This window comes from Vibrio renipiscarius (assembly GCF_000827885.1).
GTDB classification, from domain to species: Bacteria; Pseudomonadota; Gammaproteobacteria; order Enterobacterales; family Vibrionaceae; genus Vibrio; species Vibrio renipiscarius.
Map to the genome: position 1 here is coordinate 1 of NZ_JTKH01000008.1, position 57,671 is coordinate 57,671.

A 57,671-nucleotide genomic window follows, 5' to 3' on the forward strand; every position below is an offset into this window, starting at 1 on the left:
TCGAATCCGTCCCCCTCCACCATATCTTCTCTGCTTTATTAAAGTATGAGAACAACTTGAATGAATGTGTTGGGAAAACCTCATTTAAGCTTACTTTGCGAAGAGTAAGAAAACACCCTGGAGGGGTTCCCGAGTGGCCAAAGGGAGCAGACTGTAAATCTGCCGGCTCCGCCTTCGATGGTTCGAATCCGTCCCCCTCCACCATATCTTCTCTGCTTTATTAAAGTATGAGAACAACTTGAATGAATGTGTTGGGAAAACCTCATTTAAGCTTGCTTTGCGAAGAGTAAGAAAACACCCTGGAGGGGTTCCCGAGTGGCCAAAGGGAGCAGACTGTAAATCTGCCGGCTCCGCCTTCGATGGTTCGAATCCGTCCCCCTCCACCATCTATTTGAAAAAAGCCAACTCATTGAGTTGGCTTTTTTCATTTCTGCTGTAATTAAAACATCATCTCGTTCAACCACTCACTTCATTCTCATACCGTAACCTGTTCAAATAAAAACGAAATAGGAAATACTGGGTCGTTATTTTTACCCTATTCAAAGCACGCCTCTGAGCTAGAATAGTTTAACCTTAATTACTTGAGTTTCCCTTCGATGACCTACCAAATTGAAGTTTGTATCGATAATTTAGAATCGCTTCATCAAGCGATTGCCGGTGGTGCTGATCGCATCGAGCTTTGCTCATCTCTCGCACTTGGTGGCCTAACACCCAGCTTTGGTTTTATGCAGCGTGCGGCAGCCCTATCTACCATTCCTGTTTACGCCATGATTCGACCACGCCAAGGCGATTTCATTTACGATCAAGATGATATCGATGCGATGCTGCTGGATATCAAAGCGGCGGCTCAAGCAGGATTGCAAGGGGTTGTTTTTGGTGTCTTAACGGCACAAGGTCATATCAATATGCCTCAAGCAGAACGTTTGATGGCCACCGCGACAGAGCACGATTTAGGTGTCACTTTCCATCGCGCGATCGACCAATGTAGCAATATCGAACAAGCCCTTGAACAAATCGCACAGCTCGGTTGTGAACGCATTTTAACGTCTGGTTTAGCACCGAATGTTGAACAAGGCGTATCGGTACTCAAACAGATGGTTGCACAAGCGGATGGTCGTTTCGCTATTATGGCCGGAGCCGGTTTAACCGCTGACAATGTCGTTGCGATTACGGCTCAAACAGGGATCACGCAAGTGCATCTATCCGGAAAGTCCACCCGCCCTAGCTTGATGGAAATAGTCTCTGATGAGGTCAAAATGGGGAATAATGCCATTGATGACTTCATCATTCCCGTTACTGATGGTAACAAGATCGCCGCCGTTGCCCGCACGTTAAACGGATAATTCCATTTTATCGTCGACAAACAGGTGTTAGCATGAGGAGGCACATAAGGAGAGTGGCATGAATAAAGATTTGTTTTACAGTTTAGACTTAAACCTACTGAGAACCTTTCTTGTCCTCTCACAAGAACGCAATATGCGTAAAGCCTCCAAACGCCTGTTTGTTTCACAACCTGCGATCAGCCAAGCACTGCAAAAGCTGCGTCATCACTTTGCTGACGAGTTGTTTGTCAAAGTGCATGGGGGTTTAGAGCCAACCCCTTTTGCTCAAGATCTGGCCGATGCCATTACTCCTCATTTAGATGGCCTTGCCAGTAGCCTTAATCGTAACCAAGCGTTCAATCCATTCAATATCGATATGCCTCTGCGTATCGCCGTTGCCCCTATCGTTCTCACTTGCTTATCAGGCACACTCTTTCAACGGCTACAGAACGTTGCACCAAACTGCAGTATCGAATTAATCAGCTGGAGTAAAACCACCGTTGATGAGATTAAAAATGGTGACGTCTTGTTTGGAATTAACTATGACCATGATCTCCCACAGCATATTTACTCTCGGCAACTCGTTGAGCTGACCTCAAAAGTCATCGTTCGCCAAGATCATCCCGTTAACCTACCCAGTGTTGATGCCCATGATATGCAAGGGTATGACATCGCTTCGATCATCATTCCGGGCTGGAACGACGACTTTAGCCTGGCCGCTGAGGTGATGAGACGTGAGGGCGTTGAAGTCAATGTGAAATTCCGTTCTGAATTTGTCATGGCCGCCGTCGATGTGGTCACTCACAGCGATCTTTTTTTGCCCCACTCCAACCTATTTCCAATTCACAACTTCCCACACTTACGCAGCATGACCGCCCATGTCAAAGGCCAACCATTTCATTACCCTGTTTACGCCTATTACCACAGTAAATATCGTCATAACCCAATGATAAACTGGCTCTATGACCAAGTTCTTCATGTTCTCAATGAACAGATAGCTAATCACTAACGCTTATCACACTCATAAGTTTCAACCATTAGAGCCATGAATAGCTTATCAATATCATAGCCCCTATTCCCACGGCTTCGTTATGGATGGCAAATAAGGAAAGGCTGAATGGTAACTGATAAGGCCCCCTTTTTATGGGCCCACTGTCAGCCCGCTCCCGCGCCTTAAGGCGAAGCACGGTGACCGATTTTTACTGACTTTAGGTTATGACTATGAAAAAAGCGCTCTTCACCCTTACGCTTATGGCTAGCTTTGGATCCTCCGCTTCAGGGCTTCACCTTTCGCCGGAATTAAAATTCGGCCCTTATGTCGGTTCAGGAAATTTAGGCGCAGGCTTACAAGTCGGTATCACCGATGTGCTTGGGCTAGATGCGCTCTATGTCAGTTATAGCCATACCTCTGCCAAGGTTCTCACTGACAAAGATCGACTTAAAACCTATCGTATTGGCGCGCAATATCACTTAACGCAAGCGCCTATGATTGGCTTTCAAGTGGAAATAGGAGGGGTGAAATATGAAGGGAGCCGACACTATATATTCTCGCCAAAAGAGTATCGAGACGGGTCTGGAGTGAGTGCTGCGGGGGCTTGGGTACTGCAAGTCAACGACAGTCTGGGTTTTCGCGCCGGTATCGACATTAATTTTGTTGATAAAAAAGACACTTATTTAAACAGTGACTTCTCGACCACATTCAATACCGGCGTCACGCTGCGTTTTTAACGTAGCGCATCATCAATGCTTTGCTCACCCAAGTGGCGTACATCTTTGCCTTTGACAAAGTAGATGATGTATTCACAGATGTTTTGGCAGCGATCACCGACACGCTCAATCGCGCGAGCTGACCACATCACTTGCAGGATATGAGGAATATTTTTAGGGTCTTCCATCATATAAGTCATCAATTGGCGAACCACCGCTTCATACTCAGCATCCAAGCGGTCATCCAGCTTATATACTGCAGCGGCAGCATCCACATCCATACGGGCAAACGCATCGAGCACTTGATGCAACATATGCACCGCTTGGCGGCATAACGGTTCAAGCGAGACGTGGAATTGGCGCTCTGTTGTCGAAGGGGTTTTCAATGCCCCTTTGGCAATATCCGTCGCGACATCACCAATACGTTCAAGATCCGTAATGGTTTTAATGATCGCCATGATCAAGCGTAAATCTTTGGCTGTCGGCTGACGTTTTGCGATGATGCGCGTACAGGCCTCATCAATCGACACTTCCATTGCGTTGACTTTATGATCGTCACGCACCACCTTCTTCGCCAGTTCCATATCCTCTTTATGCAATGCCTGCATAGCAAAAGAAAGTTGCTGTTCAACCAACCCTCCCATGGTGAGTACATGTGTTCGAATTGATTCTAATTCGACATTAAATTGGCCTGAAATGTGGCGTCCAAAGTTCATTGCTTTCCTTAATATTAAAGCTTAAAAACGGATAACATCATCCGTATCGTCCAGTAATGTAGTCTTCTGTTTGCTTTTTCAATGGGGAAGTGAAAATAGAATCTGTATCTGAGTACTCGATCAACTTTCCCATATGAATAAAGGCGGTATGGTCACTTACGCGCGCCGCCTGCTGCATGTTATGCGTCACGATCACGACCGTATATTTGGTCTTAAGATCGTTGATTAACTCTTCAATCGTCAACGTCGAAATCGGGTCAAGCGCTGAGGTTGGTTCATCTAATAGTAACACTTCTGGTTCAATTGCGATTGAGCGAGCAATCACCAAACGCTGCTGCTGGCCACCTGATAAGCCAAATGCATTTTCATGTAAACGATCTTTCACTTCATCCCATAAAGCCGCCGCGCGTAATGAACGCTCTACCGCATCATCCAGTAAACGGCTCTTTTTGATCCCTTGCAGACGCAGGCCATAGACGACGTTTTCATAAATGGATTTAGGGAACGGATTTGGGCGTTGAAACACCATACCGACACGGCGTCGCAAAGTGGCCACATCCACATCGGATTCGTAAACATTTTTGCCATGCAGCGTCACTCGGCCAGTGACACGACAACCTTCGACCAAGTCATTCATACGGTTAATACAACGCAACAAGGTCGATTTCCCACAACCTGACGGGCCGATAAAGGCCGTCACTTGCCCTTTCGGAATGCGCATGGAAATATCCGTTAAGGCTTGGCTATTTTGATAGAACAGATTGAGATCTTCTATCGCGATCGCCGTTTGCTCATCGGTAAGATTGTTCACATCCATTGGGGTTGGGTAGCCCAATGCTTGATTGACAGAAAACATCGTTAATCTTGTCCTAAGGTTCGGTACTTTTCGCGCAAGTTATTGCGAATACTGATCGCGGTTAAGTTCAACCCGACAATCACGGTCACCAGTAAAAATGAGGTGGCGTACACCAGTGGTCTTGCACTTTCAATATTCGTTGTCTGGAAACCCACGTCGTAGATATGAAAGCCTAAATGCATAAATTTACGCTCTAAATGCAGATAAGGAAACTGGGTATCCACTGGCAAGTTAGAGGCAAACTTTACGGCTCCTACCAACATCAATGGCGCGACTTCACCGGCCGCTCTAGCCACCGCAAGGATCAATCCGGTAATAATCGCAGGGCTTGCCATTGGTAAAACAATGCGCCACATGGTTTCAAATTGTGTCGCGCCCAGCGCCAGTGAGCCATGGCGCACTGAGCTTGGAATACGAGTTAAGCCCTCTTCTGTCGCAACGATCACAACAGGCAAGGTCAATACGGCTAATGTCAAAGCTGACCATAGTAACCCTGGCGTACCAAAGGTTGGCGCTGGCAGTTGCTCTGCATAGAACACATTATCAATCGATGCGCCCACGGTATAAACGAAAAAGCCTAAACCAAATACGCCGTACACAATAGAAGGCACACCGGCGAGGTTAATGACCGCGACACGAATGATGCGAGTAAAAAAAGTGTTTTTAGCGTATTCATTGAGATAAATCGCGGCAATCACACCCAGAGGCATCACGATAACCGACATGATCAAAACCAATAAGACCGTACCAAACATCGCCGGAAAAACACCGCCTTCGGAGTTGGATTCTCGAGGGTCATCGGAAAGAAACTTCCAAGCTTGCTCCCCCCAATGAAGAACCTTAGCCTGCAGAGACATTTGGTTGGGGTACCACATATCTAAAATATGGCTCAATGGGATCAGCACCTGCTGACCGGTCATATCTTTAACCACCAAGCCTTGTTTGGCTAACTTCGCTCGTAAGTCATCCAGCTTGGCTTCCGATTCCGCCAACAGCTGACTAAAGCGGTTCGACTGCGCGACAAAACGATGAATAAACGCTTCATCCTGACCGTCGTTAAGATCGTATTTTCGCTTTTCCAGGCGTAATTCATCCGCTTGAGCACTGATCACGCGAATCTCTTGCGTGACGATATGGTCGATTTCTTCTCGCACCGTGCGGCTGTATCTTAGCGCCCGTTCAAGCTCGGATTGATAATCCGTTAATTGTGAGCCATCCGCTTGCTGATAAGCGACCGGAAAACCATAAAAGTCACCACCACGGATGCGCTCAATCACCGCCCAACCTTTGGGCTTAGAGCGCTTAAGTACATCAATCTCTAAAATAGAAATGAAATCCGCAGGATAGATATCTCGGTTCGCGACTTTAATGCTCAGTCGCTTCACCATGCCTTTCTCTTTCACTTGAGCAGGTAATGGAATGGCCATCTCTTTCAAATGGCTAATCGGAACGTATTCTTCCGCGTACAACTGGCCAATTAAAATTTGTCCCTCTTCCGTTGTCCATTGATACAGGGGGGTCGGCCAAAAATACGATAATCCTTTCCAACCAATAAGTAGCATCAACCCCAGAACAGAGAGCAAACTAATACTCACTGCCCCTCCGGTTAACCAGATCCATGGTGCGCCTGATTTTAGCCACTTAAACACGTATGTTGATTCCTGTAATAACGAGCGTTAATAATAAAGGTGACTCATCAAAACATGAGTCTAATCTCACTTGAGCACATGATGGAAAATACCACCAAATGCACTACAAGGCGCGATACTTCTCGCGTAATCGCTGGCGTACCCATTCGGCTAATGAGTTCACCGCAAAGGTAAAGACCAACAGAATAAGGGCCGCGAGGAAAAGAATGCGGAAGTGAGAACTGCCGACCTCAGACTCGGGCATTTCAACCGCAATACTTGCCGAGAGTGTTCGCATGCCTTCCAAAATATTCCAATCCAAGATCGGCGTATTACCGGTCGCCATCAATACAATCATGGTTTCGCCGACAGCACGGCCTAACCCCATCATAATGGCAGAAAACACACCCGGACTGGCGGTCAGCAAGACCACATAAATCAGGGTCTGCCATGGCGTCGCACCCAATGCGAGAGAACCATCCGAGAGGTGTTTTGGCACCGAAAAGATCGCATCTTCTGCAATCGTAAAAATGGTTGGGATAACGGCAAAGCCCATCGCAAAACCGACCACTAACGCATTACGCTGATCGAAATCAATCCCTTGCTGAGCAAGGAAAGCGCGCACATCCCCGTCAAATAACCACATTTCAATATTGCCACTTTGCTGCAACACTAAAACGGTGATGAGCACGATAAGAGGCATCAATATTGCCGGATGCCATCCTTTCGGCAAACGACGTGTCCAAGGCGAAGGCAATATATGCCAAATAACCCCGATTAAGACGATGGCAATCGGTAACACAAACAGTAATGCCGAGACAGCCGCTAAATGACTTTCGACAATTGGAGCAAACCAAAGGCCAGCCAAAAAGCCAATAATGACTGTCGGTAACGCTTCCATCAATTCAATAGACGGCTTGACCACCCGACGCATTTTCGGCGTCATGAAATACGCGGTATAGATCGCACCAAATACCGCCACGGGCACGGCAAATAACATCGCAAATGCCGCCGCTTTCAACGTTCCGAACGCGATAGGCACAAGGCTGAACTTCGCTTCAAATTCGTCATTCGCTGATGTGGTTTGCCACACATAGGTCGGCTCAGGGTAGCTTTCATACCAAACTTGTTGCCACAGCGACGATAACGAAATTTCAGGGTAAGGGTTATCAATGTGCGCCACACTCAGCTGGCTACCTGACAGCGCCACCATATATTGCTCATTGTTAGACATTCCTGCCATTTGCGGTGCTTTTTGATATGCACGCTCAAACATCACCAACTTTTCACTTGTGGTGTAATGGCTTTGTACTGTGCCATTTTGATAAAAGCTGTAGAAACCTTTACGGAAAGTATCTGGCAATAAAAACTGCAATTCAGAAGCCAGTTTGAATTCACGAATGTAGGTAAGATGACGCGCTTTATTCTCAAGCACATCAAACCATTGAGAGACCAAACCGTCGTGATGAGTCACGAGTAGCGAATAGGCGCCTGACAAAAGATCGATATTGGTTACGGCATGCTTTGCTTTGCCTTGGCTAAGATCAACCACCTCTCGAACCACGAAACGATCGGCCGATTGCTTGGCAATCACCAACTCTGAACCACTGCGTAAATACAGGGTTTTTCCGTCTGGAGTGATGAGCAATTGATCTAGATTTTCCATTGGGGTTGGAAAAACAAAACTGTCCGTACTTTGATCGGCATTTTGCCAACGAACTCGCACACGGTTATCACTGAAATACCCTGCAAGGACTGTGCTTTCAGCGACGGAAAATGTGAACGCTTTGAGCGTAACATCAGGGTAAGTTAAATTTATATTCCCATCGAAGCGATTAATGACCGGTTCAAAAAGTCGACCTTCGCTGGTCATCACATGACTCATTTCAGGCTGAAAAAGTGTGACCTCTCCATTTTCGGCAGCGAAGCCAAACCAACCTTGGGCACGAGGCATTTGTGCAAATAAGCTGTACTGCGACCCAAAATCAATCGATAGTCTCGGCTGCGCATTCGCTTGCAAGATAGACCAGAAATCGATTTTTCCCTGCTGAGAAACCACGAAAGCATGCTCACCATACTCATCAATACCCGCAGCAACAGGGGCTGGCGTCGTGATCATTTGACTGGCAACATTGGGGGTAAGTTTTGCGTCAGAAAAGAGGGGCAATACCATCATCGCCAAATAGACGAAGATAAGCACCAGAGCGGCAAGAACGCCAACACCACCAGCAGAAACAGCAAATCGCACGACGCGATCTTTCACTAGCCGATTTCTGTCTTTCTCTCTTAATGAAAATTCGGCCTTTGCCATTTCAACCTACCTAATAGTGCCCGAGGATATAATATTTCACCAAGGTGACAATTATATTACACGTGAAAATAAACGACTGAAAATAATGAATTATCTTGAAGTTTTTTAGGCATGGCGTCTGACAGCATTACCAACACTTTATTGCTACATTTTGTAATAAATATATCACAAAAATCCCTTATTTTGCCCCTGTCATAGAAAGATAAAGCCAAGGTTTTGGTATCGCATCGTTTGGCGACTCGGCTTTCATTTGGCAATATCCGGACCATCAAAAACGTTATTAATGGCCATTTTTAGAGACACAAAAAGGCGCATAAGCGCCTTTTTTATCCGAATTCATCACCACCAGCCAAACCAATGGCTCTATCGGCTACTCCACCAAACCCACTTTCGCTAATTCTTGCTCTGCGATTTGTGGCGAAATGGCCACATAGCCATCTTTTTCAACCAAGCTTTGCCCCTGTGTCGAGTACATAAAACGAATAAACTCTCGCTCTATCGGCGACAAAGGTTTGTTTGGATGCTTATTCACATAAACATACAAATAACGTGATAGTGGGTACTCACCTGACAAGATATTTTCTCGTGTCGCATCGACGTATTCTTCCCCTTGCTTGGCAATCGGTAAACGTTTAGCGCCCGAGACATTATAACCAACGCCAGAATAGCCAATGGTGTTGATGGCTGAAGCCACTGACTGCACCACCGAGGCGGAACCTGGCTGCTCATTCACCGTGTTACGAAAATCGCCGCCACACAGCGCGTTTTTCTTAAAGTAACCATAAGTGCCTGAAACCGAGTTACGCCCAAACATTTGAATCGCACGATTTGCCCATTGGAACTCAAGCCCAAGTTGTGCCCACGTTTCAATCGGCTCAAGGCCACCACAGCGCATCGTGACGGAAAAAACACTGTCGATCTGGGTGAAGTTAAGACCTTCTATCGGGTTGTCGCGATGGACAAAAATACCAATAGCATCAATGGCCACTCTAAGAGCGGTGGGTTTATACCCATGTTCACGTTCAAACGCTTCAATTTCACGGTTGCGCATCGGTCGGCTCATGGGGCCAAACTGCGCTGTCTGCTCGACCAATGCTGGCGGAGCCGTTGATGAACCTGATGCTTGCACTTGGCCATTCACGCCTGGGTAGAGTTGTTTGAACTCTTCCACCCATAAGGTCGTCATTCCCGCTAGAGTGTCCGATCCCACACTGGTTAACGCACCGCTAATGCCGGGCACTTTATGATATTGTCGTAATTGCTCGGCCGCCAGTAATGGCGTAGCAACACTAAGGAGTGCGGCAACAATAACACCGTTTTTTATGCTTTGACGCCACCCACCCTTTACGCTCATCGCACCACCAATCGAGTTGGAAGAATAAACGAGAACTTACTGCCAACGCCCACTTCACTCCAAATATCCAAGTGTGAATCATGATGTGAAAGCGCATGTTTTACGATAGCTAAGCCAAGGCCACTGCCACCGGTATCGCGTGAACGGGCTTTATCCACTCGATAGAAACGCTCGGTTAAGCGGTGGATATGTTGCGGTTCAATCCCCTCGCCGCTATCTGACACCTCCAAACAAGCGCCTTGCAGCGTCTTAAACCAACGTACATTGACATTGGCTCCAGCTGGAGTGTATTTCACCGCATTGTAGACCAGGTTCGAGATCGCACTGCGTAGCTGGTCTTCATCACCCAGTACCAGGAGCGACTCATCGACATCAAAGCTCAACTGATGATTGTGTTCACCACTTAAACTTAAGGCCTCTTTTTCTAAGACCTCCAACATAGCCGGCACATTAACGACTTCATCTTGTTCATGCATTGGCGCCGCTTCGATTTTTGATAATGTCAGCAGTTGATTGACCAAACTGTTCATTCGATTCAGTTGCTCGGTCATCACTCCATGCGCTTTTGGCCACATCGGTCCAACCAGCATGTCCGGATCTTCAGTCATCTCAAGGTAGCCTTGTAGAACCGTCATCGGTGTGCGTAATTCATGAGAAACGTTAGCAAAGAAGTTACGTCGCATGCCTTCAAGCTGCTTGAGTTGACTCACATCACGAACCACCATCAGATGCTCACCTTCGGTGTAAGGCACGATACGCAGTTCCAACATCCGTTCAACATTGAGCGGTGAACACATTTCAAGTGGTTCGGAGAAGTCTTGCTTATTGAGGTATTTAATAAAATCCGGCGTGCGGATCAAATTTGAAATCGGTTGACCGGAGTCATCAGGCCAGCGAAAGCCTAATAAATGTTGGGCCAGTTTGTTGCACCAAACAATGTTACCTTCACTGCGGAAAACCACCACCGCATCGGGCAGCGATTCTGCACCATTTCGGAATCGACGAATAAGGTTGGTCAACTCTTTGCGCTTTCTGCGCTGACGCTGTTGTAAACGGTAGATACCATTAAACAGGTGTTCCCAGTTGCCCGTTCCAGATGGCGGCGTCAGGCGTTTTTCATCCCATAGCCATGCGGACAGACGCATTTGATTGTGTAAGTGCCATAAAAGCTGCAAAGCCGTCGCTGCAAAAAGCAACCACGGCATGTAGCCAAATATTAAGCCAACGACGATCCAGGGGGTGTAAAAAAAAGCCAGCTCCCAGGCTAGCCTTTTCCATGTTAACTTTTCTACCACTTATTTAAGCCTTCGTTGAGAAGCGATACCCGGCACCACGCACGGTTTGAATAAGCTTATCATGACCATCCATTTCGAGCGCTTTACGCAAACGACGAATATGCACATCAACGGTCCGATCTTCGACATAGACGTTCGTGCCCCAAACATTATTCAATAACTGTTCGCGGCTATAAACGCGCTCTTGATGCGTCATAAAAAAGTGCAGCATCTTAAATTCGGTTGGCCCCATATCCAAAGCTTGGTCATTTGACGTCACACGGTGTGATACGGGATCCAACTTTAACCCCTGCACATCAATCAAATCTTCAAGCGCGGTCGGGGTCACTCGACGAATCACGGCTTTAAGGCGAGCAACCAACTCTTTCGGTGAAAACGGTTTGGTGATGTAATCATCGGCACCCACTTCTAGGCCACGAACTTTATCTTCTTCTTCACCACGTGCGGTCAGCATGACAACCGGAATGTTTCGCGTCAGCTCTTCACGCTTCATATGTTTGATGAAGTTAATCCCGCTGCCGCCAGGTAGCATCCAGTCCAATAGCACGAGATCTGGGAAGGGTTCTGCTAGTTTGGTTACCGCTGTCTCGTAATCTTCAGCTTCGACGGCTTGATAACCTTTTTGTTCAAGAACAAAGCACAGCATTTCGCGGATTGGGGCTTCATCCTCAACTACTAGAATCCTTCTAGACATAATTGAATAACCTTATGGTGTTGGGCGTATTAAAGTTGAGGCGTGACGCCTCTCGATTAATAAACATTATTGCGAGTAATTATGACACTTTTGTGACCTTTGAAAACAAATTTTCATAGAAGCTTCTTGGTCTGACGCTTGAAGTTTAACCAAATCGCGCTAGCTACCGAGATTTTCTTCATCCGATAAGACACAAGCCAAAAAATTCCCTATCATGAGTGACTAAACGTCAACGCCGTCAAAATAGAGAAACATTATGTGGTTTAAAAACTGTCTGGTTTATCGTGTAAACCGTGAAGTCGACTTCAAAGCAGACCAGCTTGAAACGCAATTGGCTGAATTTCGTTTTACCCCATGTGGTAGCCAAGATAAACAAAAGTTTGGCTGGGTTTCGGCGATGGGCCGTCATGGCGACATGATGACGCATCTCTCAGAAGACCGTATTCTAGTTTGTGCGAAAAAAGAAGAGAAAATGCTGCCCGCTTCAGTGATCAAAGACTCATTGAATGCAAAAGTAGATGCTCTTGAAGCGCAAGAAGGTCGTCCTTTGAAAAAGAAAGAAAAGGACAACTTGAAAGATGACATTATTATGGATTTGTTGCCACGCGCCTTTAGCCGTAGCAACTATACGTCGGTACTGATCTTGCCAAAACAAGGCTTCATCCTTGTTGATGCCAGCAGTTACAAAAAAGCAGAAGACGTATTAGCACTATTACGTAAAACCATGGGTAGCTTGCCTGTCGTTCCCGCGATTCCAGAGAAAGCGGTTGAAACGACACTGACCGAATGGGTAAAAACAGGCCAAACGCCAACAGGTATTAGCCTGCTTGATGAAGCCGAATTGAAATCAGTTCTTGAAGAAGGCGGCGTGATTCGCTGTAAAAAACAAGAGTTAACCGCAGATGAAATTCGTAGCCATATCGAAGCGGATAAGATGGTGACGAAACTGGCAATCAATTGGCAAGATCGCATTGAATTTATCCTTGCCGAAGATGGTAGCATCAAACGTCTTAAGTTTTCCGATGAGCTAAGAGATCAAAACGAAGACATTCCGCGTGAAGATCAAGCGGCTCGCTTTGATGCTGATTTCTCACTAATGTGTGGTGAATTAAGCGCATTTTTACCGAACTTATACGACGCGCTGGGCGGTTTACCGCATCCAAATGCTTAATCGTTGCTACTTTTAATTGTTAGAGTAAAGAGATACACCGATGAACGTGAGTTTTGATACTCGTTGGTTAGAAGACTTTCTGACGCTCGCCGAGGTTCGTAATTTTTCTAAAGCAGCAAAATTACGTCACATCACTCAACCCGCTTTCGGACGTCGTATAAAATCTCTTGAGAATACGGTCAGCCAACAATTGATTGACCGTAATTCTAGCCCAATCAAGCTGACGCCAGCAGGCAAGCTATTTCGGCTGACAGCTAAAGCGATGATCCAGCAAATGGAGCATGGTGTCGCTGAGCTGCAAAATAATGCCCAGCCAATGCTTTCGCCAGTCTCAATTGCTAGCCCGCATACCTTATCATCGCCGGCTTTAATTCAATTATTAGACAGTATTCAAGATCAGCAAATTCCCTACTCGGTCGATGTACTACGAGTCGATCTTGGCATTAAAGCGCTTAAAGATGGTCAATGTGATTTCTTTATGGGCTTTGATCATATCGCTTTGCTTCAGCCGCCTTTTCAAAATCAATTACTCGGACATGGTCATTATCTATTAGTCTCCGTTGCAGATAACGGCCAAGCACTGTATTCGCTCGATGATGAGTCAGTCCCTTATCTTCGTTATACTTGTGAGTCTTACTCCGCACGTCTACTTGAGCAGCATTATTCTCTTGTGCCTGATAATTTCGCCCCTATTTTTGAATCTTCTATGTGCCAACTGCATAAAGAAATGGTTTTACTGGGTAAAGGTATCGCTTGGCTTCCCGATTTACTGATTAAGAACGAATTAGATCAAGGCACCATCGTCCCTCTCGACCCACACCAATTTAATATCCCTTTTGCTGTTCGACTTTATCGTTATAACACCAAAATAACCCAAGAAGCCGAACATGTTTGGCAGCTAATCGAAAATAAGTATTCACGACCAAACCCTTTTTGTACTCCTTGGCTAAACGGTGACAGTGCAAAAAACAAAGGCCTATTGGCATAACGATGCCGATTCGGCATAGCAAGTAAAAATTTAGCATTTCACAAAGCAAACGATCACTATACATAATGCGCGCAATCGTTTGCTATCAGATTAATCAGAATGAAAACTCGCTCTCTTACCCAATTTTATCAAGATATTCCCAAGCTTGATTTGCATTACCACTTGTTAGGTGGTGTGAAGCTCAGCACGATGCAGGCTCTTGCAAATAAGTACCAAGTTCCCCTTTCTGAGGAAGATGCAAAATCCTATTACCGCCAATACCAAATCCCTGGCGCGAAAAGAAAAGGGGGAATTGAAGCCCTCACTTTCTTGTACCGAATTATGCGTGAACCCGTTGACTATCAAACGGTCGTAATGGAAGTGGCTGAAGCGGCAAAGGCATCCGGTTTACGTTATATCGAAACCTTTTGGAACCCAAGCGACAGCGCCATTTCCTACGATATATTACACCCGGCACTGGTTGAAGCTGCCGATCTCGCCGAGCAAACGTTTGGGGTCATCATTCGTTATATTCCATCGATCAATCGAGAGACGAGTCCTGAAATTGCTGTCGAAATGATTGAAGAAGTAATCCAGCATCCTCACCCCTACGTGCTTGGCGTCGGCATTGACTATAAAGAACAAAACGCACCGGTTGAGAATTTTTGGAAAACCTATCGCCTTGCTGAACTGAATGGCCTGAAAAAGACAGCGCACTGTTCAGAATTTGGTTTGCATTGGCGAAATGTTGAAACCGGTATTGAATTAATTGGCTGCGACCGAATCGACCATGGCTACTCTATCGTCGACAACCCAGAGCTTATGCACAAATACGCGCTTTCAGGCGTGCCATTTACCGTTATTCCATCAAACACCTACTTTCTAATGCAGTGGCCAAATAACACCGAATGGCAACAAAAACAGCCGATTCGTATGATGGCTAAAGCAGGTCTAAACATCATTCCATGCACTGATGATTGGTACATTCATGATACCGATAGCGCTAACTGCTATCGCGTTATGGTGGAAGAGCTTGGCTTCGATCTCGATGCTATTCGCCAAATGATTGAAAACAGCATTGATGCAGCCTGGGTTTCTGAGCAGCAAAAATTGACCTGGAAAAAAGAGTGGTTAGCTGAGTTTGATCACTTACGCGCCCAACTCATCGAAGAGCCAATGATAGACGCGTCTCTTTACACGCCTTACCAAAAATTGAGTCAATAGGATATTTAGCTATGGAAATCGCAGCACAACAATCACAAAGCAAGATTGCTCAGTTTTTTAAATTTGAAGAAAACCACACAAACTTTAAAAAGGAAATCATTGCCGGGTTAACCATTTTCACCACAATGGCTTACATCATTGCCGTTGTGCCAGGAATGCTCAGTAAGAGTGGCATGCCATTTGATGCGACCTTAACCGCCACGATTTTAATGACGGTAATAACCACTCTCGCGATGGCTTTCTACACCAATCGCCCTTTTGTACTTGGGCCTGGCTTAGGTAGTGTGGCTATCTTCTCTTACACTCTACTCGGTAATGGCGTTCCTCTTAGCATTGCTTCTGGCATCGTGTTTATTTCTGGCGTTTTATTTATGCTGGTCTCTTTCCTTGGCGTTCGCGACTTTATTGTAAAAGTGATCCCCCATGGCATTAAAGTGTCGGTCGGGGTGGGGATTGGTCTTTTCATTGCTCTACTTGGCTTCAAACAAGCGGGCATTATCGTTGCCGACGCTCGTAAAAATGTCCTGATCTTTGGTGATTTAACCACACCAGAAACGCTACTGGCTATTGCGAGCTTCTTCTTAGTGTTGTTCTTTACTACACGTAAGATTCAAGGGGGTATCATTCTCTCTATCTTGGTTACGACAATCATCGCGATTCCAATGGGTATTGCTCATGTTCCGGAGAACATGTTTAGCTTTCCCGCGAGCATCAGTGGCCTTGCATTTGAGCTCGATATTCTTGGCGCATTAGATCCGAAGTATTTACCCTTCTTACTCGCTTTCTTTATTCCTGACTTCTTCTCTACATTAGGTACGCTGCTCGGCGTAGGTAGCCAAGCTGGATACTTAGATAAAGACGGTAACTTACCAGGCATCGATAAAAACTTTCACGTTGACTCATGTGCGACAACATTTGGTGCACTATTCTCTACGCCGGTGATGACAACTTACCTAGAAAGTGCCGCGGGTGTTGAAGCGGGTGGTCGCACTGGATTTACTGCGGTGATCACTGCGATTTGTTTTGCGGCGACATTATTTTTAGCGCCACTCGCAGGCATGATTCCAACCGCAGCGACGGCACCGGTATTGATGTTTATTGGTATTACTATGATGAGCTCAATCCGCAAAGTGAACTTCGATGATGTGACGGAATATCTACCGGCGTTTGTTTGTGTCGTGATCTCTATCTTCTCGTTCAATGCAGGCAATGGTATTGCTGCGGCAATGCTGGTTTACGGTTTCCTAAAAATTGTGACTGGCCGCTACAAAGAAGACCATTGGTCTGTCTACGTGATTGCCCTACTGATGATCCTCTATTTCTATAACTTAACGATGCACTAATGCGGCCGTGTATTAACTGAATCCGGTCATAAACGGCACAATAAAATTCAGCACACTGCTCCCCATTGGATACGGTTGCTGAATCGCATCCAATATCCCCCCAAAATGCCCTTATATAAAGGGCATTTTTGTCACGGTCTCACCCACTCACTACTCTGGAAACAATGGGAGGGCACGCATATCTACTGGTCAATGTTCTCATTTTAACGTAAAATCTGCGCCCCTATTCCATCAGGTGGAATTGGCCTGACTTGAGATCAGATACTAAGAGAATTGAGCAATGACAGAGAAAAAATTCGTACCAGAACTGCTATCACCAGCAGGTAGCCTAAAAAACATGCGTTACGCGTTCGCTTATGGCGCCGATGCGGTATACGCTGGCCAACCACGTTACAGCCTTCGCGTGCGTAACAATGAGTTTAACCACGAGAACCTTCAAATTGGTATCAACGAAGCGCATGCCCTAGGCAAAAAGCTTTACGTGGTGTGCAACATTCAGCCGCACAACTCAAAACTAAAAACGTTTATCCGCGATTTAAAACCTGTGGTTGAAATGGGCCCTGACGCATTAATCATGTCTGACCCAGGTCTAATTATGATGGTTCGCGAAGCCTTCCCTGATGTGGCTATCCACCTGTCAGTTCAAGCGAACGCAGTAAACTGGGCAACGGTAAAATTCTGGGCTGCGTACGGCGTTGAACGTGTTATCGTTTCTCGCGAACTTTCTCTAGAAGAAATTGAAGAAATCCGTGAACACTGTCCTGAAACAGAACTTGAAGTGTTTGTTCACGGCGCACTTTGCATGGCGTACTCTGGTCGCTGTCTACTGTCTGGTTACATCAATAAACGTGACCCTAACCAAGGCACGTGCACTAACGCTTGTCGTTGGGAATACAAAGTAGAAGAAGGCAAAGAGAACGACTCTGGTCAAATCGTTGAAAAATTCGATCCAGCAGCGGTACAAACCATCGAAGTGGCTGACGAACGCCCTGAGACCACGATTGGTCGCGGCAAGCCTATCGATGACGTGGTTCTGCTTTCTGAAAGCCACCGCCCTGAAGAAAAAATGGCGGCGTTTGAAGATGAGCACGGCACTTACATCATGAACTCAAAAGATCTACGTGCTATCCAACACGTTGAACGTTTGACTCAAATGGGTGTGCACTCACTGAAAATCGAAGGCCGTACTAAATCATTCTACTACTGTGCACGTACTGCGCAGGTTTACCGTAAAGCGATTGATGATGCTGTGGCAGGCAAACCATTCGATGAAAGCCTAATGAGTACGCTAGAGAGCCTAGCACACCGCGGCTATACCGAAGGCTTCCTACGTCGTCACACGCACGATAGCTACCAGAACTACGACTACGGTTACTCAGTATCAGACGCGCAACAATTTGTTGGTGAATTCACGGGCAAACGCCGTGGCGATCTTGCTGAAGTTGAAGTGAAGAATAAGTTCATTGTTGGCGATAGCTTAGAGCTAATGACGCCAAACGGTAATGTGAACTTCACTCTGGAAGCGATGGAAAACCGCAAGTCAGAAGTGATTGATGATGCGAAAGGTAATGGCCACTTTGTCTTTATCCCTGTCCCACAAGATATGGATTTAGAATACGGTCTACTGATGCGTAACCTAAACGATGGTCAAGATACTCGTAACCCAACGGGTAAGTAACCACTACTTGGTAAAAATGAATGGCGCTGTTAATTACCGATAAATGCATCAACTGTGATATGTGTGATCCTGAATGCCCGAATGGCGCAATCAGCATGGGTGATTCGATCTTTGAGATTGACCCAAACCTATGTACTGAATGTAAAGGTCACTACGACAAGCCGACGTGTCAGTCCGTTTGTCCTATTACAAAATGCATTATCACCGATCCAAATCATATTGAGAGCGATGAAGAACTTCTTGAGAAGTTCGTCATCATCCAAGGTCTAGCGTAAGCCTAAGACCGCCTCACTAGGTTGGATGTCATCACTAAAAAGGCTCATCATTGATGAGCCTTTTTTATTGCGCATAAACCCGTTCAAATCACTTTAACCTGATTTAATAATCGGGAAGATATTGCAGTACAATTCCTTCTCATATTGAAAATCAAGCTGTTCACGCCAGTTTACCGCCTTGCCAATAGGGATGAGGAAAAAAATTTCTCGCGACGTATCGGTAACAAACGCTAAGCCATGAGGCATTAACTCATAGTGCACATCATGCACGAAATTAGGGTCTAATCTTTGCCTGCCAGTAAGATGATTCACTTCATCACGTGAAATGGTTACCGACTCCGTAGCACTGCTAAATCTCAGCTTTAGCCACTCAGCAAAATCTTTTGCACATACCATTGTCATGGGAGTGTCCTTGCTTCTGTTTGAATAGGAGTTAAGCCGAGCTTCCTATTTCATGATTGAAATTTGTGTAACCAACTTTTCATAATTATTGTTGTCGTTAAACGCCAGTAAGCGCATCAAGATACATATCAAAAGGATAGTTATTTAAATCTAGAAGAGGATTCCAGGTTTCTCCACTTTCAAAGTGTGAATTCTATTGCTTCACTATTTTTAAGCGTCGGGTTTAGACGGCTTATTGGTTCTGCTGAACGATTTGCAGACACTGTTGAGGCATGATTTTCTTCGGTTTAGGCTTCGCGACTTTAGACGTATTTTGAGAAGGCTCTTCTTTCTTAGATTGCACCGTTTTTACGGGGTACTTAGGGTGCCAACTCGCTACTTCTTTCCCACACCCATCCCCGGCAGGTGGTGGCGCTTGATTGACACAAGTCGCATCACCACTAGGACACGCGAGACGCACGTGCATATGGTAATTGTGCCCCCACCAAGGGCGAACTTTACGAAGCCAATCACGATTTTCATCAGCATCGCGGCACAATTTTTCTTTGATCAACGGGTGAACGAAAATTCTGGCTACTTGCTTATCTCGCGCAGCCATCTTGACCATTTGAAAATGGCGATCATCCCAATTTTTATCGATCAACCGATACGATTTCATATCAACAAGACTTTGAGGCTTGGGAACTTTAAGGGTATTTTCCGAGAGTTTTTTATCTGCCAAACGAAACCAAATATCAATATCTAAGCCGGTTTGATGGCTAGAGTGCCCAGAAGAAAAGCGACCACCTTGAGGGAGAGACATGTCCCCAATCAAGAGATGTGTATGTAAGTCTTGATCGGCTTTTTGGGCGAGACGGGTAATAAATTGAATCGCTTCTGGGTGGCCATAATAGCGTTTATTTTGACTGCGCAGCACCTGATAACCTTGCCCTTCTAACGGCAACGCTTTGCCACCAATCAAACACCCATTCGCGTAGCTTCCGACCGATTCAGAAGGCGCATTGGAAGGTTGTGAATAGCCTTCCCATGGGGAAGAAAAGACCGAGACCGAAAAAGAAAGCGATACCATACAGATTGCCAATTTTAGCCATATCGCTTTCATCGAGTCCTTCCTATTTTTATCTCACTACCGCGCGATTTATTTGCGCGAGTTTAGTAGTGCTGAGCGTTATCGTAATAACCGCTTGCGTTCAACGCAGTAAAAATAACCGCGACATTAATATCTTCACCAATAATGCCACGCACTTGATCAGTAATGATTTTTGCCACGGAATCTTGCGTCTCTTGGCCTCGGTCAAACCACAACACCTCAACAAATGGGTAAGCAGCACTAACTTCGCCTTCATGATAAAAAGTAGTGTAAATATACTCAAAGGTGAAGTCTTCACGCGGACTATTCATGTGTGATTGCAGTTCATCAATGAGCGATTTAGACAGCGTTTGAACTAATTGTGGTTCAACCGCACGAAAACGGAAATGAGGCATATTTTGCTTCCTAGTAATGATTTTTATTTATGATACTCGTTTGTCGTGCAAAGGGCACATACAAACGAAAATACGGATCGCAGAGCAATAAAAAAGCCGCTGATAACAGCGGCTTTTCGATTCCATAAGGAAAATAGCAACGAGAGTTACGGCATTTCGTCGAACTCAGCGCCTTCTTTTTCAACTTGTGGAGGCATAAGATGCTCTTTGGTGATACCCAATTTCCATGCTAGCGCCGAAGCGACGTAGATAGATGAGTATGTACCAACGGTGATACCTAATAGCAATGCGGTAGCAAAACCATGAATCATCGCGCCGCCTTGGGCGAACAACGCGATCACTACAAACAACGTCGTCGCTGACGTAATCAAAGTACGACTTAACGTTTGAGTGATTGAGCTGTTGATAATTTCCGTTGGACCACCTTTGCGCATTCGGCGGAAGTTTTCACGAATCCGGTCGAATACCACAATGGTATCGTTGAGTGAGTACCCCACTACCGTTAGCAATGCCGCGACGATGGTCAAATCCACTTCAATTTGCATGAAAGAGAAGATGCCCAGCGTAATGATGATGTCGTGCGCAAGTGCAAGTACCGCACCCGCAGCCAGACGCCATTCAAAGCGCATTGAAACATAAGCCAGAATACACAGCAGCGAAACCAAGATAGCTAAGCCACCCGCTTCTGTCAGTTCATCACCCACGTTAGGGCCAACAAACTCGATGCGACGCATCTCAACCGCTTCACCTGTGCCGTCTTTGATGGCTGCAATAATCTGGTTGCCTAGCGTTTCACCTGAGATATTCTCACGCGGGCTAAGACGAACCATGACTTCGCGAGCGCTGCCAAAGTTCTGAACAATGGCATCACCAAAACCTTTATCATCAAGCGCAGTACGAATGCTTTCAAGATGAGCAGGTTGTTCAAAACCCACTTCAATCAGCGTACCGCCAGTAAAATCAAGGCCCCAGTTCAACGACTTGGTGGACAGCGTAAAGATTGACGCACCAATCATCAAAAGCGAAAACACAAAAGTAAACTTTGACCAACGTAAAAAGTCGATCGTACTTTCTGCTTTAAGAATTTGAAACATAATAATTCCTAGCCTTAGATCGACAATTTATCGACGCGCTTACCACCGTACAATAGGTTAACCACACAACGTGTGCCTATGATGGCGGTAAACATTGACGTCAAGATACCGATAGATAATGTCACTGCGAAGCCTTTCACCGCGCCCGTACCAACGGCAAACAAAATGATTGCTGTCATCAGGGTGGTGATGTTGGCATCCGCGATGGTGCTGAATGCGTTCGCGTAACCTTGGTGAATCGCTTGTTGTGGAGAGCGTCCATCACGTAGCTCTTCACGGATACGTTCAAAGATCAGTACGTTGGCATCGACTGCCATACCGACGGTTAGAACGATACCAGCGATACCTGGCAAGGTCATTGTTGCTCCAGGGATCATCGACATAATACCAATGATAAGGACCAAGTTAGCCATCAACGCCATGTTGGCGATCATGCCAAATTTGCGGTAGTAAATCAGAGTAAATAGCATCACGGCTACCATACCCCAAATACACGCTTGGATACCCATATCGATATTCTGTTGACCCATAGATGGACCGATCGTACGTTCTTCAACGATTGAAATCGGTGCAATCAACGCGCCTGCACGAAGTAACAATGCTAGGTTTTGCGCTTCTGCGGCAGAATCAATACCTGTGATGCGGAAGTTACGACCCAGCGCCGATTGAATCGTTGCTTGGTTAATCACTTCTTCATGCTTAGATAAAATAACTTTGCCTTCCGGAGTCTTACGGCCACTGTCTTTGTATTCAGTGAATACCGTTGCCATTAGCTTACCGATGTTCTTCTTAGAAAACGCCGACATTTTGTTACCACCTTCGCTATCAAGCGTGATGTTAACTTGTGGACGACCGTATTCATCAACGCTTGAGCTTGCATCAGTGATGCTTGCACCGCTAAGGATGATACGTTTTTCTAGAACAACAGGACGACCATCAGGATCGAATTTGATTTCACTACCCGCAGGGGCACGGCCGCTGGCTGCAGCAGCAAGATCAGCTTTCGAATCCACTTCACGGAACTCAAGTGTTGCTGTTGCGCCCAAAATTTCTTTTGCACGCGCAGTATCTTGAACACCTGGAAGTTCCACTACGATACGGCTAGCACCTTGACGCTGAACCAAAGGTTCCGCAACGCCAAGTTCGTTAACACGGTTACGTAGAATTGTGATGTTTTGTTCGACGGCGTAGTTACGGATCTCTTGTAAACGTTGCTCAGTAAAAGTCGCAATTAACGCGTAACGGCCATTGCCATCAGACTCGGTAAACACCATGTCTGGGTGGTTCTTCTCAAGAATACGTTTCGCATCAGCAAGTTGCTCTTCATTGCGAAGCAATACTTCAACCGCATCTTTGCCTGAGGTACGAATCGCTCGGTAACGGATTTTTTCTTCACGCAGTTCACTGCGGAAGCCTTCTTCCTGTTGACCGACCAATTTATCCATCGCTGCATCCATGTCGACTTCCATAAGGAAGTGAACACCACCACGCAAATCCAGACCCAATTTCATTGGAGAAGCACCAATCGCTTCTAGCCAAGTCGGGGTCGCAGGTGCAAGGTTAAGTGCAACAATTTTATCTTTATCGAGACCTTCACTGATCACATCACGAGCACTGATTTGTGTATCAGTGTCATTGAAACGAACGAGAATTGAACCATTTTCTAAAGCAATGGATTTAAAAGAGAGGCTCTGCTTATCGAGAGCTTGAGTGACAGAATCCAGCGTTGCCATATCTACAGAGGCGCCGCGCGCCCCTGTAACTTGAATTGCTGGATCTTCACCGTAGATATTAGGAAGTGCATACAAGGCTGCAAGAGCAATGGTACATACCACCAGCAAGTACTTCCATAACGGATAACGGTTTAGCACAGCGAGGATCCTTTAGCTGTCTATAGAGATTTCAGTGTACCCTTTGGTAGCACTGCTGAAACGAAATCTTTCTTGATAACGACTTCGTTGTTCGCGTTAAGTTCGATTGTGATGTAATCGGTCTCTTCAGCGATTTTAGTGATACGACCGACTAGGCCACCACTGGTTAGAACTTCATCACCCTTGCCCATGGAAGCCATTAGGTTCTTATGCTCTTTAACACGCTTAGATTGTGGGCGGTAGATCATGAAGTAAAAGATCACCGCGAACATCGCAAGCATGATAATCATTTCAAAACCGCCACCAGGTGCGCCTTCAGCTGCTGCATGAGCTTGAGAAATAAACATGAAAATATCCTCTATTATTTTTTTTGATTATCCAACAAATTGGGCTACGGCTTACTATATTCAAGACTCTGATTCTGTAATAGAGATCGTACTCTCAAAAATAGCGCGCTTTTGCTCATTTGTTAGGCGGGCACACCGTTGGAATGCTGGTTATGCCTACCATTAATAAAAGCCTCAGGATTATATCCTAAGGCTTGTATTGGTTACTGTTTGCCAATCGGCGGAACTTCACGATTGCGACGAGCGTAAAACTCTTCAACAAACTGTTCAAAACGATCTTCGTCAATTGCAGTACGAATGCTTTCCATCAGACGTTGGTAGTAACGAAGGTTATGGATGGTGTTCAAACGCGCACCCAAGATTTCGTTACAACGGTCAAGATGGTGCAAGTACGCTTTCGAGTAGTTTTTGCAAGTGTAACAGTCACACTGTGGATCCAGTGGTGTTGTATCCGTTTTGTGTGTCGCATTACGGATCTTGATCACACCGCCAGTCACAAATAGGTGACCATTACGTGCGTTACGCGTTGGCATTACACAGTCGAACATGTCGATACCGCGACGTACACCTTCTACTAAATCTTCTGGTTTGCCAACACCCATTAAGTAACGAGGTTTGTCTTCCGGAAGTTGTGGGCACGTGTGCTCAAGAATACGGTGCATGTCTTCTTTTGGTTCGCCTACTGCTAGACCACCAACCGCGTAGCCGTCGTAACCGATCTCAGTCAGACCTTTCACTGATACGTCACGAAGATCTTCGTACACGCCACCTTGAACGATACCAAATAGGCTGTTCGGGTTTTCTAGCTTGTCGAAGTGATCACGTGAGCGTTGTGCCCAACGTAACGACATTTCCATCGATTTTTTCGCTTCATCGTGTGTCGCTGGGTATGGCGTACACTCGTCAAAAATCATAACGATGTCTGAACCTAAATCTTTTTGGATTTCCATCGACTTTTCAGCGTCCATGAAAACTTTGTCACCGTTCACAGGGCTACGGAAATGCACACCCTCTTCAGTGATTTTGCGCATCTTGCCTAGGCTGAAGACTTGGAAACCGCCTGAATCGGTCAAGATAGGACCTTGCCAGTTCATGAAGTCATGCAAGTCACCGTGCATTTTCATCACTTCTTGACCAGGACGTAGCCATAGGTGGAAAGTGTTGCCTAGCAGGATTTCAGCACCCGTTTCTTTTACTTCTTCTGGTGTCATACCTTTAACAGTACCGTAAGTACCAACAGGCATGAATGCAGGGGTTTGAACCGTACCGCGTTCGAAGGTCAATTGACCGCGACGCGCGACGCCATCTTTCTTCTTAAGATCAAATGTTAATTTCACGAAGCCTCCAATGTCAGAGAAACAGTCTGACAAGATTATCGGGCAAATTGCCCACTAAAAGGAGCGGTCGCATATTCCCTGCGAAACGTAAAGGTTTCCCCCTACCTCCTAGCCTACTGCTAGCACTCGTCATGTTAAATATATTGCTTGCTGCCCTCACCCCATCCTGAGAATGAAGTGAAAGAAGCCAAGGATTAAACCGATGGCTTGAACTGAATCACGCCTATCGACTCAACACTTATCCGTTCGTTTTCTTCTGGATGAACATCGAGTCACCATACGAGAAGAAACGATAGTTGTTGTCCACTGCATGCTGGTAAGCGTTCATGGTATTGTCATAACCCGCAAACGCACTCACCAACATAATCAAAGTCGACTCTGGTAAGTGGAAGTTGGTGATCAAACAATCCACTAATTGGTACTCATAACCAGGGAAGATGAATATTTCTGTATCGCCAAAGAATGGTACCAAATCTGTGCCGTTTTTCAGCGCATCTTGCGCGGCACTTTCTAGTGAGCGCACTGAGGTTGTGCCTACCGCAATAATGCGGCCGCCACGCGCTTTGGTTGCGTTAATCGCATCCACGACGTCTTGGGTTACTTCTACGTATTCAGCATGCATATGGTGATCGTGGATATTGTCCACTTTCACCGGCTGAAAGGTACCCGCACCCACGTGCAAAGTCACGTAAGCAAGGTCCGCACCTTTCGCTTTAATTTTATCAAGCAACACTTCGTCAAAGTGCAAACCTGCGGTGGGTGCCGCAACAGCACCTGGCTTTTGGTTATAAACGGTTTGGTAGCGCTCTTTATCCGCATCTTCATCAGGACGGTCGATATAAGGAGGCAAAGGCATATGGCCGATTTGCTCTAGTATCTCGAGTACGGTTTGGTCTGAATGAAATTTCAATTCAAACAAGGCGTCATGACGCGCCACCATTTCAGCTGAAAACTCATCGTTTTCACCCAAAAGAATCATCGTGCCTGGTTTAGGCGATTTTGAGCAGCGAACATGCGCAAGAATACTTTTCGTATCCAGCATTCGCTCTACCAACACTTCCAGCTTACCGCCTGACGCTTTGCGGCCAAACATACGTGCCGGAATGACTCGGGTATTGTTGAATACCACTAAGTCGCCCGCTTCAACATGGCCTAGCACATCGGTAAAGATACCATCGACTAGCTCGCCACTATTGCCATTCAATTGCAGCAAACGGCTCGAAGTACGTTCCGGTTGAGGGTAACGGGCAATCAGTTCATCAGGAAGGTCAAAATGGAAATCAGATACTTGCATGTGCTTTGTCTTAATCGGTTAAACAAGGAGATATTGCGAAGGTTTTTCGCAGCCGAATAGTATATGCGCAGAAGCCTCAATAGCAAGGAGAGATATTGTAATCTCGCCAGTTCCATCAAGATTTATGAAGCGACGACGCCCCATGGACTCAATGGAGAATCACCAGTGATTACGCCGTACAAATTTCCTTACTATTTAAAGGGGATTTTGCTTTAAAAGCGGTGCCCGATCTCAACACGCTCAATTATTTACTCCTACTATAGTAACAGTAAGAAGCGTTACCTATCGGGTAACCCTCTGCGTAAATCATTAAGGAGGTCACTATGATAAAAGTCGCAGACATGATGACTCGTAGCCCACACACCTTGTTACGCTCTCATCAGTTGGTCGATGCAAAGCACATCATGGAAACATTAGATATTCGCCATGTCCCAGTGGTGGATGCAAACCGTCGTTTACTCGGCATTGTATCGCAACGTGATTTACTGGCCGCACAAGAATCCAGCCTGCAAGACATCCCCGAAAATCAGTCTTTTACTTTGAGCACGCCACTGTATGAGGTGATGCGTACTAACGTCATGACCGTCACACCGAAAGCGGGATTAAAAGAAACGGCCATCTACATGCAAAAGCATAAAGTCGGCTGCTTACCCGTCGTCGAAAAAGGTCAGCTAATCGGTATTATTACTGACAGTGATTTTGTCGGTATTGCGATTAATTTATTGGAATTACAAGAAGAAGCTGAACCTGAAGAGGTGGATGAGTAGCCAAAGAGAAAAACACGTCGTCACATAAAAAAGAGCGGCACTGCCGCTCAAAGAACATCAAAACATTGTGTTATTTGTCGTTAAATGCTCATTTAAGTACGCTTCAATTCGATCGTAATGGTTTCAATTACAACGAATTACGTTAACCTAACGGCATTTTTATAAGGAACATGCCACCAGCCAGATAGCCTTTCGAGACGGACTAAATGGCGGGTTATCACGCGAAAAGTTTCTGCGTTCCCCAAGCCAATACTCGATGTAATGACTTGGGATGAAACCCATGACCTAAACAACATACGTTGCCAGTATCACGCGAACATGGCTTAAAACTGGTCTTCTTCCGTTGATCCCGTTAGAGCGGTGACGGATGAGTTACCACCTTGAATGGTGTTTGTCATCTTATCAAAGTAGCCGGTTCCCACCTCTTGCTGGTGCGCGACAAAAGTATAACCTTTGTCTGCGGCTTCGAATTCTGGTCGCTGTACTTTTTCAACGTAATGACGCATACCTTCACCCTGCGCGTAAGCATGAGCCAACTCAAACATGTTGAACCACATGTTATGGATACCCGCTAGCGTAATGAATTGATATTTGTAGCCCATATCTGACAATGCCTGCTGGAACTTGGCAATGGTTTCTGAATCGAGGTTTTTCTCCCAGTTAAACGACGGCGAGCAGTTGTACGCCAGCAGTTGGTCGGGGTATTCGGCATGAATCGCTTCTGCAAATTTACGCGCTTCTTCTAAACACGGTTTTGCAGTTTCACACCAAATTAGGTCAGCATAAGGCGCGTAAGCTAGGCCGCGTGAAATGGCTTGGTCTATCCCCGCTCGAACGCGGTAGAAACCTTCCGCGGTGCGTTCACCTTCAATAAAATCTTTATCGTATGGGTCACAATCGGACGTCAGTAGATCCGCCGCATTGGCATCGGTACGCGCTATAACCAGCGTGGTTGTGCCCGCCACATCCGCCGCCAAACGCGCCGCCACCAGCTTTTGCACCGCTTCTTGCGTCGGCACGAGCACTTTACCACCCATGTGGCCACATTTTTTCACTGACGCTAACTGGTCTTCAAAGTGCACACCGGCTGCGCCCGCTTCGATCATGGATTTCATTAACTCATAAGCGTTCAACACCCCACCAAAGCCCGCTTCGGCATCCGCAACGATAGGTAAGAAATAATCTAATCCCCCTTCATCGTCTGGGCTCTTACCGTTAGTCCACTGAATTTGGTCAGCACGGCGGAAAGAGTTATTGATGCGCTTCACGACGGACGGCACAGAATCGACCGGATACAGTGATTGGTCAGGGTACATGGTTGAGGCCGTGTTGTTATCCGCCGCCACTTGCCAACCTGAAAGGTAAATCGCTTCAATACCGGCTTTGGCTTGCTGCACCGCTTGCCCCCCCGTCAGCGCGCCTAAGCAATTCACATAGCCTTTTTTGGCATCCCCATTGACCAGTGACCAAAGCTTATCTGCACCTCTTTGAGCGATGGTGTTCTCCGGCACCATTGAACCACGAAGGTTGACCACTTCTTCCGCAGAATAAGGGCGTTTTACCTGTTGCCAGCGTGGATTGCTTGCCCAATCTTGTTCCAGAGCTTCGATTTGTTGGCGTCGAGTTAATGTCATATTCTATCCCTCATTTAGTGCGCTGTGCGCTATTATCTTTGGCTGACGGTACATCCTGCTCCACCAGTAGTTCTCACGTTATTGGATTGTTGCTATTCGTTATGCCTTGCTATATCCCTTCTCTGGTTGACTACTCTAGGTAGTCATAACCAGGGATGGTTAAGAAATTCGTCAACTCATCACTGGTGGTCAGTTTCGCCATCAGTTGCGCCGCTTCAGTAAAACGCCCCGATTGATAGCGCGCCTCGCCCACTTCTTGTTTCACCACCTCAATTTCTTCCTTTAGGTATTGCTCAAAAAGGGTTTTCGTCACCACTTGCCCGTTATCGAGATCCTTACCATGTTGAATCCATTGCCATATTGAAGCGCGTGAAATTTCTGCGGTGGCAGCGTCTTCCATCAAGCCATAGATCGGTACACAACCATTGCCCGAGATCCACGCTTCAATGTATTGCAATGCCACGCGGATGTTGTGGCGCATCCCTTGTTCGGTTCTCTCCCCTTCACAAGGTGCGAGTAACTGCTCTGCCGTAATGGAAGCATCATCTGCGCGGCTAACATCCAATTGATTATGTCGTTCGCCCAGCACCTTACTAAATACGTCCATGGCCGTATTGGCGAGACCAGGGTGCGCCACCCAAGTTCCATCGTGACCGTTATTTGCTTCCAGTGATTTATCGTTATAAATTTTGTCGAGAACTTGCTGATTCTGTACCGGGTCTTTTGCTGGAATGAAAGCCGCCATTCCCCCCATCGCAAAGGCGCCGCGTTTGTGGCAGGTCCGAACCAAAAGTCGTGAATACGCGTTGAGAAATGGCTTTTCCATCGTGACGACTTGTCGATCAGGCAGCACTCGATCTGGATGATTCTTCAATGTTTTTATGTAGCTAAAGATATAATCCCAGCGACCGCAATTGAGGCCAACGATGTGTTCTTTTAGAGCAAAGAGGATTTCATCCATCTCGAACACCGCAGGTAACGTTTCAATCAATACCGTTGCTTTGATCGTACCGGTGTGTAAACCAAAGTACGCTTCGGTGAAGTGGAATACATCACTCCACCATTTTGCCTCATGATGCGATTGCAGTTTAGGGAGATAGAAATAAGGCCCACTGCCTTTTTTTAATAAGGTTTGGTAGTTGTTGTAAAAGTAGAGTGCAAAATCAAACAACGCACCTGGAATGATTTTGTCATTAAATGTGACGTGTTTTTCTTTGAGGTGCAGACCGCGCACACGGCAGATCAGTACCGCAGGATCCGGGTTTAAGTCGTATTGCTTACCGTTGTTTTCATTGGTAAAGCTGATCGCGCCTAAATTCGCATCACGTAAGTTCACTTGACCATCTAGCACCTTACTCCACGCTGGCGACATTGAGTCTTCAAAATCGGCCATAAACACTTTCACGTTCGCATTAAGCGCATTGATGACCATTTTTCGATCCGTCGGGCCGGTAATTTCAACGCGGCGATCTTGCAAGTCAGTCGGGATACCGAGAATCTTCCAACTCCCTTCGCGGATATCTTGCGTCTCGGGCAGAAAGTCTGGCAACTCACCATTGTCGATGCGCGCTTGCTGTTGCTCTCGAGCCGCAAGCAAACTGTCAATACGCCCAGCAAACTGATGGCACAACAACGCAAGGAAGGTTTGCGCTTCCTGCGGATAAATCGATTGATGTTGCGCATTTACCTCACCCGTAGTGGTAAGTAATGACAAAAACTCTTGGGCTTCCAATACGGATTTGGTCTGTTCAGTCGTTTGAGCAAGCATGATTTCTTCCTTTAAATCTTGAGAGTCCGACCTATCCGCTCGCACTTTCATTTGTAATTATCAGACTACATTTTTATACATCAATTCCGATATCGATAATGTCTTCATCGTGCTGTTTGAGGTTACTTTCCCTAAAAAACCACTCGATAACAATCTAGACATAGGTCTTATAAAACCTTTATTTAACTTACATGACTGTGCTAATTAACAGAACCCCACAAGTGAAGTTTGAAGTTTTATCCGGTGGGCTTTAACTTGTTGAATCATGACCACAATCTGTATGTAGTTACGTAATTAATTTACAGTAAAAATGGTCATGTGAAGACAATTCAAACAGACGTTTGAATACTAGAAGTCGTGTTTTTACACTTTAAAAATAGAGACTTAGTTGGATAAAGATGGAAGGAATCAAACAGGAAATACGGTAGGTTTTGTAAAATTAACAATGTGTAATTTTACTATTTAATGAAATCTTCAAAAATTATTTATTGTGAAATTTTACAAGTTAAATTGCACCATCAGAATTAAATGCTAAAAAACGCGCTACATTTAGCGCGTTAATGTATTAAACATCACAAATATCGGCTAATACCAACCGCTATAGTAGCTCTGAAACAACATCTGCTAATTGATTAAAAGTACTCACACGAGACGAACTTGGACGCCAAACTAAGCCAATATGGCGATGAGCTTGCTGACCAGGAGGATCAACCACCAGCAAATTTTGATTCTCAATCAAGCCATGGTCAATCGCCATCTGGGGAATAAACGTTGTACCAAGACCGTTCGCCACCATTTGCACTAGCGTATGCAAACTTGTGGCCGAAAACGGGTTTATTTTCTCTTTAGCCGTTAATTGGCAAGCCGAAACCGCATGCTCAGTCAGACAGTGCTCACGTTCCAATAAAAAAACAAACTCGTTAGGGAGATCATCGTAACGGATCGGCACCTTAATGGTATCTGCTTGATTTCGGCTGATGATCATACGGAAAGGATCACTACCCACAATGCGGCTATGCATACCATCAATATCAACCGGTAAAGCTAAGATCAGCACATCCAAATCACCATGGCGTAATGCGGCCAATAAGTTGGTTGTCGTATCTTCACGCAACAGCATATTTAAGCCAGGAAAGCGCTGGTTTACTTCTTGCACAAGATTACACAGCAAGAAAGGCGCAATGGTTGGAATACAACCGACACGCAAGCGCCCTTCCATTTCCCCACCCTGACAGACTCGCCCTAACTCAACTAAATCTTGCCCTTTGGCGAGTAAATCGCGACCTTGCTGAACAACCAATTCACCTGCATGAGTAAAAACCAGCGGACTTTTCTTGTCTTTCTTTTCATAGAGAGGACAACCAATCAGCTCTTCAAGATTTTGAATGCCTTTACTTAGTGTTGATTGACTGACGAAGCATTTTTCCGCGGCATCGCTGAAGTGACGTGTTTCATGAAGGGTCACTAAATAGTGTAATTGTTTGAGACTGGGCCATTTATTCATAATTCTATCGCTAACAGCTACCTTTCTAGTGACCAAGTTAATGAATCAAACTTTTATCGCTTTTTTCGATTAACTTAATCTATTTAATTCGCTTTTTTCAATAGTACAATCTGTACTATAGTTTGTCCCGTACAAACAAGGACCAAACCAAAATCAATCGAATGGTTTGGAACATACCAAAATTTTTAGGAGCAAAAAAATGGTACTAGTAGGTCGTCAAGCCCCTGACTTTACTGCAGCAGCTGTTCTAGGTAACGGTGAGATCGTTGATAACTTCAACTTTGCAGAATTCACTAAAGGTAAGAAAGCGGTTGTTTTCTTCTACCCACTAGATTTCACTTTCGTTTGCCCATCTGAGCTAATCGCTTTCGATAACCGTCTAGCTGATTTCCAAGCTAAAGGCGTTGAAGTTATCGGCGTTTCTATCGATTCTCAGTTCTCTCACAACGCATGGCGTAACACTGCTATCGCTGATGGCGGTATCGGTCAAGTTAAGTACCCTCTAGTTGCTGACGTGAAACACGAAATCTGTAAAGCATACGACGTTGAGCACCCAGAAGCTGGTGTTGCATTCCGCGGTTCTTTCCTAATCGACGAAGACGGTCTTGTACGCCACCAAGTTGTGAACGACCTACCTCTAGGCCGTAACATCGACGAAATGCTACGTATGGTTGACGCACTAAACTTCCACCAGAAGCACGGCGAAGTATGTCCTGCACAATGGGAAGAAGGTAAAGCAGGTATGGACGCATCACCTAAAGGTGTAGCAGCGTTCCTATCTGAGCACTCTGCAGACCTAGCTAAATAATTTAGCCTGAGACGCAAAAACGAGTTAAGTCATTAACTCGCTATTACCCCCGCTCAACGGGTAATCGGTTGGACAAATAAAGCATAAGCGCAAAGCGCAACGCCAATCAGTAATAGTAAAGTCTTAATAAAAAGCCCGAAGCATCGCTTCGGGCTTTTTTATTCCCGCAATTTCTGTTCATGTCTCCCTCTCTATATAGTCATTTTCGTATAGCGACCCCTTTTTTTAGTGCGACTCGATCTATAAAACCGATTGTCGAATCGGCTTTTGCGGCGTTATGATAAAGACACGGTGATGGGGTTCCACCGTGACCTTTCGGTCAAAACCGCACTATGCTAATGACTCCTACAGAAACGAAAACAGGTCTGCCTGTTGGATATGGTTTGTATTTTAGATACATCCGTATGAGTTCTGTAGTGAGCATGCTAACTCTCTCCAACCCCACCTGTTTTTCAACACAATTAAACGACACCCACGATTGTAACGGTTTGATTTCGGCGTTAACTGTCCGATGTAGCGGCCATTTCGATTGTTCTCTGGTTGTCATTGAGTGGGAAAACATCATGCAATATTCACACGAAATTCAATCCATGTGTCCAATTCAACGGGGCGATTTACATGCTTCGGCACCTATCCCGGTTGAAGGCACAATGGTTAACCCTAAAGATGTCATTGCCATTTCAGGCCTAAGCCATGGCGTTGGTGCTTGCGCACCACAACAAGGCGCGGCCAAGCTCACCTTGAATGTAAAAAATGGCATCATCGAAGAAGCACTGATTGAAACCATCGGCTGCTCAGGCATGACGCAATCGGCTGCGATGGCCGCGGAAATCCTCACCGGCAAAACCATTCTTGAAGCGCTCAATACGGATCTAGTGTGTGATGCCATCAACGTCGCCATGCGTGAAATCTTCCTCCAGTTTGTTTATGGCCGAACTCAATCTGCTTTTTCTGAAGGTGGACTGGAAATCGGTGCCGCTTTAGAAGATTTAGGCCAAACACAACGCAGCCAAGTGGGAACCAGTTACGCGACACTCGCCAAAGGTGTGCGCTATATGGAGCTCGCCGAAGGCTATGTAACCCAATTGGCTCTGGATGAAAACAGTGAGGTCATCGGTTATCAATACCTCAACCTCGGCAAAATGATGAAAGCAATAAACCAAGGCATTCCTGCTGATGAAGCGGCCAAGTCCGCTAGTGGCACTTATGGTCGGTTTGACGAAGCCGTCAAAACCATCAATCCACGCCAACAATGATTGCCCGTTAATTTTGCTGTAAATAAGAGGAAAAAATCATGACGACTCAACTTACCCCATCCGTACGTCGCGTATTAAATGAAATGAATTTGGTATCGTTCGAGCAAGCTCATCAGTATTGCCTTGAACATGGGATTGATGCGAAAGCACTGGTACTCGATACCCAACCGATCGCGTTTGAAAGCGCGGCTGACGCATATGCCTTAGGCACTGCTCTCGCGATTTATCGCCAAGCAAAAAATGCCGAACAAGCAGCCAATATCATTGGTGAAGGCTTGCAAGCCGTGACTAAATCCGGAAGTGTCGCGGAGCAGCGTCAAGTCGGCATCGGCCATGGTCAACTTGCCGCTCGCTTACTCAATGAACAAAGCCAATGCTTTGCATTTTTAGCCGGGCACGAATCTTTCGCGGCCGCAGAAGGCGCCATTAAAATTGCGCTTAACGTCAATAAATCTCGTCAATCGCCACTGAAAGTGATCTTAAATGGTCTAGGCAAAGATGCCGCTTATCTCATCTCGCGTATTAATGGCTTTGCCTATGTGCGCACGCAATTTGACTACCAAACCGGTGAGCTCCACGAGGTTGAACGCCGCCGTTTTTCACAAGGCCCACGAGGTGACATCTTGTGCTACGGCGCAGATGATGTGCGTGAAGGCGTGGCGATCATGCATAAAGAACAAGTGGATGTGAGCATTACCGGCAACTCAACCAACCCAACTCGCTTCCAACATCCTGTCGCGGGCATCTACAAAACGGAACGAAATCGTCAAGATTTAGCGTATTTCTCTGTCGCATCCGGTGGCGGTACCGGCCGCACGCTGCACCCAGATAACGTGGCCGCGGGCCCTGCCTCATATGGGATGACCGACACCATGGGTCGCATGCATGCAGACGCTCAATTTGCTGGCAGCTCTTCCGTGCCAGCGCACGTGGCGATGATGGGTTTTATTGGTATGGGCAATAACCCGATGGTGGGCGCTACCGTTGCTCTCGCCGTAGCGGTTGGGGAGTTACATTTGCAAGCAGCCTAATTAACCCAACGTATTTTCGGTTAAAAGTAGAGTCCAAATGGCGCGGGTCTGCTTTTAACCAAGTCTAAGCATGGTCGCTTTCTCCCTTAGCTCACCTTTCTAATAAGACGGAAATATCGCTATTCAGACAAAGCGTGTTCTTTAATAGACTTTATCCTGATCTCCCCTTTCCAGGGTCCCATTGTCTCTTTATGATGGCTTATAACATTATTTCAATCTCTTGCCATTGAATGGGCGAGAGTAAAAGACTCAACAATGGAGATCGACTATGGCTTTCTTTTCACTGGCTTTTGGTACAGCGACAAAAAACCGCGACGGTAAAATCATCGAAGCGTTTTTTCCACACCCTCAACTTAACCCAAGTGAGGCGTTGGTTCAGGCGCTAGCCGCTGTCGCAGGTTACGAACAAGGCAACCAAGCGATCGAAATCTCTGCGGCGCAAAGCGCTGAACTTGCCGCAGCATTCACTGCAAACAACGATGTCGCTAATGCTGCTTTCGCTGCCAAAGCAGCAGAATCGGCACAACCGCTTGTTTTAGTGATTTTAGCGACAGATGAACAACCCCAATCAGTGGCAGAAGGCTTCCTTAAGCTACAGCTGATCTCTAACCGTCTGGTGAAACCACATGGCACCGTTCTGGATGGTATCTTTGGTCTACTGCACAACATCGCATGGACGAACGAAGGCCCTATCGACCTACCAGAATTGGCAGAACGTCAAATTGAAGCTCGCCTAGCAGGCCGCGCACTTAGCGTTGATTGCGTTGATAAGTTCCCTAAAATGGTGGATTACGTTGTACCAACAGGTGTGCGTATTGCGGATACCTCTCGCGTACGCCTTGGCGCTCACGTTGGTGAAGGCACCACGGTTATGCACGAAGGCTTCATCAACTTTAATGCAGGTACAACTGGTGTGAGCATGGTTGAAGGTCGTATTTCTGCTGGTGTTGTTGTAGGCAACGGTTCAGACATCGGCGGTGGCGCTTCTATCATGGGTACACTATCGGGTGGTGGTAAAGTCGTGGTTTCTATCGGTGAAAACTCACTACTTGGCGCAAATGCAGGCCTTGGCTTCCCTATGGGTGACCGTTGTACGATTGAATCAGGCCTGTATGTGACGGCAGGTTCAAAAGTACGCATGCTTGACTCTGAAGGTAAAGAAGTTGAAATGGCAAAAGCGCGCGACCTTGCTGGTGTTTCTGATTTGCTTTTCCGTCGTAACTCAGTGACTGGCCAAATCGAATGTTTAGCGAACAAGAGCGCGGTTGAGCTAAACGCAGAGCTGCATAAGAACAACTAATTGCCGTTGCCCTGTAAGTCACTTTGACACTAAAACATCAATCCCTGCAATTAATTGCGGGGATTTTTATTATTACCATAGAAAAATTCAATTGTAGCTATTAAGCTCCGCTCCTTATTATCAATCTCGTCCTGCAGATGCCCGAAGCTGAATTATTCTAATGAAAAAAATCGTTTACCTATCACTTGCCTTGTTGACTGGCTGTTCTTTATCGCCCGACGAGCCGCAAAATTGCGCCTGTGAAACCCCGCCGACTTATCAGCCGAGTGATAACCAGCAAGAGAACATCAATCAACTCATGACGTATGTGGCAAAAATTGCCAAAGAACGCTGGGGAGAAGATGAGTTTGTGGAAGCCGGTAAGCATCGTTATGTAAAGTACCTTGATGGCTTCAGTACCCGCGCTCACATCGATTTTGATAAGGGCAAGATTTACGTTTCCACCATTGCCCAAAATCAGCCGCACCAGAAATTACAAAAAGCGATCACTCAAACCTTACTTATGCCTGCCGATCCAGCGCATGCTCAGTTGTTTAGTGATAAAGAAGCGGTCCTGCGTGGCAAACCGTTTTTACTGGGTCAGGTTGTCGATCATGAAGGTAAACCTATCGAATGGGAATGGCGTGCGAATCGCTACTCAGACTACCTGATGGCCAATAAGCTACAAAGTAAACCCATCAAACGTGGCAACGCCTACTATGTAGAAATCAACATGGTAAAAGATCACTTAGAGCAGCGAGAATATCAGTATGCAGGACTGATTCGTGAGGCGTCTAACCGGTACGATATCCCTGAAGATTTAATCTATTCGATCATCAAAACCGAAAGCAGCTTCAACCCTTACGCGGTCAGTCATGCTGGCGCGTATGGTCTGATGCAGGTCATTCCAAAAACCGCAGGCGCTGATGTTTTTAATCTGGTGAAGAAAAAACCCGGTATTCCCACGAAAGAATACCTGTTCGATCCGGCCAACAATATTGATACCGGTGCCGCGTATTTCTACATCTTGAAAAATCGCTATTTGCGAGATGTGAAACACCCAACCTCAATGCATTTTAGTATGATTTCCGCTTATAACGGGGGTACAGGTGGCGTAATGTCCGCCTTTGACAGCAGCGATCGAAAGCGCGCGATGGTGAAGTTAAATGCCGCCTCGCCAAAACAAGTTTATGACACGCTCACCACTCAGCATCCAAAAGCAGAAGCACGCCGTTATTTACAAAAAGTGCTCTACTTTCAAAAAGACTTCAATGAGAACGTCATCTAAATCAAAAAGGCTTGGCACTTGCCAAGCCTTTTCTCATTCTAATACGCGCATTACCTAATTAACCTGGGTGCCCGTCAGCGCGTGGCGTGATCAACATATAGCCAAATTTGAAGACAAACAAAGCAAAAGCCACCGCCCACAATACCGCACTGATATCGATCATTACGAGCATTTGAGCGGGGAATAACACCACACCAAAACTACGTATTAAGGCGGCAACAAATAAGAAGATAAACGCCCATGCTATTTTAGGGCCTTCATAAATCGCACGTCCGGTATGTCCCATAGTGACACGGGTGACCATGGCTAAAATCAAACCAGCCAGCGCTCCAATCGCCAATAAATGAATCATATTATGTTGTGCAAAGACGTTCTGCCATAAGCCTCGAGCAAGCAAGCTAAGAGGGATGCACAAGTAAGCTAGGTGCAGTGACCATACCAGCGGTTCTTTCAATGTTCGCCACGGTTTCCAGCGCAACACTTTCACAAGCTGTGCAATCCCCGCTATCACCATCAATGACTGACCCAGTTCAGAAAATGTTAACGGGAAGAAACTCAAGACAAACAGAGCCAATAGTGGAATATTGCCCATCCATTCTAACCACGCAAGCGGTTGTGGCTTTTCAAAATTAAAACGACGCGCAGTAAAGAAAGGGATAACTCGGCCGCCCATAACAGCGAGCAATAACGTGAACCACCACAACATTGCTTGCCAAACTGCCGATGCAGAAAAGGGAGGCATGCCTTTCACGCAAGCGTAGCTAGCAAAATTAGCCGCGATCGCTAAAAGAAATAACGGAACAAAAAAGAGATTGCGCCAGCCTTTTGCTTGGAAGACTCGCCACGCCACTTCATAAGCGGCAAAAGCGAGGAATAGCGCGTCGAAAATAGAAATGACCCAAAGGGGTACCGGCGTCCAAAAGAGTACGCGAGGTATCAACCATAACAGCACAATCATTAAGAGCCGGTAGCTTTTGGTCCCATTCACTCCGGTCCAATTCTGTACTGCGGTTAAAACAAAGCCAACCACAATCGCCATTGCAAAGCCAAATAGCATTTCATGCACATGCCACCATAGCGCGGGCACTTGTAATGCCGACGGTTGGCCGGTGCGAAACATCCACACCCAAACAGGGATAGCGATCAACGCATAAATACAACCCAACAAAAAGAAAGGACGAAAACCAAGACGTAAAACAGCTGGGATTTTTTCTTCTACCCGCTTATCAGTAATATTGAGCAAAGTGATACTCCAAAAATAATATCGGCCTTTAATGGCAAACTTGGTCATTGCATTTTTTACGCCAATATAAAATCACTATATTTCAATAATTTAAAATAAATTGATTTTATATAGAGTCATTTAGACCTTACTCAAATGTGTCACTTTGACTTTATAGCTTTAATTGGACTTATAGCTTATTGAGATAACATCGAACCGATGGTGCTTTGGTCATCCGATGATTATCGATATGATGAGCAGTCTCTTCCAATGAAACGAGCATAATATGACCGACTATATTTTTGGCTATGGCAGTTTAATGAACTCAGCATCGCGACAGCTGACGGGACAAACCTCCGAGGCGACACCCGCGATTGCTCATGGCTTATGTCGTTACTGGGGGAAAGTGGATGAAAGCTACCTATTGGCTCCATTAGTCGTCACTAAGGGAGATGGCATCGTAAACGGCGTATTGCTGCAACTCGATAGCGAACAATTAAGTGAATTTGACCATCGTGAACGAGGCTATCAACGCATCAAGTTGGATCATAACGCCCTAGAAAGCACATTGAATTTAAGTACAAATGATAACGTGTGGATCTACATCACCGATCAAGCCATTCCACCGTGTATCGTGAGTCCAATAATGCAAACCTATGTCGATACGGTATTAGCGGGCTGCTTAGAAGTCTCTGACCGGTTCGCTCAACAATTTATCGATCACACCATCGGCTGGCATCACCCACGAGAAAACGACCGTCAAAACCCGAAATATGGCAACCTTGCCGGTGTAAGCCGCGAAGCCATACAAAAAATCGACCGTTTACTGGCGAGCCGCTAATCTTCACCATCAAGACTAACGCACTCTTTCTCACTCAATGAGAAAGAGCGTTATACGCTCAAAAAGTCGCCGATATAATAGCCCGCCACCGACCATGGCTAATCCCCGTACTGATCTGAGCACCCTAATGTCATCTTCACAAAATACTATCGATAAACGCATGAGCATCATTGCGCTAACCTGGCCTTTGTTTGTCGAAATCATGCTACGTACCGCCCTTAATACCAGTGATGTTTTCATGCTCAGTGGTTATTCCGATCAAGCTGTCTCGGCGGTAGGTGTCATCGCTCAACTGTCTTTTTTCCTGATCATTATTTCATCAATGGTTAGCAGTGGTACCGGGATTCTTATTGCACAATATAATGGATCCAACCGCCAGCAAGATTCGGCACATGTCGGTATTGCCAGTATTTTGATGTCAGCCTTCGTTGGGGTTTTTCTGAGCATTTTCGCGGTGGTCGCGGCGTACTATTTATTGCCTTACTATGGTTTAGAAATCCAAGTAGAACACTATGCTCAAGAGTACCTTTTAATTAGTGGTGCGATGACCTTCAACGTAACAATGGGCATTGTATTAACGACTATTTTACGCAGTCATGGCTATTCTCGCTCCCCAATGATCGTCAACTTAATTGCTGGCGTCATCAACATTGCCGGTAACTATGTCGCGCTCTATCAGCCCTTTGGCCTGCCCGTTTATGGCGTCGAAGGGGTTGCTATCTCAACGGTATTTGCCCAAATTCTCAGTACATTGATGCTGTGCTTTAAACTGCACAACTCCGATATTGAATTACCTTTTGCTCAATGGAAAACCATTCCACGCGATATTTACCGTCGCATCATCCGTATTGGCGCAATGAATGCCGGTGAAATGTTAGCCTACAATTTGGCTCAAATTACGATCATTTATTTCGTCGTGCAAATGGGGACCGCGTCCTTAGCCGCGTTTACTTATGCGCAAAATATCGCCCGAATTTCTTTTGCCTTTGCCCTCGCCGTTGGCCAAGCCAGCCAAATTCAAGCTGGGTACTTTATTGGCCGCGGATATATTGATGCGATCTTAATTCGAGTGCAAAAGTACTTCTTGGTCGGCTTTATCGTGACCAATATTGTCACCATCTCGACCTTCTTATTGAGCGACACCATCATCCCGTGGTTTACCGAGCAACCTGAAATAGCCGCGTTAACCGCAAGTCTCATCGCCGCTTCTATCTTGTTAGAATCTGGGCGGGTGTTTAATTTAATTTTTATCTCTGCCTTAAAAGCCGCGGGTGATATTAAATTCCCTGTCCAGATGGGGATCGTCAGTATGTGGGGAATAGGCGTATTAATGAGCTACTTACTCGGCGTACATTGGGGTTATGGTGTTGTCGGTGCATGGGTAGCCATTGCGCTTGATGAATGGTTTAGAGGCCTTATCATGGCCAGACGTTGGCGAAGCAAAGTGTGGACACGCTATCAATTGAAATAGCGCCACAACCGGCCAGGTATTTGATATCGATTCAAATACCTGGCCCATTAATTGATGCAAGTATCAGTAGTTTATGACAAAATATCATTAATAATGAAGTGGTTGATTATTAAAACCTGCAATTGCACAATGTTCTTTAGTTTACATTCTTCTGACAAAAGAAGTTTTTCAAACTCTATCCTTTCTCTCACGCCACCTATATTCGCTTTATACTATTATGAAAATTAACACCTATAATCATACCAGTGACAATACCTTACTAAAGGAGTTTGACCTGGATAAATCAAGTTCAAGAATCATTTTGAAAAGCTTTCATACCGCTCTGATTGCCATTGCCATCTGTTTACTGGTGAATGTTGCATTACGGATCGACTACATTTTTTTGGGTAATAGTCTCGGTGAAGCATCAGTCACAGAAATACTCGAACTGGTTATGCTCGCTATTTCAAGTTGTTCATTTTTCTTAGTCGCTAAGCAGCGATCTTCACTAAAACATGCCGCGGTACTCGTAGGCGCATTTTTCTTAGTGATGTTTATTAGAGAAAATGATGGCTGGTTGGATCATATAGCCCATGGTTCTTGGGTATATCCAGCCGTTTTAACTGCCGTCGCTGCGATTATCTATGCCGCAAAGAATGGCAAGCAAAGCGTTACTCAACTGGCTGTCATTCTTAATACACCCTCTGCCAATCTGCTTATTTTGGGCCTCATTATGCTGCTGGTTTACTCTCGCTTAATGGGGATGGGGGGATTCTGGAAAGATGTGATGAGCGAACATTACGTGCGCGATGTAAAAAGTATTGTCGAAGAAGGCACCGAATTGTTGGCTTACTGCATCATCGCCTATGCATCCGTCAAAATTCAGCGTCATCTGAAAAAGGCCTAGCCGTTAAAGCCTAGTCGTTCAAAAAGTCGGCCGTGTGAGGCGTCTCTATCCCTTCACACGGCGGCACGTTACATGCTGTGCCTGGTAGGGGCGACTTACCCTGCCATTTACCCAGCCATTTACCCTGCCATTTACCCTGCGACGACACGCTCGACTAACGTCCGCAGCCAAATATTCTTATCTTCACTGCTACGGCTATTATGCCACAACACCGCAATATCAAAGTCTGCTACCGAAACGGGTGGGTTAAATATCGTGAGTTGATCATCAAACCCGTCTGACTGAGCCATTTTTTCAGGCACTATTGCAATTAATCGACGCGCTTTCAGCAAACTGCGAATAGTGAGAAAGTTACGTGATGCCACCGTCACTCGCCGTGACAAACCATGCTCAGCCAATTTCTTGTCCACTTGAGTAGCCAGACTGCCATCAGGGCTGACGAGTGCTTGCTCAATCTCGGAAAATGCTTCTAATGTTAAGGCGCCATCGAGCTTTAACGCTTGTTTGTCGGCTAAACAAACATGCTTTTCGGTATATAAATATTGGCTTTCAAAATCATCATCCAGCACCGGCATACTGCCAATCACAATATCCAACTTCTCCTGCTCAACCAAACTGACGTAATTGCTGCGGTTGACATTAATAAAGCTGATTTGCGCCTCTGGAGCATGAGTCATGATCTCATCATACAAGGCAGGGGCGAAAATGAACTCAGCATAATCGGTCAAACCAATTCGACACACACCAGAATATTGAGAAGGGTCGAAATCCGTCTTGGTCAACAGATCTTTAGCAATGCTATTAAGCAACTGATGCAAAGTCGGCGCAATATGATGAGCATGTTCAGTCGGTTCCATCTTATACCCTTTACGAATAAAAAGCGGATCATCGAGTAACACTCTTAAGCGTGACAAGCTATGGCTCATGGCAGACTGGCTAACAAAGTTTTTCTCAGCTGCAATACTGACGCTACGGTAACGGTAGAGATAAGAGAATGTGACTAACAGATTCAAGTCGATATTCCGCCATGCGATATCATCCAACAATGCCATTGTTCCCATCCTGTTTTATTCATACATAAAATTAAAACTATCAATTTGAATCATCATAGCGTTTTTTTTAAAGTAGAGGCAGTCTTGATTACTAGGATAAGCACTGATGCTCTCCATTTTTAAAACCTTTTTCTGGCTTGGCTGGATTAGCTTCGGCGGCCCAGCCGCGCATATTGGCTACTTTCGCCAAACCTTTGTCGAAAAATTGAATTGGCTCGACGATAGCGAGTATGCCCAGATAGTCGCGCTCAGCCAGTTTCTACCCGGTCCAGGTTCAAGCCAAGTCGGCTTTGCTCTCGGCTACAAACGCGGTGGACTCTTTGGTGCCTGTGCCGCTTTTATTGGCTTCACCCTACCATCGGTCTTAATCATGGTGTTACTGGCCGTCGTTTCAAGTCAAATCACCGACACGACAGCCTTTCAAAGTATCGTACATGGTTTGAAACTGCTTGCCGTTGTGGTCGTCGCCGATGCCACATGGGGGATGTATAAGAATTTTTGTAAAGGCACCTTATCGGTCAGTTTGTGCCTAATGACCGCGATTGCCCTACTCACCATGCCAAGCATCGCCACACAAATGGTTGTGTTGGTCATTGCGGCACTGATTGGGGCAAAATACCTGAAAGGTGAAACGCCAAGCGAGCCAAAGCCATTTAAACCGACTATCGCCCCTTTAGCGATCTTCGCTGCTTTGCTGATTGGCCTACCATTCTTTGCTCATTTGTCATCAACTCTTGAGCTATTTAACGACTTCTTTCAAGCCGGTAGCTTGGTGTTTGGTGGCGGCCATGTCGTACTACCACTACTGCAGAACATCGTGGGTGATCAACTTAGCCAAGATGCGTTCTTAACTGGATACGCCGCAGCGCAGGCCGTACCCGGTCCAATGTTTACTTTTGCCACTTACATTGGCTACGAGCTACAACCTAATGCTCCCATTGTTGGCGCACTGGTCGCAACCGTGGCGGTTTTTCTTCCGGGATTCTTATTGCTGCTGGGCGTTTTGAAAAACTGGCAGTCATTGGCGCAAAAGCCGCAAATTGCAGGCGCGGTTAGCGGCGTAAATGCCGCCGTGGTCGGCTTACTTGTTTCTGCACTTTACCAACCGGTATTCACCAGTGCGGTCATGGCTCCACTCGATGTCGCACTGATTTTGGCGGGTTTTTACCTAATGAAGCAACTCAAACTGCCTATTATCTGGATGGTGATTGCTTTTATTGTTGCTGGGCTTATCACTGGTTATCTATAAATGATAACGTCCATGAATAACAAGTTGGAATTCGCTTAATATTATTCCAGCGAGCGGAATGCAAAGCACTATTACAAAAGCGGCATGAGACCTTATTGGTTTTCTGCCGCTAGACCCACTCAAGATGTCCCTCGCTTTAAAAGTACGTCATTGGACGTATTCCCACTTTCCCACTTCCTGCCCATCCCTATCATTATCCCTTGTTCGATTTATCTCTTAATCGATTAAGCTCCGATCTATTGAATCGCGTTTACCCCGAATCATCACTTAGGACTCGATACAGATTGCCGCTCGCGCGTTGTTCTCATTGCGCGACTCTATATAAAAAAGAAGCATGATGTTGTCCGCCACTTTAATCGGCATGAATGATCAACGACTTATATTGATTGGCATTTTATTCATACTGATAGCGATACTGTTTGAGTCACAATCTGCGCTATCACCGCTTCACATTTTTCTCTCAATCCTTATCAACCTTTTAATTAACATGCTAAGGTTAACAAATAATTAACAACAATAATCCTTCATCAGGAAAGTAACGCTTCGCACCGTTATTGCTCTCCAATGTGCTAAGCCATACCCACCATCGTTCGAAGGGAATCTTTGCCAGTGACATGGAGTTAGACAATGATTCAGCCAAACCAATCAAGCCCAAACAACTTGACCGATAATGTAGGCCTGAGCTCGCACGCACCGGCCAGTGAGATGATCTTAAAGTGGGCGCAAGAACGCCCGAATGACATCTACCTCAAGCAAATCATTAACCGACAGTTTGTTGAATACACCTATGCCGATGTGGCGGACCAAGCACTGAAGCTTGCGACAGCACTGAAAAATTTGGGTCTCTCTCCCGGAGATCGCGTGGCTTTAGTCTCTAAAAATTGCGCGGAATGGTTTATTTGTGATTTAGCCATCATGCTAGGCGATTTTGTCAGCGTCCCGATCTTCCCAACCGCGGGCGCGGATACGATTGAATATTGTCTGAGCCACAGCGAGAGTAAGGTGTTGATCGGCGGAAAACTGGATGATGCTAAAGCGACTCAGCAAGTCATTGATGGGATGCCTGACTTAATCACCATCAGTATGGCCTACGACACCGCGCCACAGTGTCGACATACACTTAATGCACTCATCGATGAGTCAGAACCTAGCGAAGCACGCCCTCAGCATCATGATGACAAATTGATGTCGATTGTGTACACCTCTGGGACATCTGGCCTACCGAAAGGTGCGATGCTGACGTATGGCGCATTTGCTTGGTCAGTGCAGCAATTAATTGATCACATTCAAATTAAGCAGGGAGATCGACTGTTCTCTTACTTGCCTCTCGCGCACATCACTGAGCGGGTGTACATCTTCGGTTCTTCCATTATGGGAGGGATTCAAACAGCTTTTCCAGAGTCCCTTGATACCTTTATCGAAGACGTAAAAATGCAGCGACCGACTCTGTTTATTTCCGTCCCCCGTTTATGGACATTGTTTCAACAGCGAATCCAAGACAAGTTACCGCAGAAAAAACTGAATATTTTACTTAAAATTCCGTTCATCAATACGTTAATCAAGAAGAAACTCATCGAGGGTCTTGGGCTTGATCAAGCGCGTGTCTTAGGCTGTGGTTCTGCACCGGTTTCCCCTGCTCTCCTCTCTTGGTACCACAGTGTCGGCTTGAATATTACCGAAGCCTGGGGAATGACGGAGTCATTTGCCTATAGCACACTCAACTATCCGTTCAGAGCCGATAAAATTGGCACTGTCGGCAACGCAGGCCCGGGGATTGAACTCAAGATTGCTGCTGATGAAGAAATCATGGTTCGAGGTCTAGGATTATTCTCCGGCTACTATAAAAATGATGAAGCGACCCAAGAATCATTCAACGACGAGGGGTGGCTACATACCGGCGATATTGGCACTATCGATGATGAAGGTTATCTCACGATTCAAGGTCGTAAAAAGGACACCTTTAAAACGGCCAAAGGGAAATTTGTTGCCCCTGTACCGATTGAAAAGAAACTGTTTGAATACAGCCGAGTTGAAATGATGTGCTTAATTGGGTCAGGCTTGCCTACCCCTATTCTGCTTATTGTGCCTCATGAATTCCCCAATTTTGATCAAGATCGTTATGAAAGAACCACTGTTCGTATCATCGAACGAATGAATACAAAATTAGAATCGCATGAACAAATTAAAGGCGTATTGATGATCAAAGAGCCATGGAGCATCGAAAACGGAATATTAACGCCGACCTTGAAAATTAAACGTCATGTCCTAGAGAAAAAATATCACGATGTGGGTGCGAACTGGCCGCGAGATAAATTGGTCATCTGGGAGTAACACCAATCAACATCAATCTTTGAACATTCAGGCGGATAAAAATCGCGAAGAACGTCGTTGTACTTTATGAAAGAATGCCGTCGTTAGTATCATTGGTTAACGGTAATCTATGTCGATTTCTAAGTGATTTTTCTTGCGTAAATGTCTGAGCACTTACTGTTGCGGATTGATATAACCACTGAATACGTCGTCGCTCAATGACGCGACTTAGATTTGCTTTCTTTTTGTGTCGCTCTTACGCCGACAACGAAATTTGAATAACACCGACAAAGAAAAGCCCCTTAAGCTTACGCTTAAGGGGCTTTAAAATTATCGAGTTAACTTAAAGAATTACTTCTTCTCGTTACGCTCTTTAACTTCAGCAATTACTTGCTCAGCTACGTTGTTTGGACATGCAGCGTAACGTGAGAATTCCATAGAGAATTGACCACGGCCAGATGTCATAGTACGTAGAGTACCGATGTAACCAAACATTTCTGAAAGAGGTACGTCAGCTTTGATACGAACGCCAGTTAGACCAGCCATTTGGTCTTTGATCATGCCACGACGACGGTTAAGGTCACCGATTACATCACCAACGTGATCTTCTGGGCTGAATACGTCTACAGCCATGATTGGCTCTAGAAGTTGTGCACCAGCTTTAGGCATAGATTGACGGAATGCGCCTTTCGCTGCGATTTCAAATGCGATTGCAGATGAATCGACTGCGTGGAAGCCACCGTCAAGTAGTTCAACTTCAACGTCTAGAGTAGGGAAGCCAGCTAGTACGCCGTTTTCCATCATGCTAGCGAAGCCTTTTTCTACTGCAGGCCAGAATTCTTTTGGTACGTTACCGCCAACAACAGAAGACTTAAACGTGAAGCCAGAGTTTGGCTCACCAGGTCTTACACGGTAATCGATCTTACCGAACTGACCAGAACCACCAGACTGTTTCTTATGCGTGTAGCTATCTTCAACTTCTTTAGTGATAGTTTCACGGTAAGCAACCTGAGGTTTACCAACAGCCAAGTCAACACCGTAAGTACGCTTAAGGATGTCTACTTTGATGTCTAGGTGAAGTTCGCCCATACCTTTAAGGATAGTTTCGCCTGAATCTTCATCAGTCTCAACTTGGAACGTTGGATCTTCTGCAACCATTTTACCGATCGCGATACCCATTTTCTCAGAACCGCCTTTATCTTTTGGCGTTACAGCAATTGAGATTACTGGTTCTGGGAAGATCATTGGCTCAAGAGTACACTCGTGCTTAGGATCACATAGAGTATGACCAGTCTTAACGTTCTTCATACCTACTACAGCGATGATATCACCAGCTTGTGCAGTCGTTAGTTCAGTACGTTGGTCAGCTTGCATCTCAACCATACGGCCGATACGCTCAGTTTTACCTGTTGCTGAGTTAAGAATAGTGTCGCCTTTGTTCATCACACCTGAGTAGATACGGATGAACGTTAGAGCACCAAAGCGGTCGTCCATGATTTTGAACGCTAGCGCTTTTAGTGGTTCGTCAGCAGAAACAGTTGCTACTTCACCAGTCGCTTCACCAGTATCTGGATCAGTTAGAGGTTGAGGATCAACTTCTGTTGGAGCTGGTAGGTAAGCGATAACTGCATCAAGAATAAGCTGCATGCCTTTGTTCTTGAACGCTGAACCACAGAACGTTGGGAAGAAAGTACAAGTACGAGTACCAGCACGGATACAACGCTTGATTTCTTCGATAGTTGGCTCAGTGCCTTCCATGTACGCTTCCATTAGATCATCGTCTTGCTCAACAGCAGTTTCGATCATCTCTTCACGGTACATTTCAACGTCGTCAACCATGTCTGCAGGAACGTCAGACACTGTGTAGTTTTCTGGAAGACCAGAATCATCCCAAACGTAAGCTTTACGCTCAAGAACGTCTACCACACCTACGAAGTCATCTTCGCGGCCGATTGGTAGAGTCATGATTAGAGGCGTAGCGCCCAGTACTTTCTTAATTTGTTCAACAACATTAAGGAAGTCTGCACCCATACGGTCTAGTTTGTTTACGAAGATGATACGTGCAACTTCTGAGTCATTCGCATAACGCCAGTTAGTTTCTGACTGAGGTTCAACACCGCCAGAACCACAGAATACACCGATACCGCCATCAAGTACTTTAAGAGAACGGTAAACTTCAACTGTGAAGTCAACGTGTCCAGGAGTATCGATAACGTTAAAACGGTGGTCTTTCCAGAAACAGCTTACTGCTGCTGACTGGATAGTAATACCGCGCTCAGCTTCCTGTTCCATAAAGTCTGTAGTAGATTCACCATCGTGAACCTCACCAGTTTTGTGGATTTGACCTGTTAGCTTAAGGATACGCTCAGTGGTAGTAGTCTTACCCGCATCAACGTGCGCGAAAATACCAATGTTTCTGTATTTCGATAAATCTGCCATTGTCTTACTCTGTTAATAGGATATAAAATGCGCGCAGAGTATATCATATTCTGTCAAGACTGATACCTTTGCATGCAGTTGGATTGAAAAAAATATTTGGGTCTTTTCCCACTCAGAGAAAGGATAGCCAACTTTTCGTCGTTCGGCTTAAAGTCCCTTCTTTTCCTCCCTTTCTTTTCCTAAAACCTCTCAAATATCACTGTTTCAGCGCCCTATTTTCAGAGCTTAAAACAGACGTTATGTAAGAGTGGTCGATGGGTCAAAAAAGAGGAACATAACCTCGAAAACACGCTGTATTTTCTGCCGCGAGAGACGCGAAACTCGTTACGTTCAAATCAGGAATAGATCTAAGCATTCAATTTGCGCTAAGCCTAACGATTTTGTTCTGCGCTAGCAAGATGAAAAACGTCCATTTTTTAAGCAGATGATACTGAAAATTACCGAATCGCGTCAATTATAAGCGGTATCGCAAAAACAAGCTGGGGCTGAAAGTGGCTTGCCCCAATCATTCAGTGCAGCATAAAGCGATCTTCTACGCTGCACCTTGCTAAACAAAAGCAATAAAAAACGTTACAATTCGTCAAAAGCTTGAATCGCTTCTGAAAGCTTTTTCACGCCATGAATTTGCATGCCTGGGATGCCGCCCTTGGGCATATTCGCAGCAGGGACAATCGCGCGTTTAAAACCATGCTTAAACGCTTCATTTAAACGCTCTTGACCACTTGGTACCGGGCGAATTTCACCCGCAAGCCCTACCTCCCCAAACACCACCACATCTTTCGGCAAAGGTCGATCTCTGAAGCTGGAAAGTAAAGCCATCACCAACGCAAGATCCGCACTGGTTTCGGTCACTTTCACACCACCCACGACATTAACGAACACATCCTGGTCTGCCATTTGTAAGCCGCCATGTTTATGCAGCACAGCCAAAAGCAGTGATAAACGGTTTTGCTCTAAACCGACCGCCACGCGGCGAGGATTGCCCAATTGTGAATAGTCGACCAAGGCTTGAATTTCAACCAACAACGGACGCGTGCCCTCCCAGACAACCATCACGGAGCTGCCCGACGTCTCTTCTTCACCACGAGAAAGGAAAATCGCCGATGGGTTACTGACCTCACGCAAGCCTTGCTCTGTCATGGCGAACACACCGAGCTCATTCACCGCACCAAAGCGGTTTTTATGGCTACGTAGGGTGCGGAAGCGCGTATCAGTGCCACCATCAAGCAAGACAGAACAGTCAATAATATGCTCGAGTACTTTCGGCCCGGCTAAAGTGCCGTCTTTGGTCACGTGCCCAACCATAAATACGGCAACGTTGTTTTGTTTGGCATAACGAGTCAGCGCTGTAGCGGATTCACGCACCTGCGCCACCGTGCCCGGCGAAGATTGAACATCGGACACATGCATAACTTGAATGGAGTCAATCACCATGATTCTTGGCTGTTCTTTTTCAGCCACTTGGCAAATACGATCAACATTGGTTTCTGATAGCATTTTAAGGTGATCTTTTGGTAACCCTAGACGCGATGCACGCATGGCGACTTGCTGCAATGACTCTTCACCGGTGACATATAATGTTGGCATCTGAGCAGATAAAAGACACATGGTTTGTAGAAGCAATGTCGACTTACCCGCGCCAGGGCTACCACCAATCAAAATCGCCGCCCCCGGAACAATACCGCCACCAAGCACCCGATCAAGCTCTTTAAAACCACTGCTAAAACGCGGCACTTCTTGCAAGTTGATCTCAGCCAGCGTTTGCACTTGGCTTTCTGCTCCGGAACCGGCATATCCCGTTAGGCGCTCATTACGCGCCACAGACGGAGAAGCCGCTAGGCGAACCTCACTGATCGTATTCCAAGCGCCACATGCACTGCATTGACCCTGCCAACGAGGAAAGTCTGCCCCGCAATCATTACAAACGTATGCGCGTTTTGCTTTAGCCATGTGACCTCAATATATTTTTATGATGTTAACCGCCGAATAATGCATCTTATTGGCTTGATTCGCCGTAACATATCATTAAAGTTCTATTTATCAAGGCCGATATCAAGTTAGGCAAGGGCAGGCTTACAAAAAACATGCAGCAATCGGAAATCATTTCTCTCGCAGAGCGACTCATCCCTGTTTATCACACACAGGAGTTTGAACACCTTCTATCGCAATTGACCGATGGTGAACCGCCGTCGATTAAAATTCTTGTCAAAATGGAATTGAAACGTCAAATGTCGCCTTGTTATCGTTCTATTGATTTACGTGGACGAGTCCAAGGGGAATGCCGAGAATATGAGTTAGAGGGCATTACACACTGGCTCGATGATGTGGCATTTAACATTTACCATAAAAATGTGCGTAAGTTCCTTGGTTATACCGAAGGCGTCTTTGATGCGCTAAGTAATACGCACAATAGTTTTAAGGTGATGAATCAAAAAGGTAAGCCGCAAGGCGCCGATCTCATCAATACAAGCACTGCCATCGACTTTACCGCAGAACCTCTTGTGATGGGGTATGATCTGAAGCGTAAAGAAAACCGCCTACGAATCGCCACCCAGATTGAAATTCATCTGAACCACGAACAGAAAATTCATGGCATGACCGTGGATATTTCGCCCTCTGGTGGCAAAATTAAAGTCCCTTCTGCGTTTGATTACAAACTCGGTGAAGTCATCTCGATTTTTTTCACGGAGATCGCACGCAGCAATGATATTGCGGATATTGAAAAGTCTGTGTTTTATCGCATTGTGGGCATTGATCAGTCACTTGAAAATGATTCCATCCGTTTCTTAAGAGTCATCAAACTCGACGACAACCCTGTTGTCGACGACATCATTACCCATTTTTTGCACAGTCATTCACATAAAGCTCGCCATGATAATCAAGACAAAGTCATACGAGTTCGTTCACGCGGCTATGAAAATAACTATTTAAAACACACCTGCAATTTACCGCTTTTCTTCAGCGGTAATGAACTAAAATTGGTATTGATGACGGAGAACAACCAAGCCATCTGGCAATATTGGAATGATGAACGCAATCAATTGACGATCTCAAATCTGTTCAGTCAAGAGCGCATGGACCAACTGACGAAACCAGGCCTGCGTGGCAGTAACAATGTCATCTATGCATTCAAACACCTCCAAGGGAAAAAAGAGCGTTTCTTTTCGATGATGATGCCAGAATCGACACGAGAGATTCGTCAACTCTTTTGGCATGTCGGCGCAAGAAAGGAAAGCTGGAAAGTCTTCCGCCTATCGGTCTTTGAATTATCGGATTATGAACGCGACAACCTAGCCAATTTGACCTCACAATCGGCAGTGATTGCACAAAATCTCACGCACTTTGGCATGCTGCAAGAAATCGCTGATAGCGATACCGCGAAAGATTACCTGCTAACAGAAAAGCCACGCTTAGCCGCTAATAAATTGATGCCTTATTGTCATAAAAGAAGCAGTGCGAATACGCCAATCAGTCTTTATTTTGATGCTCAAAATCGTCGTCGCGAATCTCGCTATCAATTCCGTTCACCCCTGTTTTTATCCGCTCAAGGACAACAAGCGGCGGGTGTTACTTTAGATATTTCTCGGAGTGGTTTATATATCGCGCTGAGCAATCCTATCGATTTAAAAGCCGGCGATGACTGTGCGATTAACTTTAGTGAGTTGCAATTGTATGACCGTACTTTACCGCTCAATAATGTGCCTTATAACGTGGTGCGAATTAGCCCAGGAGGCAAACGGGTACAACTGGCAATGGATGAAAATAGCCAAAGTCTAAAAACGATGGCCTTTTTTGTGCGTTTGATTGAACACAATCAAGCCAAGTTAATTCCTAAACCTGAAATATTACCCAGCTCTGAATTGCTGGAGAATCTACATAATATTCTGCTGGATAAAATGGTCAGTACCCCCCTATTTATCGAGAAGAAAGAAACCAGCTTAAAACCTAAGGTGATTGGCGTTAATTATCCACTGCCGCCGCATCTTGCACTGTTTACCCATTTGAGCCCTCAAAATAAATTGTCGCTGGAACCCATCTATAAAGGCAGAACCACAACCCTTTTAGCGGCCCCAATGAAACGCATTGAAGGAGCTCGCCCACAATATCAAGAGCTGTATATTTCAGTATTGAAATTAGGACAACGCATTCAATCACTCACGACCAAACTTGCGAATGATTTTGAATCGACTCAAGAGCGTATTGGCTTTATTAAGAACGCGCAAAGCATGGGCGGATTCTTCGCTATTCGAATCAGTGCCGCGCCAGTGTTTGATCCTCTCACCGCTCTATTACGCAGCGATTTGGAAGAACTCAGCAGCATCAATATCCATCAAGCGCGGGCGCTAGAAAAAGAAATTTGCTCCATCGTGGGGTACAGTGAATACATTGATATTACAGAGGAAGTCTTGATTCGCCTTGAATTAACTCAGTAGGAAGGGGCAAGCTCTAATAGCAAAAAGCGAACCTCGGCTCGCTTTTTTGCTATTACATCATGGATTGGTGTTACGATTTTATTGAGGTAGCGGTTTAAAGCTGATCTTTTGTTGCTGGATAAGCTGAGCGGATAAAATACACAGAACCCCGCCCAATCCAACATAGCGCACAGCACTTTGTGCTTGTTGCTCCACTTTAGGTTTAGCATGATAAGCAATACCTAACCCCGCCACCCCCATCATCGCTAAATCGTTCGCACCATCACCCACGGCAATCGTGTTATGCACTTCAATTTGATGCTGCTCCGCTAGCTGTAACAGGATTTCCGCTTTAGTTTGCGCAGAAACCACCTCACCCAACACTTGCCCAGTAAGCTTGCCATCAATAATTTCTAAAACATTCGACTGAGCATGATCAAGATTCAGCATTTGCTGTAGATGATCGGAGAAATAGGTAAATCCACCAGAAGCGACGGCAGTCTTCCAACCAAACCTTTGTAAGGTTGTCACAAGCTCACCTAAATCTGGCATCAATGGTAATGATTGGCGCACTTGGCTAAGAATGCCCTCATCGGCACCCGCTAATTTACCGACACGTTGGCGTAAACTCTGTTCAAAATCCAACTCACCTTGCATTGCACGCTCGGTGATCTCAGACACTTCCTCTCCCACACCAGCGATCTTAGCGATTTCATCAATGCACTCAATTTGAATCGCGGTCGAATCCATGTCCATCACAATCAAGCCAGGCTTCGTTAAATCGGGGATATCTCTTATCGCGGCATAATCGAGCTCTAACCCTTGTAAGATTTCTTCCAGTTCTGAATTTAATTCACCCGCCATTAGGGCGACTTCATACTGCCCTACTTTCCAGACATCGACGATGCGATTGTATTCACCGGTAAAGAAATCGATATCATCAAATTGGCGCGCATTAAGGTAATGCCCAAAGACAATCCAGCCGGCTTTTTTGCGGTCAAAGTTCGTTGACTGTTGGGTTTCAGGTAAGCGATTGAGTAACGTCGTATGACGTCGAATTGATAAGGTATTAAACATGTCCATGTCAAAAATTCCTGTTAAAATTGCTTCCACGTTACCCTATTGCAATTTGATAACGCAAGTCTCAATATGCGCAGTGTATACGATAATTTTAGTTTTATCCCGTAAGTCAGCGCTCGCGAGAGTGTGGCAAAGCGGTATTGGAAGGTAACTCATGGACTCTTCTCTGTTTTCATTTCGTATGGCAATACGCGCGCTAGCAATCCTATTTTTGATTGCAGGCGGCGTGATGATTGCGGTAAACAGTGTAAAAATCACAAAGGGTAATGAACAGATACAAGCAAACCAGTTAGAAACGTTGACCAAGGTGCTGATTTCACAAGCCTCACTGTCTGCTGGTTCAATGATCGCAGAAGGCGATCAAGAACGATTGCTGAAACTAAGCAATCAGCTTTCTCAAGATAAATTGGTGTTTGATGCGACAATCTATAACGCAGAAGGGATTCGTTTAGCCTCGAGCGACAAAGCCAAATCGGTACGTGAAATACTGGGGTTAGACACCCCGCTTGAAACCGCGCGCATTGGACGCCAGCAACTGGTTGAGCCAATCATGCATGACAATGCGATTGTGGGCTTCATTCGTATGACGTTTGAAACCGGTAAGCTCACCGCGTTTTCTGATCACTACTATCGGAAGAGTGATCGATATATGTATTCCATGGTCGGCGTTTGTTTTATTGCTGGCTTCTTACTTGCCTTTATCATTCGCCGTAAACCCAAAAGCAAAGGCGAGAATTTACTGCTGAAAGACGTGTAATTTCGATAGTGTTAATCGCAAAAAAAAACCTCAGCCAAGCTGAGGTTTTTTTATCTCTAATGATTTAGAGCGCTTATTCAGCATCACCGATGATGACTGAATCTAGTGCAATCAACATCATTTCGTTGAACGTGTTTTGGCGCTCTTCAGAAGACGTTTGCTCACCTGTTTTGATGTGATCTGAAACCGTACAGATAGTCAGTGCTTTCGCGCCGTATTCTGCGGCAACGCCGTAGATACCTGCCGCTTCCATTTCAACACCGATGATGCCGTACTTGTCCATTACATCGAACATGTCTGGATCTGGCGTGTAGAACAATTCCGCTGAGAATAGGTTGCCCACTTTTACATCGATGCCACGTGCTTTTGCCGCTTCTTCAGCAGCACGAACCATTTTGTAATCTGCAATTGCTGCAAAATCATGATCTTTAAAGCGAATACGGTTCACTTTAGAGTCAGTACATGCACCCATGCCGATAACAACATCGCGCACTTTAATGTCTTCGCTTACCGCGCCACAGCTACCAACACGGATGACTTTCTTAACACCAAAGTCTTTGATTAGCTCTGTCACATAAATTGAGCATGAAGGAATACCCATGCCGTGGCCCATCACAGAGATCTTACGACCTTTGTAAGTACCAGTGTAACCGAACATATTACGAACATCACATACTTGAACTACGTCTTCTAGGAACGTTTCTGCAATGTACTTAGCACGTAGCGGGTCGCCTGGCATTAGAACGACGTCTGCAAATGCACCCATTTCAGCATTAATATGTGGAGTTGCCATTTGTGTATTCCTTTTCAATATATAAGTAAGGCGTTACGACTATCCGCAACGCCATTAAGTAATTTACAAGAAGCTTTTGCCATAATCCATCGGAGATGTAGCAAAATAGCCTGCAAGCGACTGACCAATGTCAGCAAAGGTGTCACGCAAGCCTAATGAGCCCGCAGGCACCTTGTGACCATAAACAATCACTGGGATGTGCTCGCGAGTATGATCAGTACCTTGCCAAGTCGGATCACAACCGTGATCAGCGGTCAGGATCAGAATGTCATCTTCTTGCATCAATTCTAGAACTTCATTGATGCGGCCATCGAAATATTCTAGCGCTGCTGCGTAACCCGCAACATCACGACGGTGACCGTATGCCGAGTCAAAATCAACAAAGTTGGTGAAGACAATCGTATTGTCACCCGCTTGTTTGATTTGCTCTAGTGTCGCCTCAAATAACGCTGGGATACCGGTCGCTTTGACTTTTTTGCTGATGCCACAGTTGGCGTAGATATCAGCAATCTTACCAATCGACACTACCTGACCTTGCTTCTCTTCAACCAGTTTTTGCAACACGGTGATCGCCGGTGGCTCAACCGATAAATCACGACGGTTACCGGTACGTTCAAACTGACCTTTACCCGGGCCAATGAATGGACGGGCGATCACACGGCCAATGTTGTAATCCGCTAATTCTTCGCGCGCAATCTGGCAAAGCTCAAGCAGGCGATCCAAGCCGAAAGTCTCTTCATGACAAGCAATCTGGAAGACAGAATCCGCCGAGGTGTAGAAAATTGGCAGGCCAGTTTTCATGTGCTCTTCGCCTAAATCATCAAGAACTTGTGTGCCTGATGCATGGCAGTTACCTAGATAGTCTTCTAGGCCAGCACGCGCTAGAATTCGATCCGTTAGCTCTTTCGGGAAGCTATTGCTCTTATCAGTAAAGTAACCCCAATCAAATAACACGGGTACGCCAGCAATTTCCCAGTGACCCGATGGTGTATCTTTACCAGAAGACAGCTCAGCCGCATGGCCGTAAGCCCCAATAATTTCAACGTCAGCGTCAAGGCCAGCAGCGAATTGACCGGTCGATTCTTTGTGCGCCATCGCCAAGCCAAGCTTAGACAAGTTTGGTAGTTTCAGTGCGCCACTGCGATCGGCGTTATCCGCCAAGCCTTTCGCACACTGCTCTGCAATATGGCCCATCGTGTCAGCGCCAACATCACCAAACTGCGCAGCATCTGCCGTTTCACCGATACCAAATGAGTCTAGGACTAAAATAAATGCTCTTTTCATTACTCGTTCCTCAGGCCCACTTGGAATTCGTTATTATTAAGTAGGCCTTAATTAAATTTTAAACGTCTTCAGCGCGAATTTGACCGTATACATTTGGGGTTGGTGTGTACTCTCCACCAATCTCAATCGCATTGCGCAGAGCTTTCGCCGCTTCTTGCCACTGCTCTTC

The 57,671-nt window shown here is 45.7% G+C and carries 48 protein-coding genes, 2 tRNA genes and 1 riboswitch (1 of these 51 running past the window's edge); of the genes, 24 read left to right on the forward strand and 26 right to left on the reverse strand.

Features of this window, described 5'->3' with window-relative positions:
* Positions 1–119: 119 nt before the first annotated feature.
* From OJ16_RS07425 to OJ16_RS07445, 5 genes are all read left to right on the forward strand, one after another.
* Positions 120–204 (forward strand) — tRNA-Tyr (locus OJ16_RS07425).
* Positions 205–301: 97 nt separating this feature from the next.
* Positions 302–386, forward strand: a tRNA-Tyr gene (locus OJ16_RS07430).
* Between the two features lie 210 nt (positions 387–596).
* Positions 597–1,343, forward strand: a complete 747-nt coding sequence (locus OJ16_RS07435) for a copper homeostasis protein CutC (RefSeq protein ID WP_040989009.1) — start codon at positions 597–599, stop codon at positions 1,341–1,343.
* 58 nt (positions 1,344–1,401) lie between these two features.
* Positions 1,402–2,331, forward strand: coding sequence for a LysR family transcriptional regulator (locus OJ16_RS07440; protein WP_040989010.1), 930 nt, complete (start codon positions 1,402–1,404; stop codon positions 2,329–2,331).
* Positions 2,332–2,543: 212 nt separating this feature from the next.
* Positions 2,544–3,050, forward strand: a complete 507-nt coding sequence (locus OJ16_RS07445) for a hypothetical protein (protein WP_040989011.1) — start codon at positions 2,544–2,546, stop codon at positions 3,048–3,050.
* Here the strand turns inward: OJ16_RS07445 and phoU are convergent.
* From phoU to phoB, 7 genes are all read right to left on the reverse strand, one after another.
* On the reverse strand, positions 3,047–3,745 hold the full coding sequence (gene phoU / locus OJ16_RS07450) for a phosphate signaling complex protein PhoU (protein WP_040989012.1): 699 nt from the start codon (positions 3,743–3,745) through the stop codon (positions 3,047–3,049). The genes OJ16_RS07445 and phoU overlap by 4 nt on opposite strands.
* A 37-nt stretch (positions 3,746–3,782) precedes the next feature.
* A complete protein-coding gene (pstB, locus tag OJ16_RS07455; RefSeq protein ID WP_040989013.1) occupies positions 3,783–4,601 on the reverse strand; it encodes a phosphate ABC transporter ATP-binding protein PstB in 819 nt (272 codons plus the stop codon).
* 2 nt (positions 4,602–4,603) lie between these two features.
* A complete protein-coding gene (gene pstA / locus OJ16_RS07460; protein WP_040989014.1) occupies positions 4,604–6,250 on the reverse strand; it encodes a phosphate ABC transporter permease PstA in 1,647 nt (548 codons plus the stop codon).
* Between the two features lie 103 nt (positions 6,251–6,353).
* Complete coding sequence (locus OJ16_RS07465; protein WP_040989015.1) at positions 6,354–8,540, reverse strand: ABC transporter permease subunit; 2,187 nt, start codon at positions 8,538–8,540, stop codon at positions 6,354–6,356.
* Positions 8,541–8,910: 370 nt separating this feature from the next.
* Positions 8,911–9,894: a PstS family phosphate ABC transporter substrate-binding protein gene (locus OJ16_RS07470; protein WP_052810307.1), complete on the reverse strand. Its 984-nt coding sequence runs from the start codon at positions 9,892–9,894 to the stop codon at positions 8,911–8,913.
* Positions 9,891–11,189: a phosphate regulon sensor histidine kinase PhoR gene (gene phoR / locus OJ16_RS07475; RefSeq protein ID WP_040989016.1), complete on the reverse strand. Its 1,299-nt coding sequence runs from the start codon at positions 11,187–11,189 to the stop codon at positions 9,891–9,893. The genes OJ16_RS07470 and phoR overlap by 4 nt, the downstream gene beginning before the upstream one ends.
* Before the next feature lie 4 nt (positions 11,190–11,193).
* Positions 11,194–11,883, reverse strand: coding sequence for a phosphate regulon transcriptional regulator PhoB (gene phoB / locus OJ16_RS07480; RefSeq protein ID WP_040989017.1), 690 nt, complete (start codon positions 11,881–11,883; stop codon positions 11,194–11,196).
* Positions 11,884–12,139: 256 nt separating this feature from the next.
* On the opposite strand from phoB, the gene rdgC reads away from it, so the two are divergent.
* The 6 genes from rdgC to OJ16_RS07510 all read left to right on the forward strand — a co-directional run bounded on the left by rdgC (position 12,140) and on the right by OJ16_RS07510 (position 18,541).
* A complete protein-coding gene (gene rdgC, locus OJ16_RS07485) occupies positions 12,140–13,054 on the forward strand; it encodes a recombination-associated protein RdgC (protein ID WP_040989018.1) in 915 nt (304 codons plus the stop codon).
* A 40-nt stretch (positions 13,055–13,094) separates the two neighbouring features.
* Positions 13,095–14,042, forward strand: a complete 948-nt coding sequence (locus OJ16_RS07490) for a LysR family transcriptional regulator (RefSeq protein WP_236688404.1) — start codon at positions 13,095–13,097, stop codon at positions 14,040–14,042.
* Between the two features lie 99 nt (positions 14,043–14,141).
* Positions 14,142–15,245: an adenosine deaminase family protein gene (locus tag OJ16_RS07495; RefSeq protein WP_040989019.1), complete on the forward strand. Its 1,104-nt coding sequence runs from the start codon at positions 14,142–14,144 to the stop codon at positions 15,243–15,245.
* 11 nt (positions 15,246–15,256) lie between these two features.
* Positions 15,257–16,588, forward strand: coding sequence for an NCS2 family permease (locus tag OJ16_RS07500; RefSeq protein ID WP_040989020.1), 1,332 nt, complete (start codon positions 15,257–15,259; stop codon positions 16,586–16,588).
* Between the two features lie 280 nt (positions 16,589–16,868).
* Positions 16,869–18,266: a prephenate-dependent tRNA uridine(34) hydroxylase TrhP gene (trhP, locus tag OJ16_RS07505; protein ID WP_040989021.1), complete on the forward strand. Its 1,398-nt coding sequence runs from the start codon at positions 16,869–16,871 to the stop codon at positions 18,264–18,266.
* Between the two features lie 20 nt (positions 18,267–18,286).
* The gene (locus OJ16_RS07510) at positions 18,287–18,541 is read left to right on the forward strand and encodes a YfhL family 4Fe-4S dicluster ferredoxin (RefSeq protein WP_040989022.1); all 255 of its coding nucleotides are present in this window, start codon (positions 18,287–18,289) and stop codon (positions 18,539–18,541) included.
* Positions 18,542–18,634: 93 nt separating this feature from the next.
* On the opposite strand, the gene OJ16_RS07515 is transcribed toward OJ16_RS07510, so the two are convergent.
* The 8 genes from OJ16_RS07515 to queA all read right to left on the reverse strand — a co-directional run bounded on the left by OJ16_RS07515 (position 18,635) and on the right by queA (position 26,371).
* On the reverse strand, positions 18,635–18,943 hold the full coding sequence (locus tag OJ16_RS07515) for a hypothetical protein (protein ID WP_040989023.1): 309 nt from the start codon (positions 18,941–18,943) through the stop codon (positions 18,635–18,637).
* A gap of 232 nt (positions 18,944–19,175) precedes the next feature.
* Positions 19,176–20,045: a penicillin-insensitive murein endopeptidase gene (gene mepA / locus OJ16_RS07520; protein WP_082030226.1), complete on the reverse strand. Its 870-nt coding sequence runs from the start codon at positions 20,043–20,045 to the stop codon at positions 19,176–19,178.
* 50 nt (positions 20,046–20,095) lie between these two features.
* On the reverse strand, positions 20,096–20,428 hold the full coding sequence (locus OJ16_RS07525; RefSeq protein ID WP_040989024.1) for a DUF1904 domain-containing protein: 333 nt from the start codon (positions 20,426–20,428) through the stop codon (positions 20,096–20,098).
* Positions 20,429–20,574: 146 nt separating this feature from the next.
* Positions 20,575–21,522: a protein translocase subunit SecF gene (gene secF / locus OJ16_RS07530; protein ID WP_040989025.1), complete on the reverse strand. Its 948-nt coding sequence runs from the start codon at positions 21,520–21,522 to the stop codon at positions 20,575–20,577.
* 14 nt (positions 21,523–21,536) lie between these two features.
* Positions 21,537–23,393, reverse strand: coding sequence for a protein translocase subunit SecD (gene secD / locus OJ16_RS07535; protein ID WP_040989026.1), 1,857 nt, complete (start codon positions 23,391–23,393; stop codon positions 21,537–21,539).
* 20 nt (positions 23,394–23,413) lie between these two features.
* Positions 23,414–23,740, reverse strand: coding sequence for a preprotein translocase subunit YajC (gene yajC, locus OJ16_RS07540; RefSeq protein ID WP_040989027.1), 327 nt, complete (start codon positions 23,738–23,740; stop codon positions 23,414–23,416).
* Positions 23,741–23,943: 203 nt separating this feature from the next.
* Positions 23,944–25,077, reverse strand: coding sequence for a tRNA guanosine(34) transglycosylase Tgt (gene tgt / locus OJ16_RS07545; protein WP_040989028.1), 1,134 nt, complete (start codon positions 25,075–25,077; stop codon positions 23,944–23,946).
* A gap of 238 nt (positions 25,078–25,315) precedes the next feature.
* Positions 25,316–26,371, reverse strand: coding sequence for a tRNA preQ1(34) S-adenosylmethionine ribosyltransferase-isomerase QueA (gene queA / locus OJ16_RS07550; protein ID WP_040989029.1), 1,056 nt, complete (start codon positions 26,369–26,371; stop codon positions 25,316–25,318).
* A gap of 323 nt (positions 26,372–26,694) precedes the next feature.
* On the opposite strand from queA, the gene OJ16_RS07555 reads away from it, so the two are divergent.
* A complete protein-coding gene (locus tag OJ16_RS07555) occupies positions 26,695–27,138 on the forward strand; it encodes a CBS domain-containing protein (RefSeq protein ID WP_040989030.1) in 444 nt (147 codons plus the stop codon).
* Between the two features lie 323 nt (positions 27,139–27,461).
* On the opposite strand, the gene aceA is transcribed toward OJ16_RS07555, so the two are convergent.
* The 3 genes from aceA to OJ16_RS07570 all read right to left on the reverse strand — a co-directional run bounded on the left by aceA (position 27,462) and on the right by OJ16_RS07570 (position 32,044).
* Entirely contained in the window at positions 27,462–28,772 is a 1,311-nt protein-coding gene (aceA, locus tag OJ16_RS07560) for an isocitrate lyase (RefSeq protein ID WP_040989031.1), read from the reverse strand.
* Positions 28,773–28,902: 130 nt separating this feature from the next.
* A complete protein-coding gene (gene aceB / locus OJ16_RS07565) occupies positions 28,903–30,540 on the reverse strand; it encodes a malate synthase A (RefSeq protein ID WP_040989032.1) in 1,638 nt (545 codons plus the stop codon).
* Between the two features lie 598 nt (positions 30,541–31,138).
* On the reverse strand, positions 31,139–32,044 hold the full coding sequence (locus OJ16_RS07570) for a hydrogen peroxide-inducible genes activator (protein WP_040989033.1): 906 nt from the start codon (positions 32,042–32,044) through the stop codon (positions 31,139–31,141).
* Positions 32,045–32,243: 199 nt separating this feature from the next.
* On the opposite strand from OJ16_RS07570, the gene OJ16_RS07575 reads away from it, so the two are divergent.
* The 5 genes from OJ16_RS07575 to mltC all read left to right on the forward strand — a co-directional run bounded on the left by OJ16_RS07575 (position 32,244) and on the right by mltC (position 37,706).
* Positions 32,244–32,852, forward strand: coding sequence for a peroxiredoxin C (locus OJ16_RS07575; protein WP_005594153.1), 609 nt, complete (start codon positions 32,244–32,246; stop codon positions 32,850–32,852).
* Between the two features lie 281 nt (positions 32,853–33,133).
* A riboswitch (Fluoride riboswitch) is annotated at positions 33,134–33,207 on the forward strand.
* A 208-nt stretch (positions 33,208–33,415) separates the two neighbouring features.
* The gene (locus OJ16_RS07580; RefSeq protein WP_040989034.1) at positions 33,416–34,108 is read left to right on the forward strand and encodes an iron-sulfur cluster assembly scaffold protein; all 693 of its coding nucleotides are present in this window, start codon (positions 33,416–33,418) and stop codon (positions 34,106–34,108) included.
* Between the two features lie 38 nt (positions 34,109–34,146).
* Positions 34,147–35,139: a GGGtGRT protein gene (locus OJ16_RS07585; protein WP_040989035.1), complete on the forward strand. Its 993-nt coding sequence runs from the start codon at positions 34,147–34,149 to the stop codon at positions 35,137–35,139.
* Between the two features lie 268 nt (positions 35,140–35,407).
* Positions 35,408–36,439 (forward strand): 2,3,4,5-tetrahydropyridine-2,6-dicarboxylate N-succinyltransferase, encoded by a 1,032-nt coding sequence (dapD, locus tag OJ16_RS07590; RefSeq protein WP_040989036.1) that lies wholly within the window; start codon positions 35,408–35,410, stop codon positions 36,437–36,439.
* A 160-nt stretch (positions 36,440–36,599) separates the two neighbouring features.
* Entirely contained in the window at positions 36,600–37,706 is a 1,107-nt protein-coding gene (gene mltC / locus OJ16_RS07595; protein WP_040989037.1) for a membrane-bound lytic murein transglycosylase MltC, read from the forward strand.
* A gap of 58 nt (positions 37,707–37,764) precedes the next feature.
* Here mltC and OJ16_RS07600 read toward each other — a convergent pair whose 3' ends face one another.
* On the reverse strand, positions 37,765–38,949 hold the full coding sequence (locus OJ16_RS07600; RefSeq protein ID WP_040989183.1) for an NnrS family protein: 1,185 nt from the start codon (positions 38,947–38,949) through the stop codon (positions 37,765–37,767).
* A 265-nt stretch (positions 38,950–39,214) separates the two neighbouring features.
* Between OJ16_RS07600 and OJ16_RS07605 the strand changes: the two genes are divergently transcribed.
* The 3 genes from OJ16_RS07605 (at position 39,215) to OJ16_RS07615 (ending at position 42,126) form a co-directional block, all read left to right on the forward strand.
* On the forward strand, positions 39,215–39,769 hold the full coding sequence (locus OJ16_RS07605; RefSeq protein WP_040989038.1) for a gamma-glutamylcyclotransferase family protein: 555 nt from the start codon (positions 39,215–39,217) through the stop codon (positions 39,767–39,769).
* 127 nt (positions 39,770–39,896) lie between these two features.
* Positions 39,897–41,240, forward strand: coding sequence for an MATE family efflux transporter (locus OJ16_RS07610; protein ID WP_040989039.1), 1,344 nt, complete (start codon positions 39,897–39,899; stop codon positions 41,238–41,240).
* A 217-nt stretch (positions 41,241–41,457) separates the two neighbouring features.
* Complete coding sequence (locus OJ16_RS07615) at positions 41,458–42,126, forward strand: hypothetical protein (RefSeq protein ID WP_040989040.1); 669 nt, start codon at positions 41,458–41,460, stop codon at positions 42,124–42,126.
* Positions 42,127–42,257: 131 nt separating this feature from the next.
* On the opposite strand, the gene OJ16_RS07620 is transcribed toward OJ16_RS07615, so the two are convergent.
* Positions 42,258–43,172, reverse strand: a complete 915-nt coding sequence (locus tag OJ16_RS07620; RefSeq protein WP_040989184.1) for a LysR family transcriptional regulator — start codon at positions 43,170–43,172, stop codon at positions 42,258–42,260.
* A gap of 112 nt (positions 43,173–43,284) precedes the next feature.
* On the opposite strand from OJ16_RS07620, the gene chrA reads away from it, so the two are divergent.
* Both chrA and OJ16_RS07630 read left to right on the forward strand, forming a co-directional pair.
* Positions 43,285–44,427, forward strand: coding sequence for a chromate efflux transporter (chrA, locus tag OJ16_RS07625; RefSeq protein ID WP_040989041.1), 1,143 nt, complete (start codon positions 43,285–43,287; stop codon positions 44,425–44,427).
* Between the two features lie 627 nt (positions 44,428–45,054).
* Positions 45,055–46,758: an AMP-binding protein gene (locus OJ16_RS07630; RefSeq protein WP_040989042.1), complete on the forward strand. Its 1,704-nt coding sequence runs from the start codon at positions 45,055–45,057 to the stop codon at positions 46,756–46,758.
* Between the two features lie 330 nt (positions 46,759–47,088).
* Here the strand turns inward: OJ16_RS07630 and fusA are convergent, their stop codons facing one another.
* Together fusA and radA are read right to left on the reverse strand one after the other, a co-directional pair.
* Positions 47,089–49,176 (reverse strand): elongation factor G, encoded by a 2,088-nt coding sequence (gene fusA / locus OJ16_RS07635; RefSeq protein WP_040989043.1) that lies wholly within the window; start codon positions 49,174–49,176, stop codon positions 47,089–47,091.
* A 570-nt stretch (positions 49,177–49,746) separates the two neighbouring features.
* Complete coding sequence (radA, locus tag OJ16_RS07640) at positions 49,747–51,126, reverse strand: DNA repair protein RadA (RefSeq protein ID WP_040989044.1); 1,380 nt, start codon at positions 51,124–51,126, stop codon at positions 49,747–49,749.
* Between the two features lie 134 nt (positions 51,127–51,260).
* On the opposite strand from radA, the gene OJ16_RS07645 reads away from it, so the two are divergent.
* Entirely contained in the window at positions 51,261–53,609 is a 2,349-nt protein-coding gene (locus tag OJ16_RS07645; RefSeq protein ID WP_040989045.1) for a PilZ domain-containing protein, read from the forward strand.
* A 78-nt stretch (positions 53,610–53,687) separates the two neighbouring features.
* On the opposite strand, the gene serB is transcribed toward OJ16_RS07645, so the two are convergent.
* On the reverse strand, positions 53,688–54,671 hold the full coding sequence (serB, locus tag OJ16_RS07650) for a phosphoserine phosphatase (protein ID WP_040989046.1): 984 nt from the start codon (positions 54,669–54,671) through the stop codon (positions 53,688–53,690).
* 151 nt (positions 54,672–54,822) lie between these two features.
* On the opposite strand from serB, the gene OJ16_RS07655 reads away from it, so the two are divergent.
* The gene (locus OJ16_RS07655) at positions 54,823–55,425 is read left to right on the forward strand and encodes a YtjB family periplasmic protein (RefSeq protein ID WP_040989047.1); all 603 of its coding nucleotides are present in this window, start codon (positions 54,823–54,825) and stop codon (positions 55,423–55,425) included.
* 73 nt (positions 55,426–55,498) lie between these two features.
* Here OJ16_RS07655 and deoD read toward each other — a convergent pair whose 3' ends face one another.
* From deoD to deoA, 3 genes are all read right to left on the reverse strand, one after another.
* Complete coding sequence (gene deoD / locus OJ16_RS07660) at positions 55,499–56,218, reverse strand: purine-nucleoside phosphorylase (protein WP_040989048.1); 720 nt, start codon at positions 56,216–56,218, stop codon at positions 55,499–55,501.
* A 63-nt stretch (positions 56,219–56,281) separates the two neighbouring features.
* Positions 56,282–57,502, reverse strand: coding sequence for a phosphopentomutase (locus tag OJ16_RS07665; RefSeq protein WP_040989049.1), 1,221 nt, complete (start codon positions 57,500–57,502; stop codon positions 56,282–56,284).
* A gap of 58 nt (positions 57,503–57,560) precedes the next feature.
* A protein-coding gene (gene deoA / locus OJ16_RS07670) for a thymidine phosphorylase (RefSeq protein ID WP_040989050.1) crosses the window boundary here: on the reverse strand, positions 57,561–57,671 show its final stretch. 1,218 nt of this gene lie beyond the right edge of the window; 111 of the gene's 1,329 nt are visible here — the last part of the coding sequence; its start codon lies off the right edge, out of view — the gene reads right to left on this strand; the stop codon is at positions 57,561–57,563.

Bases quoted from the DNA above. Each gene is read 5' to 3' on its own strand.
- OJ16_RS07525 (WP_040989024.1), bottom strand. From the start codon at position 20,428: ATGCCTCATTTCCGTTTTCGTGCGGTTGAACCACAATTAGTTCAAACG.
- OJ16_RS07440 (WP_040989010.1), top strand. From the start codon at position 1,402: ATGAATAAAGATTTGTTTTACAGTTTAGACTTAAACCTACTGAGAACC.
- OJ16_RS07665 (WP_040989049.1), bottom strand. From the start codon at position 57,502: ATGAAAAGAGCATTTATTTTAGTCCTAGACTCATTTGGTATCGGTGAA.
- OJ16_RS07580 (WP_040989034.1), top strand. From the start codon at position 33,416: ATGCAATATTCACACGAAATTCAATCCATGTGTCCAATTCAACGGGGC.
- OJ16_RS07585 (WP_040989035.1), top strand. From the start codon at position 34,147: ATGACGACTCAACTTACCCCATCCGTACGTCGCGTATTAAATGAAATG.
- OJ16_RS07610 (WP_040989039.1), top strand. From the start codon at position 39,897: ATGTCATCTTCACAAAATACTATCGATAAACGCATGAGCATCATTGCG.
- OJ16_RS07490 (WP_236688404.1), top strand. From the start codon at position 13,095: ATGAACGTGAGTTTTGATACTCGTTGGTTAGAAGACTTTCTGACGCTC.
- OJ16_RS07655 (WP_040989047.1), top strand. From the start codon at position 54,823: ATGGACTCTTCTCTGTTTTCATTTCGTATGGCAATACGCGCGCTAGCA.
- phoU (WP_040989012.1), bottom strand. From the start codon at position 3,745: ATGAACTTTGGACGCCACATTTCAGGCCAATTTAATGTCGAATTAGAA.
- rdgC (WP_040989018.1), top strand. From the start codon at position 12,140: ATGTGGTTTAAAAACTGTCTGGTTTATCGTGTAAACCGTGAAGTCGAC.
- queA (WP_040989029.1), bottom strand. From the start codon at position 26,371: ATGCAAGTATCTGATTTCCATTTTGACCTTCCTGATGAACTGATTGCC.
- deoD (WP_040989048.1), bottom strand. From the start codon at position 56,218: ATGGCAACTCCACATATTAATGCTGAAATGGGTGCATTTGCAGACGTC.
- fusA (WP_040989043.1), bottom strand. From the start codon at position 49,176: ATGGCAGATTTATCGAAATACAGAAACATTGGTATTTTCGCGCACGTT.
- pstB (WP_040989013.1), bottom strand. From the start codon at position 4,601: ATGTTTTCTGTCAATCAAGCATTGGGCTACCCAACCCCAATGGATGTG.
- OJ16_RS07555 (WP_040989030.1), top strand. From the start codon at position 26,695: ATGATAAAAGTCGCAGACATGATGACTCGTAGCCCACACACCTTGTTA.
- OJ16_RS07575 (WP_005594153.1), top strand. From the start codon at position 32,244: ATGGTACTAGTAGGTCGTCAAGCCCCTGACTTTACTGCAGCAGCTGTT.
- OJ16_RS07510 (WP_040989022.1), top strand. From the start codon at position 18,287: ATGGCGCTGTTAATTACCGATAAATGCATCAACTGTGATATGTGTGAT.
- radA (WP_040989044.1), bottom strand. From the start codon at position 51,126: ATGGCTAAAGCAAAACGCGCATACGTTTGTAATGATTGCGGGGCAGAC.
- mepA (WP_082030226.1), bottom strand. From the start codon at position 20,045: ATGAAAGCGATATGGCTAAAATTGGCAATCTGTATGGTATCGCTTTCT.
- OJ16_RS07605 (WP_040989038.1), top strand. From the start codon at position 39,215: ATGACCGACTATATTTTTGGCTATGGCAGTTTAATGAACTCAGCATCG.
- OJ16_RS07435 (WP_040989009.1), top strand. From the start codon at position 597: ATGACCTACCAAATTGAAGTTTGTATCGATAATTTAGAATCGCTTCAT.
- serB (WP_040989046.1), bottom strand. From the start codon at position 54,671: ATGGACATGTTTAATACCTTATCAATTCGACGTCATACGACGTTACTC.
- trhP (WP_040989021.1), top strand. From the start codon at position 16,869: ATGACAGAGAAAAAATTCGTACCAGAACTGCTATCACCAGCAGGTAGC.
- yajC (WP_040989027.1), bottom strand. From the start codon at position 23,740: ATGTTTATTTCTCAAGCTCATGCAGCAGCTGAAGGCGCACCTGGTGGC.
- secF (WP_040989025.1), bottom strand. From the start codon at position 21,522: ATGTTTCAAATTCTTAAAGCAGAAAGTACGATCGACTTTTTACGTTGG.
- OJ16_RS07500 (WP_040989020.1), top strand. From the start codon at position 15,257: ATGGAAATCGCAGCACAACAATCACAAAGCAAGATTGCTCAGTTTTTT.
- OJ16_RS07615 (WP_040989040.1), top strand. From the start codon at position 41,458: ATGAAAATTAACACCTATAATCATACCAGTGACAATACCTTACTAAAG.
- aceB (WP_040989032.1), bottom strand. From the start codon at position 30,540: ATGCTTGCTCAAACGACTGAACAGACCAAATCCGTATTGGAAGCCCAA.
- OJ16_RS07645 (WP_040989045.1), top strand. From the start codon at position 51,261: ATGCAGCAATCGGAAATCATTTCTCTCGCAGAGCGACTCATCCCTGTT.
- dapD (WP_040989036.1), top strand. From the start codon at position 35,408: ATGGCTTTCTTTTCACTGGCTTTTGGTACAGCGACAAAAAACCGCGAC.
- OJ16_RS07495 (WP_040989019.1), top strand. From the start codon at position 14,142: ATGAAAACTCGCTCTCTTACCCAATTTTATCAAGATATTCCCAAGCTT.
- mltC (WP_040989037.1), top strand. From the start codon at position 36,600: ATGAAAAAAATCGTTTACCTATCACTTGCCTTGTTGACTGGCTGTTCT.
- phoB (WP_040989017.1), bottom strand. From the start codon at position 11,883: ATGTCTAGAAGGATTCTAGTAGTTGAGGATGAAGCCCCAATCCGCGAA.
- aceA (WP_040989031.1), bottom strand. From the start codon at position 28,772: ATGACATTAACTCGACGCCAACAAATCGAAGCTCTGGAACAAGATTGG.
- OJ16_RS07515 (WP_040989023.1), bottom strand. From the start codon at position 18,943: ATGACAATGGTATGTGCAAAAGATTTTGCTGAGTGGCTAAAGCTGAGA.
- OJ16_RS07470 (WP_052810307.1), bottom strand. From the start codon at position 9,894: ATGAGCGTAAAGGGTGGGTGGCGTCAAAGCATAAAAAACGGTGTTATT.
- OJ16_RS07630 (WP_040989042.1), top strand. From the start codon at position 45,055: ATGATTCAGCCAAACCAATCAAGCCCAAACAACTTGACCGATAATGTA.
- OJ16_RS07465 (WP_040989015.1), bottom strand. From the start codon at position 8,540: ATGGCAAAGGCCGAATTTTCATTAAGAGAGAAAGACAGAAATCGGCTA.
- chrA (WP_040989041.1), top strand. From the start codon at position 43,285: ATGCTCTCCATTTTTAAAACCTTTTTCTGGCTTGGCTGGATTAGCTTC.
- OJ16_RS07445 (WP_040989011.1), top strand. From the start codon at position 2,544: ATGAAAAAAGCGCTCTTCACCCTTACGCTTATGGCTAGCTTTGGATCC.
- OJ16_RS07570 (WP_040989033.1), bottom strand. From the start codon at position 32,044: ATGAATAAATGGCCCAGTCTCAAACAATTACACTATTTAGTGACCCTT.